Source organism: Extibacter muris (genome assembly GCF_004345005.1).
Lineage (GTDB): Bacteria > Bacillota > Clostridia > Lachnospirales > Lachnospiraceae > Extibacter > Extibacter muris.
This window is the reverse complement of record NZ_SMMX01000009.1, coordinates 112238-169908: the sequence shown is the minus strand read 5'-3', so window position 1 is coordinate 169908 and position 57671 is coordinate 112238. Positions and strand designations below refer to the sequence as shown.

Annotated in this window: 60 protein-coding genes and 2 pseudogenes (1 of these 62 cut by a window edge); 11 read left to right on the top strand and 51 right to left on the bottom strand. The window is 49.2% G+C overall.

Features of this window, described 5'->3' with window-relative positions; all coding sequences use genetic code 11:
* Positions 1-439: 439 nt before the first annotated feature.
* From E1963_RS12375 to E1963_RS12365, 3 genes are read right to left on the bottom strand one after another with little or no spacing between them, the layout of a single operon-like run.
* A complete protein-coding gene (locus E1963_RS12375; protein WP_132278407.1) occupies positions 440-1735 on the bottom strand; it encodes a virulence-associated E family protein in 1296 nt (431 codons plus the stop codon).
* Positions 1638-2384, bottom strand: coding sequence for a CHC2 zinc finger domain-containing protein (locus tag E1963_RS12370; protein ID WP_132278383.1), 747 nt, complete (start codon positions 2382-2384; stop codon positions 1638-1640). The genes E1963_RS12375 and E1963_RS12370 overlap by 98 nt, the downstream gene beginning before the upstream one ends.
* 3 nt (positions 2385-2387) lie before the next feature.
* Positions 2388-2576, bottom strand: a complete 189-nt coding sequence (locus E1963_RS12365) for an ICEBs1 excisionase (protein ID WP_087166868.1) — start codon at positions 2574-2576, stop codon at positions 2388-2390.
* Positions 2577-2788: 212 nt separating this feature from the next.
* Here E1963_RS12365 and E1963_RS12360 point away from each other — a divergent pair, with 212 nt between their 5' ends.
* The gene (locus E1963_RS12360; RefSeq protein WP_132278381.1) at positions 2789-3373 is read left to right on the top strand and encodes a helix-turn-helix domain-containing protein; all 585 of its coding nucleotides are present in this window, start codon (positions 2789-2791) and stop codon (positions 3371-3373) included.
* Between the two features lie 47 nt (positions 3374-3420).
* Positions 3421-4428 (top strand): site-specific integrase, encoded by a 1008-nt coding sequence (locus tag E1963_RS12355; RefSeq protein ID WP_132278379.1) that lies wholly within the window; start codon positions 3421-3423, stop codon positions 4426-4428.
* 23 nt (positions 4429-4451) lie between these two features.
* Here E1963_RS12355 and E1963_RS12350 read toward each other — a convergent pair whose 3' ends face one another.
* From E1963_RS12350 to E1963_RS12335, 4 genes are all read right to left on the bottom strand, one after another.
* On the bottom strand, positions 4452-7172 hold the full coding sequence (locus tag E1963_RS12350) for an ATP-dependent DNA helicase (RefSeq protein ID WP_132278377.1): 2721 nt from the start codon (positions 7170-7172) through the stop codon (positions 4452-4454).
* A 24-nt stretch (positions 7173-7196) separates the two neighbouring features.
* Positions 7197-7619 carry a hypothetical protein gene (locus tag E1963_RS19445; RefSeq protein WP_145964183.1) on the bottom strand — a complete coding sequence of 141 codons (423 nt, stop codon included), beginning with the start codon at positions 7617-7619 and terminating at the stop codon, positions 7197-7199.
* Positions 7620-7763: 144 nt separating this feature from the next.
* Positions 7764-8756 carry a virulence RhuM family protein gene (locus tag E1963_RS12340; RefSeq protein ID WP_132278373.1) on the bottom strand — a complete coding sequence of 331 codons (993 nt, stop codon included), beginning with the start codon at positions 8754-8756 and terminating at the stop codon, positions 7764-7766.
* 101 nt (positions 8757-8857) lie between these two features.
* Entirely contained in the window at positions 8858-9970 is a 1113-nt protein-coding gene (locus E1963_RS12335; RefSeq protein ID WP_132278371.1) for a Fic family protein, read from the bottom strand.
* Positions 9971-10102: 132 nt separating this feature from the next.
* Here E1963_RS12335 and E1963_RS23110 point away from each other — a divergent pair.
* Positions 10103-10318, top strand: a pseudogene (locus E1963_RS23110) (tyrosine-type recombinase/integrase); the annotation flags it as partial.
* A 210-nt stretch (positions 10319-10528) separates the two neighbouring features.
* Here the strand turns inward: E1963_RS23110 and E1963_RS12325 are convergent.
* The 12 genes from E1963_RS12325 to E1963_RS12270 form a co-directional block, all read right to left on the bottom strand.
* A complete protein-coding gene (locus tag E1963_RS12325; RefSeq protein WP_132278369.1) occupies positions 10529-10816 on the bottom strand; it encodes a hypothetical protein in 288 nt (95 codons plus the stop codon).
* Between the two features lie 23 nt (positions 10817-10839).
* Positions 10840-11073, bottom strand: a complete 234-nt coding sequence (locus tag E1963_RS12320; RefSeq protein WP_132278367.1) for a hypothetical protein — start codon at positions 11071-11073, stop codon at positions 10840-10842.
* Positions 11074-11108: 35 nt separating this feature from the next.
* Positions 11109-11477: an AAA family ATPase gene (locus E1963_RS12315; protein ID WP_167482189.1), complete on the bottom strand. Its 369-nt coding sequence runs from the start codon at positions 11475-11477 to the stop codon at positions 11109-11111.
* 63 nt (positions 11478-11540) lie between these two features.
* Entirely contained in the window at positions 11541-11990 is a 450-nt protein-coding gene (locus E1963_RS12310; RefSeq protein ID WP_132278363.1) for a very short patch repair endonuclease, read from the bottom strand.
* Position 11991: 1 nt separating this feature from the next.
* Complete coding sequence (locus tag E1963_RS12305) at positions 11992-13167, bottom strand: type II restriction endonuclease (RefSeq protein ID WP_132278361.1); 1176 nt, start codon at positions 13165-13167, stop codon at positions 11992-11994.
* Positions 13168-14316, bottom strand: a complete 1149-nt coding sequence (gene dcm, locus E1963_RS12300) for a DNA (cytosine-5-)-methyltransferase (protein ID WP_132278359.1) — start codon at positions 14314-14316, stop codon at positions 13168-13170.
* Between the two features lie 261 nt (positions 14317-14577).
* Complete coding sequence (locus E1963_RS12295; RefSeq protein WP_201272035.1) at positions 14578-14892, bottom strand: hypothetical protein; 315 nt, start codon at positions 14890-14892, stop codon at positions 14578-14580.
* A gap of 19 nt (positions 14893-14911) precedes the next feature.
* Positions 14912-16261 (bottom strand): plasmid recombination protein, encoded by a 1350-nt coding sequence (locus E1963_RS12290; RefSeq protein WP_132278401.1) that lies wholly within the window; start codon positions 16259-16261, stop codon positions 14912-14914.
* 334 nt (positions 16262-16595) lie between these two features.
* On the bottom strand, positions 16596-17750 hold the full coding sequence (locus tag E1963_RS12285) for an AAA family ATPase (RefSeq protein ID WP_132278357.1): 1155 nt from the start codon (positions 17748-17750) through the stop codon (positions 16596-16598).
* A complete protein-coding gene (locus E1963_RS12280; protein WP_132278355.1) occupies positions 17747-18070 on the bottom strand; it encodes a plasmid mobilization protein in 324 nt (107 codons plus the stop codon). The genes E1963_RS12285 and E1963_RS12280 overlap by 4 nt, the downstream gene beginning before the upstream one ends.
* 4 nt (positions 18071-18074) lie before the next feature.
* Positions 18075-19157 (bottom strand): site-specific integrase, encoded by a 1083-nt coding sequence (locus E1963_RS12275; protein WP_132278353.1) that lies wholly within the window; start codon positions 19155-19157, stop codon positions 18075-18077.
* A gap of 16 nt (positions 19158-19173) precedes the next feature.
* A complete protein-coding gene (locus tag E1963_RS12270) occupies positions 19174-19353 on the bottom strand; it encodes a MerR family transcriptional regulator (RefSeq protein WP_016302462.1) in 180 nt (59 codons plus the stop codon).
* 335 nt (positions 19354-19688) lie between these two features.
* On the opposite strand from E1963_RS12270, the gene E1963_RS12265 reads away from it, so the two are divergent.
* Complete coding sequence (locus E1963_RS12265; RefSeq protein WP_132278351.1) at positions 19689-20249, top strand: helix-turn-helix domain-containing protein; 561 nt, start codon at positions 19689-19691, stop codon at positions 20247-20249.
* Between the two features lie 176 nt (positions 20250-20425).
* Here E1963_RS12265 and guaA read toward each other — a convergent pair whose 3' ends face one another.
* Genes guaA through E1963_RS12250 form a run of 3 tightly spaced genes read right to left on the bottom strand, consistent with a single transcriptional unit; the run spans position 20426 to position 23623 of the window.
* A complete protein-coding gene (guaA, locus tag E1963_RS12260; protein ID WP_132278349.1) occupies positions 20426-21718 on the bottom strand; it encodes a glutamine-hydrolyzing GMP synthase in 1293 nt (430 codons plus the stop codon).
* A 48-nt stretch (positions 21719-21766) separates the two neighbouring features.
* On the bottom strand, positions 21767-22375 hold the full coding sequence (locus E1963_RS12255) for a hypothetical protein (RefSeq protein WP_132278347.1): 609 nt from the start codon (positions 22373-22375) through the stop codon (positions 21767-21769).
* Positions 22376-22426: 51 nt separating this feature from the next.
* A complete protein-coding gene (locus tag E1963_RS12250) occupies positions 22427-23623 on the bottom strand; it encodes a coenzyme F420-0:L-glutamate ligase (RefSeq protein ID WP_132278346.1) in 1197 nt (398 codons plus the stop codon).
* A gap of 403 nt (positions 23624-24026) precedes the next feature.
* On the opposite strand from E1963_RS12250, the pseudogene E1963_RS23105 reads away from it, so the two are divergent.
* A pseudogene (locus E1963_RS23105) lies at positions 24027-24320 on the top strand (cyclic-di-AMP receptor); the annotation flags it as partial.
* On the opposite strand, the gene E1963_RS12240 reads toward E1963_RS23105, so the two are convergent.
* From E1963_RS12240 to E1963_RS12205, 8 genes are all read right to left on the bottom strand, one after another.
* The gene (locus tag E1963_RS12240; RefSeq protein WP_132278344.1) at positions 24246-25124 is read right to left on the bottom strand and encodes a helix-turn-helix domain-containing protein; all 879 of its coding nucleotides are present in this window, start codon (positions 25122-25124) and stop codon (positions 24246-24248) included. The pseudogene E1963_RS23105 and the gene E1963_RS12240 sit on opposite strands and share 75 nt — an antisense overlap.
* Positions 25125-25269: 145 nt before the next feature.
* Positions 25270-25917: an HAD family hydrolase gene (locus E1963_RS12235; RefSeq protein ID WP_132278342.1), complete on the bottom strand. Its 648-nt coding sequence runs from the start codon at positions 25915-25917 to the stop codon at positions 25270-25272.
* Positions 25918-25931: 14 nt separating this feature from the next.
* On the bottom strand, positions 25932-27026 hold the full coding sequence (locus tag E1963_RS12230) for a glycerol dehydrogenase (RefSeq protein WP_132278340.1): 1095 nt from the start codon (positions 27024-27026) through the stop codon (positions 25932-25934).
* A gap of 171 nt (positions 27027-27197) precedes the next feature.
* Positions 27198-28940, bottom strand: coding sequence for an NADH-dependent [FeFe] hydrogenase, group A6 (locus E1963_RS12225; RefSeq protein ID WP_066581659.1), 1743 nt, complete (start codon positions 28938-28940; stop codon positions 27198-27200).
* A gap of 15 nt (positions 28941-28955) precedes the next feature.
* Positions 28956-30743, bottom strand: a complete 1788-nt coding sequence (nuoF, locus tag E1963_RS12220; protein WP_132278338.1) for an NADH-quinone oxidoreductase subunit NuoF — start codon at positions 30741-30743, stop codon at positions 28956-28958.
* Positions 30744-30763: 20 nt separating this feature from the next.
* Positions 30764-31138 (bottom strand): (2Fe-2S) ferredoxin domain-containing protein, encoded by a 375-nt coding sequence (locus tag E1963_RS12215; protein ID WP_132278336.1) that lies wholly within the window; start codon positions 31136-31138, stop codon positions 30764-30766.
* Positions 31139-31160: 22 nt separating this feature from the next.
* Positions 31161-31718 (bottom strand): ATP-binding protein, encoded by a 558-nt coding sequence (locus E1963_RS12210; protein ID WP_132278334.1) that lies wholly within the window; start codon positions 31716-31718, stop codon positions 31161-31163.
* Positions 31719-31720: 2 nt separating this feature from the next.
* Positions 31721-32215 (bottom strand): NADH-quinone oxidoreductase subunit NuoE family protein, encoded by a 495-nt coding sequence (locus E1963_RS12205; RefSeq protein WP_066578711.1) that lies wholly within the window; start codon positions 32213-32215, stop codon positions 31721-31723.
* Positions 32216-32593: 378 nt separating this feature from the next.
* On the opposite strand from E1963_RS12205, the gene E1963_RS12200 reads away from it, so the two are divergent.
* From E1963_RS12200 to E1963_RS12180, 5 genes are read left to right on the top strand one after another with little or no spacing between them, the layout of a single operon-like run.
* Positions 32594-32938 (top strand): DRTGG domain-containing protein, encoded by a 345-nt coding sequence (locus E1963_RS12200; protein ID WP_132278332.1) that lies wholly within the window; start codon positions 32594-32596, stop codon positions 32936-32938.
* Positions 32939-32941: 3 nt separating this feature from the next.
* Positions 32942-33364 (top strand): ATP-binding protein, encoded by a 423-nt coding sequence (locus tag E1963_RS12195; RefSeq protein WP_132278330.1) that lies wholly within the window; start codon positions 32942-32944, stop codon positions 33362-33364.
* 21 nt (positions 33365-33385) lie between these two features.
* Positions 33386-34768, top strand: a complete 1383-nt coding sequence (locus E1963_RS12190) for a [Fe-Fe] hydrogenase large subunit C-terminal domain-containing protein (protein ID WP_132278328.1) — start codon at positions 33386-33388, stop codon at positions 34766-34768.
* Between the two features lie 2 nt (positions 34769-34770).
* The gene (locus E1963_RS12185) at positions 34771-35100 is read left to right on the top strand and encodes a hypothetical protein (RefSeq protein ID WP_132278326.1); all 330 of its coding nucleotides are present in this window, start codon (positions 34771-34773) and stop codon (positions 35098-35100) included.
* A complete protein-coding gene (locus tag E1963_RS12180; protein WP_132278324.1) occupies positions 35097-35831 on the top strand; it encodes a PHP domain-containing protein in 735 nt (244 codons plus the stop codon). The genes E1963_RS12185 and E1963_RS12180 overlap by 4 nt, the downstream gene beginning before the upstream one ends.
* Before the next feature lie 259 nt (positions 35832-36090).
* Here the strand turns inward: E1963_RS12180 and E1963_RS12170 are convergent, their stop codons facing one another.
* Positions 36091-36561 (bottom strand): hypothetical protein, encoded by a 471-nt coding sequence (locus E1963_RS12170; RefSeq protein ID WP_132278322.1) that lies wholly within the window; start codon positions 36559-36561, stop codon positions 36091-36093.
* 195 nt (positions 36562-36756) lie between these two features.
* Between E1963_RS12170 and E1963_RS12165 the strand changes: the two genes are divergently transcribed.
* The gene (locus E1963_RS12165; RefSeq protein WP_132278320.1) at positions 36757-37002 is read left to right on the top strand and encodes a hypothetical protein; all 246 of its coding nucleotides are present in this window, start codon (positions 36757-36759) and stop codon (positions 37000-37002) included.
* A 20-nt stretch (positions 37003-37022) separates the two neighbouring features.
* On the opposite strand, the gene E1963_RS12160 is transcribed toward E1963_RS12165, so the two are convergent.
* The 20 genes in view from E1963_RS12160 to cobI are tightly spaced (at most 37 nt apart) and all read right to left on the bottom strand, a layout consistent with a single transcriptional unit that may run on beyond the window.
* Positions 37023-37493, bottom strand: a complete 471-nt coding sequence (locus E1963_RS12160; RefSeq protein ID WP_132278318.1) for a precorrin-2 dehydrogenase/sirohydrochlorin ferrochelatase family protein — start codon at positions 37491-37493, stop codon at positions 37023-37025.
* A gap of 1 nt (position 37494) precedes the next feature.
* Positions 37495-38145 (bottom strand): precorrin-8X methylmutase, encoded by a 651-nt coding sequence (locus E1963_RS12155; RefSeq protein WP_132278316.1) that lies wholly within the window; start codon positions 38143-38145, stop codon positions 37495-37497.
* Positions 38142-39122: a bifunctional adenosylcobinamide kinase/adenosylcobinamide-phosphate guanylyltransferase gene (locus E1963_RS12150; RefSeq protein ID WP_132278314.1), complete on the bottom strand. Its 981-nt coding sequence runs from the start codon at positions 39120-39122 to the stop codon at positions 38142-38144. The genes E1963_RS12155 and E1963_RS12150 overlap by 4 nt, the downstream gene beginning before the upstream one ends.
* Before the next feature lie 31 nt (positions 39123-39153).
* Positions 39154-40773, bottom strand: coding sequence for a peptide ABC transporter substrate-binding protein (locus tag E1963_RS12145; RefSeq protein ID WP_132278312.1), 1620 nt, complete (start codon positions 40771-40773; stop codon positions 39154-39156).
* A gap of 11 nt (positions 40774-40784) precedes the next feature.
* Positions 40785-42617 carry an ABC transporter ATP-binding protein gene (locus tag E1963_RS12140; RefSeq protein WP_132278310.1) on the bottom strand — a complete coding sequence of 611 codons (1833 nt, stop codon included), beginning with the start codon at positions 42615-42617 and terminating at the stop codon, positions 40785-40787.
* Position 42618: 1 nt separating this feature from the next.
* The gene (locus E1963_RS12135) at positions 42619-43452 is read right to left on the bottom strand and encodes an ABC transporter permease (RefSeq protein WP_243117708.1); all 834 of its coding nucleotides are present in this window, start codon (positions 43450-43452) and stop codon (positions 42619-42621) included.
* Entirely contained in the window at positions 43443-44363 is a 921-nt protein-coding gene (locus tag E1963_RS12130; RefSeq protein ID WP_132278306.1) for an ABC transporter permease, read from the bottom strand. The genes E1963_RS12135 and E1963_RS12130 overlap by 10 nt, the downstream gene beginning before the upstream one ends.
* A gap of 33 nt (positions 44364-44396) precedes the next feature.
* Complete coding sequence (gene cobA, locus E1963_RS12125) at positions 44397-45938, bottom strand: uroporphyrinogen-III C-methyltransferase (protein WP_132278304.1); 1542 nt, start codon at positions 45936-45938, stop codon at positions 44397-44399.
* A gap of 4 nt (positions 45939-45942) precedes the next feature.
* Positions 45943-46818: a hydroxymethylbilane synthase gene (hemC, locus tag E1963_RS12120; protein WP_132278302.1), complete on the bottom strand. Its 876-nt coding sequence runs from the start codon at positions 46816-46818 to the stop codon at positions 45943-45945.
* Entirely contained in the window at positions 46806-48332 is a 1527-nt protein-coding gene (locus E1963_RS12115; protein WP_132278300.1) for a cobyric acid synthase, read from the bottom strand. Before E1963_RS12115 ends, hemC begins: the two co-directional genes overlap by 13 nt.
* Positions 48220-49404, bottom strand: a complete 1185-nt coding sequence (locus tag E1963_RS12110) for a pyridoxal phosphate-dependent aminotransferase (RefSeq protein ID WP_132278298.1) — start codon at positions 49402-49404, stop codon at positions 48220-48222. The genes E1963_RS12115 and E1963_RS12110 overlap by 113 nt, the downstream gene beginning before the upstream one ends.
* 27 nt (positions 49405-49431) lie before the next feature.
* Positions 49432-50397, bottom strand: coding sequence for an adenosylcobinamide-phosphate synthase CbiB (gene cbiB / locus E1963_RS12105; protein WP_132278397.1), 966 nt, complete (start codon positions 50395-50397; stop codon positions 49432-49434).
* Positions 50394-50999 carry a histidine phosphatase family protein gene (locus E1963_RS12100; RefSeq protein WP_132278296.1) on the bottom strand — a complete coding sequence of 202 codons (606 nt, stop codon included), beginning with the start codon at positions 50997-50999 and terminating at the stop codon, positions 50394-50396. The genes cbiB and E1963_RS12100 overlap by 4 nt, the downstream gene beginning before the upstream one ends.
* Positions 50996-51757, bottom strand: coding sequence for an adenosylcobinamide-GDP ribazoletransferase (locus E1963_RS12095; protein WP_132278294.1), 762 nt, complete (start codon positions 51755-51757; stop codon positions 50996-50998). Before E1963_RS12095 ends, E1963_RS12100 begins: the two co-directional genes overlap by 4 nt.
* A gap of 10 nt (positions 51758-51767) precedes the next feature.
* A complete protein-coding gene (gene cobT, locus E1963_RS12090) occupies positions 51768-52832 on the bottom strand; it encodes a nicotinate-nucleotide--dimethylbenzimidazole phosphoribosyltransferase (protein ID WP_414655372.1) in 1065 nt (354 codons plus the stop codon).
* A 37-nt stretch (positions 52833-52869) separates the two neighbouring features.
* Positions 52870-54291 (bottom strand): cobyrinic acid a,c-diamide synthase CobB, encoded by a 1422-nt coding sequence (locus E1963_RS12085; protein WP_132278292.1) that lies wholly within the window; start codon positions 54289-54291, stop codon positions 52870-52872.
* A complete protein-coding gene (gene cbiT, locus E1963_RS12080; RefSeq protein ID WP_132278290.1) occupies positions 54291-55511 on the bottom strand; it encodes a precorrin-6Y C5,15-methyltransferase (decarboxylating) subunit CbiT in 1221 nt (406 codons plus the stop codon). Before cbiT ends, E1963_RS12085 begins: the two co-directional genes overlap by 1 nt.
* Complete coding sequence (cobJ, locus tag E1963_RS12075; protein ID WP_132278288.1) at positions 55504-56235, bottom strand: precorrin-3B C(17)-methyltransferase; 732 nt, start codon at positions 56233-56235, stop codon at positions 55504-55506. The genes cbiT and cobJ overlap by 8 nt, the downstream gene beginning before the upstream one ends.
* Complete coding sequence (gene cobM, locus E1963_RS12070) at positions 56228-57001, bottom strand: precorrin-4 C(11)-methyltransferase (RefSeq protein ID WP_132278286.1); 774 nt, start codon at positions 56999-57001, stop codon at positions 56228-56230. Before cobM ends, cobJ begins: the two co-directional genes overlap by 8 nt.
* Positions 57002-57006: 5 nt before the next feature.
* Positions 57007-57671 carry the 3' portion of a precorrin-2 C(20)-methyltransferase gene (gene cobI / locus E1963_RS12065; RefSeq protein WP_132278284.1) on the bottom strand. Its footprint extends 76 nt past the window's final position, so only the last 665 of its 741 coding nucleotides appear in the window; its start codon lies off the right edge, out of view; the stop codon is at positions 57007-57009.

The following is a 57671-nucleotide window of genomic DNA, read 5'->3' as shown; positions in this document are numbered from 1 at the left end:
TTTTTGACCGGCTGATGAGGCGGTCTTAGAGTTGTGCCATAAAATCACTTCACAAAAATTTTTCAAAAAGTGCTTGACTTTTTATTAGCAGGCTTTACTGCGGTGATACGTCAGATTATCCCTCTGTTTACACGCCGGTCTGCTCCGCCGGGCCTTCCGGAGGATTCCCTTAAAGAAATGCCGGTGGCAGTTTCTTTAGGGAAGAGCTCGATGCAGTCGCGAAATACACAGAGTATAAATCGTCAGATTTGTGCGATGGGTGTATTTCGCTCTCAATCGCCGAGGGCTTAGTTTCTGGCGTATCCGCCTTTTTTTCTGCCCGTATCCGGGCCTTATTTCATTTCTGTGTTTTTAACTTTCAAAGTTTTTTTCTTCCTGTTTACACTTTCTTGTTTACATTTTTTGTAAACAAGATGCAAAACATTTTAAAAGTTATCTTTTATTCAAAGGGGAGTTCTGCATCTTCACTGATTTTTACAAATCCGTCCTTGTCCTTTTGAGATCGGATTCGCTTCCATGACCGTTGGATCCCAAGTCCTCCGGGGAACCTGTGAGTACCGTGTTTTTCCCATCCGGTAATCTCATTGTCCATCAGATCTCCAATCTCTTTAGACTGCCATTTCGGCACGATGCCTTCCTGATGAAACACTTCCTGGTAGATGATGGTAGAGCAGACATAATCCTCTTCGTAGTTGTCTAGGAAAGCCTGGATCATTCCGGTCTGTGTATCTTCCGGCATAAAGTCCTTCTGCAGGGATTTCACATAGTCTTCCATATCCGGAGAGAAGGTCAGGAGAAATTCCCCGCTTCGGTAGATTTCCATTGCCTCTGCCCACGCCTGTATGATATATTCTCTGGAGCCTTTTTCATCCCGATATATCGCAGTCTCTGCTTTCTCCGGACAGACCTTTACCGGTCCGAACCGCCGATTGCCCGTCCGGTCAAAGGGCAGGAAAGCAAGGTCGTTTGAGGTACCGCAGAACACGCATTGACGGTATCTGTCTTCCGCTCTTCTTTCGTAGGGAATCCGGTAAGTGTCCTTCTGTCTGCTCAGGAAAGATTTGGTCTCCTCAATGCTTTTTGCATTCGCTACTGCGTTCATTTCCGACATTTCCACAATCCAGTGTCCCTGCAGATATTCGTAAACTTTCTTATCATCCAGCCGTTTCACATCATCCGTGAACCATTCATCTTGAATTGCCAGATATTTGAAAAAAGTAGATTTTCCTGTCCCCTGACCGCCAACCAGACAAAGCATGATATCATACTTCTTTCCGGGTTCATACAGGCGGTTTATGGCTGCCAGCATGTGCATCTTCATAACCTCTCCGGAATATTCCGGATTTTCCGCCCCGAAGAAATGAGTCAGCATCCCCGCAATACGGGGTCTGCCGTCCCACTTCAGACTTTCCAACAGATCAATGATCGGATGGAAACTGTTATCGTTGGCTACAATATCTATCGCCTTTGCGATTACCCGATCACTGGTCAGTCCGTAATTTTTTTCCAGATAGAGAGACAGATTGTTCATATCCGTATCCGTCATCTGTACGCCCCGTCTCTTCCAGGGCACTTTTTTCCTAATATCGATCTGACAGGTCATCTCATTTCTACATACAGCTCCCCTCAGACATGGATCATGTTCCAACACATATTTGCAATTCTGGATAGACTGCCGGATCCGGCCTTTCTCCGTTACTTCCAGATTGTCCCGGATTTCTTCCGGTGTCAGCATTTCCTGCTCTACAATATTCTCTAATTTCTTCCAGGACTCCTCGCTGATATTCTTCCATTCGCTGCTCAATCTTCTCCACCTCCTTCCGTTTATAAATGAAAAATTCCGCTATTTCCTCTCCATCACCGGTCAGAAGGATATCCAGATAATCATTGATCTTCCTCTCATTATCCAGCGCCTCCAGAAAGCATTCCTGTTCAAAAGGCTCCGGCCCGGATCCGTAAAACTGTTTCCAGAACCGAATCCACGACAGATAGTCCGTCAAAACCTTTACGGCATGATTTTTCCAGGTTCTAACCTTACTTTTTACCGAAAAATGATACCGACTTTGTACCTTTTCACCTTCTCTGTCCCGGGATTTGTTCTGAACAGACTTTTGCTCCTTCAATGGAATTGGAAGATTAAAATCAGTGATCAGTTTTTTTGCCGCCTCATAAGGAGACATTCCGAATAATTTGCCCGTAAACGTGATTACGTCTCCCTTTGCCCCGCAGGCAAAGCAGTAAAATCCCTGATCCACTTTCATACTGGGATGACGGTCCTGATGAAAAGGACAGCACGCCATCCCATTTCTGTTTACCTTCAATCCGTACCGTTCAGCAGCCTGCCTTGCAGTAACGGATTTCTTTACCAACTGAAAAACATTCATCCCTTACTCCGATTCGCAGCCATAGAACTTTTTCTGGAAATACCGGATCGGGACTTTACCTCTGATCACGTTATACCCGGATTCTTCCAGTTCCTGGTTCAGTTCCCGCACAATGCCATATGCTTTGCTCCTGCCGACACCCAGTACCTCCATAATGTCATTGGCTGTTATATAAGAAACCTTAACCTGCATGTTGTTCCCTCCTTTGATTGATATCTATTGTTCTGTGCAATAAAGATACGCCTAACATTCACATCAAATTACTATATACGTCTTTTATATGCACTTTTAATTCGCATTTATATCATGCGTCTAATATTCATATTTGTCAACTTATATTTTAAATAATACGCACTTGCAATTCGTTTTATTTCATGTTATATTATCCATGAGGTGAATAAATAATGAACGATATGGAAATTTCAACGATTGGAGAACGTATAAAAACTCTCCGAAAAAAACGAGGTTATAACCAGAAAGAGTTAGCAGATCTTTTAGGTAAGTCACTCCGCACCATTCAGAAATACGAAAGCGGAGAAATTGAAGTATCTATTGCTATGGTCAATGAACTTGCCAAAGTGCTGGATACTACTTCCACCTATCTTCTGGGGCATCAGACCGGCGATTTTAAATTTGACATCCTTTCAGATGTAATGGAATGCCTGTTTCAGATTGAGAAAATAACAGGACTTCATTTTTCTATTGAGACAAAAAGACCGCCTCACCATGACGGTTGGCAGTGTTCCATTACCTTTGACGGAAAAGATAAAGCAGCCGATCTGAATGCGGATATATGTCTTTTCCTGGAAGAATGGGAAAACAATCGAGAATCTTTCAAAGAATACGGCATGTCAAAATCTGCCTATGAGGCGTGGAAAGATAAGACACTGGCTTATTATGCTTCACAGGGTGTAGAAATGTCTGAATTAGAAGAGCTTGATGAGGACGAGCGTATAAAAAGAAGGGCTGCTCTGCTTTCTGGCGAATAATCTCCCAACATAGGGTTTTGATAACTCTAAGAAAGGAATGATCAGATTTGTCAGTAACAAAGGATACTTCAGGAAAATGGATGTCCCAGATTCGTGTCAAGGATTACACCGGAAAAGTCATCCATAAAAAGAAACGTGGGTTTGCAACCAAAAAAGAAGCTTTAGAATGGGAACGGGATTTTCTGAACAAAGCAACAGCCGATATGGGAATGCTGTTTCAAGATTTCGTAGAACTGTATTTTGAAGATATGAGCCACCGGCTGAAAGAGTCTACCATCATCAGTAAGCATTATATAGTGGACAAAAAGATTCTTCCTGTATTCGGAAAGATCCCTATCAACGAGATTACACCAAAAGATATCCGCAAATGGCAGAACAGCTTAACTTCCTATCGGGATGAAAATGGAAAACCTTACTCCCAGACTTATTTAAAAGCGATCAACAACCAGCTGACGGCTATGTTCAATTATGCAGTGAAGTATTATGACCTGCATGAGAATCCATGCACCAAAGCCGGAAGTATGGGAAAAAGTCATGCGGAAGAAATGAACTTCTGGACAAAAGCAGAGTTTGAGCAGTTTATAGTGGCAGTACAGGATAAACCAGCCTCCTATACCGCATTTATGACTCTGTATTATACCGGAATGCGTGTAGGAGAGTTATGTGCATTAACGCCTGTAGATGTGGATCTGGTAGGCCATACAATCACGATTAATAAGACCTTTCAGCGTATCAACGGCAGGGATGTAATCTGGCCGCCAAAGACGCCAAAAAGCAACCGGGTTGTTACCATTCCACAGACCCTTGCCAACTGTCTGAAAGAGTATATGGATAAGTGCTATGAGATCCAACCGGATGACAGACTATTTCCTTACACCAAAAGTTTTCTGAACCATGAAATGCTACGGGGATGTAAGAAATCAGGGGTTAAAAAAATCCGGGTACACGATCTCCGTCACCCGTATGTCAAATCCAGGACAAAAAATATAATTCTGAAAAGCAGAAAACCCAAGCTACCGTTTCCAATAACTTGTGGTTTCTGTTTTGATTATTAAGTTACTTGATGCGTTAGTCCATTTTAGTTCGTCATCGTGAGCGAAGAAAGTCGAGATAGTAAGTGCGCATCTTTTGTAGAATTTTTAACTTCAAGCCGCTCCAGCACAGACTGCTCCGTTTCAGGGCTCCAGTAGATCTTCAGCTTGTTCTTAGCGCGTGTGATAGCTGTATAGAAGATGTTATGTGTGATTCTTTCCTCAGTTTCATTTGTAATTACGATTTTTACAGAGTCGTATTCCAAGCCCTGCGCCTTATGGATAGAGACGGCATATGCGACCTGAAATGGAACAACGGTAGAATCGTTATCTTCATCGTCCTCATCGGTGCTCTGATATTTGTTTACGCTGAATGAGATGATAGATTTTCCTGCCTCAGATTCTCCAATGAGTTCAAAATTATATCCCCAGGCATCAATCGCATTAATTGATTCATCGAGCTCAATATTGAACCAGATTTGCTGCTCCTCCGGACGAATACCGACAATTCTTCCTTTTGAGTTATTGTGGATTAGCGGAGAAAAAATATTTGATTCATTAAACAGAATTGGATCGCCTATTTTGTAGGTATTTATTCCCCAGACAACACTTTCATTCGGATTGCTGTTTTGCAGGAACCGGTTGATATTATTGATTCCATATAGCCCGTCGTAATTCAGACAAAGGATAATCTCATCTTCTTCGCTATGCTCAAAGATAGATTCATCTAATCTTGCGACATAGCCATTCTTTACTAACGGCTCTAGAATTGCATCGTCAAGCTTGCGCACGCGATCCCAAACCGTCAGCAAATCATTATTAGTCGTGCGATACGGATGTGTCAGTTCAAATATCGATGTTTCTGGTACAAATTTTTGAGCTATACTAAACCAGTTCCCAAAGTAAATCGACTCTATCTGATAGATATCGCCAACAAGAACAAGCAGCTTGAAGTTCGCTTTCTCCAACACACGCCGCATATCATCGTTGCTGACTGTGCTACACTCGTCAATAAAGAGGACATCACAATCCGTATTATTGTTCCGCTTCGAGATGAACTTTGCAATCGTATTATACTCACTACTCCCGGCGGTAACCTTCCTGCGCATATTATCCACGGCCGGATGCGTATTAGCTAGAAATATCTTATCCTTGTCCGCCCAGAAATTAGATATGTGCTTGATCAGCGTAGATTTACCGGTACCAGCAGAGCCATAAATCAGCGCGACATGAGAAGTGGTAAACATCTGCCGAAGGGCTTCTTTCTTGCCGTCATCATCAATTGTATATGACTCTCTTGATATCCATGAATCAACAGAGGCCGTATATTGAGAAACGCCCGACGAAGCCAACTCCTGCAACTTTTTGATTATTTCGGTACTATCTTCGACATAGCTTTTGATGTAAAGATGATCCTTATATTCTTCAATTCTACGTCCGGTATGTTTGTAGTACAGGGAAGAATTGTATTTCCTTATCAAACCATCAATATCTTCAAAACCTTCAATTTCGGCTTTAGGTGTAAATAGATGCCCCTCTATTTCAGTGTTGTTTTTAATGTATCTAGCAAACAGCTCATGCTCGTGACCGGAAATGGGGATGGATTCAAACAAGTCATATATTCTCGGATTGTGTTGTCGTAGGGAAGTACAATACGGCATACAATCAAACGGAATACAGCCATAATTCAGGTAAAGGTTAGATAACCCACCACATTGTTCGCCCCAATATTGCCACTTGATGACACGGTTATTCATTTTATGAAGCAAATATCTCAATACATTTGCTCCTGGTTTATTATCAACTATTATATTCCGGCACTGATCAAGCATCTCATAAATCTTGACCGATTGAGCGTGGGCTGTAATCTTCCCTTTTATAAAATCATAGTAATCCTGATCACAGCTCACGAGCTCGGTTAAGGACATCCTAACGACTGAAAGGTACCTCATCAGCTCTCTATATTCATTAGAGTTCGTACTATGTTTCACTCTCGGGCCGAAGATTTCAGAAAAATTATCCCACTCACAGGGGCGAATAGATACTTCATATCCATCAATCACGAGAATGGACATATCTTTATCTAGGATACGAATCATGTCATTGTGTATTGAGAATTTGACAGCATAGTTATCGACAATCTCGTGCTGCGTAAACGCAATAACCCGGTCAAACTTACTTGCATTAGCATTTGCTGCAGTAAATGTGACTTCATAATAGATCTTTTGATTAACGAAAAAGGGCTTTACTTTCTGCACATAATACCGGTCGTTATAAGTAACCGGATAACTAAACGCACTCGGAAACTCGATTCTTTCCGCAATCTTTTCATAGTAATCCGAAAGCTCAGTGTCCGTATTCAGAGGGAAATCGCTGATATTCTCCAGCACATCCAAATTAAAAGTTCGTTTCAGGTATAGCTTGATTTTTAGTAGATGCTCATAGTATTTGAGCATGAGACGCTCCGATCCATCCTTGTCAACGGTATAGTGCGACACAGATTTCTGGAGCATTTCGTGGAACCTATAAAGGAATCGCAGTTCCCCTCGGCGCTGCATATCTTTCAAAGCAACCACATTCAAATCATAGTCATTAGGATTGACGTCCTGGCCGTTGGAGTATGCTTTGATTGCAATATACTCCACGAAGTTGCGAATCTGACCAAGAATATTCTGGCTTAGAAGTCCCCTGTCGGCAAAACTTAGTTGAGAGATATTATTACATATTACGCCATTTGTATCGAGTATAGCTTTATCAATTCTGAGCATCTGACTTTGCTCCTTTTTTCTTTATTATTTTGCCCATTTTACCACAGTCCTTCTATCGATGTCTACCATGATCTGTTCAATACAGTCAACAATCTCATTCAACGGAATTTCCTTCCTGCTGACTTTCAGCAGTTTGCAGAACACCCGATACTGTTTTTCATAGGCTACTTTGTCTGCAATCGCTCTGTTCAGTTCCGCTTCGGCCTGTTCTTTTGCAGGTCGTGCATCCACAATGGCTTCTTTAGAACCTTCGCCCATGACATACTGTTCATATAGCTTCATGCTAAAATCTGTGGTTTCCTCATAATTGAGCGAAGCTGCTTCAATGAGGGAATCTAAGTGCTGTATTTCCTGTTTATATTGATCTTTGGTAATAAAGAGGTAATCGGTATGCAGTTTTAGCTGATAGTACACAGCACTGAGCACATCTTCCTCTCTAACATACATTCCTGTGCATTTATCTGCACCTAGCCGGTTCTTCGTGATACAGGTAAAGAAATACCAATTCGCATGGTTCGTTCCACGTTTTCGCTACATCTTTCCTCCACAGCAGGCACATATGACTTCTGCTTGCATCAGATTAGGCAAAAATTATTTTTTATCTTCCAACTCTTGTAATTCTTCTATACTTTCAAGAAAATGGCATTCCACCGGAGAAAGGATATCCTCCTGCTTTTTCCGATATTTCTCGTATTCTCCATGCGCCTTTTCAAGAGCCTGTTTATGTGTAACTCTTCCTTTTGTAGTTAAAATATCCTTTCTTGTCATTTTCAGATAGTCATCAATTGTTTCCAGCCAGTCTTTCATATACATTGGTTCTTGATTCAAGGCATGGACTTCCGCAATATCTAAATACGCCGTAACGATTTTATTTAACGCATCTATTTCTTTTTCGTTTAAATAATTCTTTGCAACCTCTACATCAGAACGTTTAATCTTCTTTCCAGCCCATGCTGTTAATCCCATATTGTTCTTATCTGCATCTGCCCGCTGATAGATTACTTCTGCCGCTGTGTGCTTATGAGCCGCCCAGTGCATTTTATTTTGTACCTGATTAAAAAATATAATCGAACTTTCTGCTTTTTGGTCATAATCAATACTTGTTGCATATATTTCCAGAACTTTTCTCCAAAATACTTTTTCAGAAGAACGAATATCACGAATACGAGCTAACAATTCATCAAAATAGTTTCCGCCTCCAAGATTCTTAAGTCGATCATCATCTAATGCGAACCCTTTTTTCATATATTCCTTTAAGATAGAAGTAGCCCATATTCTAAACTGTGTTCCTCTCAGGGATTTTACCCGATAACCAACGGAAATAATAACATCTAAATTATAGAAATCCACCTGATAGGTCTTACCGTCAGAAGCAGTGTAGGCAAATTTTGCCCAAACTGCTTCTTTTGCCAATTCTCCTTCTTTAAAAATATTTCTTACATGTTTTCCAATTACGCTTTTATCCCGTTGAAATAATTCGGCCATTTGATCTATAGAAAGCCAAACTGTATCATGGTCAAATGTAACTTCTATTTTTGTGACTCCATCTTCTGTAGTGTACATGATAATATTTGATTGTGCCATTATGCCCTCCAAATCTTAGATATTTATCGCTGCTTAAAGTTCAGGAATAAAGAGCCAATAATTTAATCTTATCGAATATTCCCTTAAAATGAACATTAATCTTATATCAAATGGGATGCAAGCGCAGTATATTTCCAAATACGATTCCTCATGTTGTCGTTTTCTTGAGTGACGATGCCATTCTCTCTCAACAAGTGCAGGGCATTTGAGATTGAATTGAACGAACTTCCCAACTGTGTGGCGGCATGGGAAATGCTAGTCACAGGAAAAAACTTAAGATAATCATATACACACCAAACACTTTTGGGTAGCAACTGTATATCTTCTAATTGTTTTATATCTTTTGCTACAATATCTTCATACTGTATCAGTAACTGAGCTGACCGTTTTGCAGTTTCATTTATAGCATTTACACAAAATTTGATCCACCGAATATAACCACCACTGTATTGAGTAGTTTGAAGCAAGTCGAAGTATTCATTCTTGTTGTGATACAAATACTCGGACAGACATATTAGCGGTTTTGCTTCTCCAACGATATTGCACAATATCGTTGGAACAATGATTCGTCCTACAATTCCGTTATATCTCTCAAACGGATGTATCATCTCAAACTGATAATGCACTAATGCAGCCTTAATTAACGGATCAGTGTCTTTGTCATTATATAGATAAGCGGAAATATCGGCCAGCGCTGGTAAAACTGCGTCAGGGGCTGTAGGGTTGTAAGATATAAGGTTCGTCCTAACACCCAATAAAAAAGTCTGCTTGTCCCTAATATCAACTGGCTTACTAACTACATCACCATATAATGCAATTCCGCAAAGTTCACTTAGAACTGGAGCTGAAATTGTCCTATCTATCGCTTTCTTGTATGCCAGTTTGAGATTAGTAATTGATGTAATATCGTTTTTACCACTCCCGCGACTGGCAAGTACATCGTGAAAAGTGAGAGTATCGTAATCAATCATTCGGGAATATGTGCATTCTTTTAATAGCATTAATTCGACGAATGCTTCTCTATTTGGGGCATACTTAAAAAGTCCTTTTAAAAATCCAATATTTCGGTGAGCTTCAATTAGCAAGGCGAATAGTTCATCGTCTATTTTATACATATCCCCATGCATCAGAGGACGTGGGGTAAATGTGTAATATTTAGAATTATCTATGCTATCATCAATATGTTCAATGTAATCTCCAGTATAAGGAATCATCTCATATACCTCAATAATAAAAAACTACTTTCAGTATATCACTAATATTGAAACAAATAAAGTGCAATTTATTAAGTTTATTTCAAAAATCATAGAAATAGTGCAATATAAATTCAAAAGCAAGTTTCATGACTTAGGCACTCCCATGCAAGTCTTTTGATAGAAATGGGATGCCAGCCTCTCCTAATTGCAGACCGGCTTGGACATGAAAAAATACAGACGACCTTAAATACTTACAGTCATCTGTATCCGAATAAGCAGGCAGAAGTAGCTGCCCAGCTTGAAAATGTGATGAACGGAACGACAGTTTCGAATGGTAGCCAAATAGCAGGTGTAGCCAATTTGTAGCCAACAAAAAAGAAAAATCTCTGGAAAGCCTGCAAAATAAGGCTTCCCAGAGATTTTGTGTCTATTCGAACTCGGCGTGTTCTTTGTTATTATTAACTGTATTTATTTAAGTTTTATGCAAATACACGCCCGTTTTTACTTCAATTACATCTTTTATTATGGCTTGCTGATTTTCTGTTGCCAAAATGTTGCCACTAAGAGTAGGGATTTTCACTCTATCGTAAAATCCTCATACCCGCACAGCATAACATATCCCACATAATCACAACATGATGATCCACATATTCCACATGGCTTACATCTACCAGATTTTCTTTTATGTTTATTACTTCTATTTACAATAAGTCTATCTTTATTTCTAACCTCTCCGATATATTTTCCTGAAAAATCGTATAATTCATCTCCATAAAATACTCCTAATGGCTCACCTGTCGCTGAATATAGATAGTCGCCTGAACGTCTGCCTATATATTTTCCTCCCCATGCCCAATAATTCATGCTATATCCTCTCCTTATCCCCTTCATAATCCAGAAACAATTTCATCAACATTATCAATTATATAACTGGGTACAATATTAAATTTGATAATATCCAAAAAATGCAGATAATCATTTTCAATATGATACGTTTCATCTATAAACTTGTACCAAGCCCCATCCATTTGTGTAATTCTGACCTCATTATGGGTTAATATTTCATTCATTGCTCTAAATAACTGTACTTTGAAATAAGTATTGGTTTCAATTTCATACAAATTTTTAATACCTTCTTTAGTATAAACATCATTTTTTAATTCCAGATAATCAAACTCTGGAATATATTCCTTAATCTTAGATATTCCGAGGTTAATATCTTCCGGATCAATATCAATATATGTATTATTCCCTCGTCTTCTTTAAAAACAATATCCCTGACAAAGTCCTCATTAAACACCAATATTTTTCCGACTTCTGGAGTAATAGAAACAGATGCAATATCTTCTGTAAAAAAAGACTGTAATTCCCCTATTTTTTGTGGTTCTTTTGAAAATTCTATCGCCTTTGCAATAGTAGTTTTTCCAGTACCATTTATCCCATAAAGAATATTAAGTTTTTCTTCCTCAATACACAATTCCCCCTCTGCAATATTATTGCAGTTTTTTATTTTAATTTGATACATTACTTTCCTCCTCATTTATCATTTACATAAATTATCAATTAATCTTTTAAAAAGCATTGTATCTTATATTTCCAAAAATACTTGATTTTCCTTCAAAAACTTTTCCGCTATTTGCATATACCTTTCACAATCCGCTTGATTTCTTTTCATTTTCTTAACCGTACACTCCCACACAATCAGACACTTAATTCCTTTGTCCTGTAACTCCATTCTGACAACATTATCCCGATTTACATTCGCTTTAAATTTTTTCTGCCAGAATTCAACCCTTGATTTTGGCATATAAGCATACTGACATCCAGAATGTCTGTGCCAGAAACAACCATGAATAAAAATTGCGGTATTGTATTTCCTCAAATAAATATCCGGGTGTCCAGGTACTTTCTTAGAGTTAAGGCTATACCTGTATCCCTGCGCAAAAAGTAATTTTCTGAAATATATTTCCGGTTTTGTATTCTTTGAACGAATAGCCGCCATATTTTTACTTCGTTCCTCTGGGCTTTTTATATCCATTTTATTTACCCTCAATCATTTTTACATATTGCACGAACCGGGTTAATGTCCATATTCTGTCTCTGCGATCCTTTGGATATGTCTGTATATAAGGTTTTGGTACAACCAATATAACATCTTCTGCCTGCATTTCATCCATTTGCGCCCCGGATATTCCCTGTTGAAGCGTACAAAGATACTTCGGTTTGTCTCTTAGTCGGTCTGCTTCATTCAACACCTGTCTCCATCTGTCCTTGCAGGTAGTTTTAGCTGCCAGCGAAACAATATAATCGGTAGAAAATCCATAATCATGATATGCTTCCTGTGAGGGAAACAGAAAATCCGGCTTTTTATTTCCTTCCGTAACTGCCTGTGCCGAATATTCAATGCAATTTCCATCAAATATTGCAGCCAAATGATGTTCAAGGCTTTTTCCCGCACGACTTTTTCTGCGGTTTAACACAACATTGGCAACCCGGACAAACTCATCCACTGACTGAAATCCTTTTGTAATAATCTCACCATACCTTGCATATTCCAACGCTCTGAAAAGAGTATACTCCATATTCGTCCAACTGATAATTTTTTCATCTGGATTAAGCCGAATATTCTCCGCATGGTCATATGCCTTTTCTTCTATCTCCCTGGCGGCTACTGACATCATATCCGATGAAGGGAAATCTACATCAAGACTGCTGATAAATTCCTGTATAGCCAGCTTTTCCTGTGTCTCTGCCGATACTTTCTGAACATCAATAAGACTGTTCGTTTCTGTTGGGCTGATACCAAATGTATCAAGAAATTCTTCTATCTCCTCGTCTGTTTCCAGAAAATATCCACTGTAATCAGTATCTGACTGTTTTGTAAATACAAACAACGCTCCTGTCTGCTCTGGTTTCAGGAATGGAAAACCTCTGCCAAATCGTGTAATTCTCAACTCATTTTTACTCTCATAATATGTAAAGCTGCTTTCCGTTTCAAAATCATCCAACCACTTGATTTTTACTGTTCTTTTAGGAATACCTTCCTGTTCAAGTTCCCGTCTGCTAAACATCATTCCTACTGCCGATTTTGAAATCAAAATTCCAGACTGATGACCACCTGTTGCTCCTGTGTCATTTGCAGAGAGAAATTTACAAAAACCTTTATCACTACTAAGAACAGATTTTATTGCCTGTCCTGCATATCCTGTAGTCATCTAAATCACCTTCCTCTGTAATTCTTTTCCCTCTGCCAGGTCCATTTCTTCGATTTTCTTTACTATCAATTTTGCCACATTTTCCATCAGTGGCACTACAACAGAATTTCCGAACTGTTTATATGCCTGTGTATCAGATACTGGAATTTTAAAATCATCCGGAAAACCCTGTAATCTGGCACATTCACGGGGCGTAAGCCTTCTCGGATTTTTCCCTTTCTGTTCAATCAGTATTTCTGAACCGTCTTTATAATATCTCGCACTAATAGTTCTTGATACACCGTCTAATGGAGCAATACCATATCCGAATCCATTTCCTGCAGCCTTATGCTTTGTCGCATAATTTTGGAGATATGTCCAGAGTTTATCCGATAATGTATATTTTTCATCCACATTTTCATCCAGAATATCACGCATTACAGGTTTTGGAAATGCAGGCGTCAACTCAAAGTCAAAATGTACATTCTTTCCATATTTTTTACGGTCAAATCCCACGATAAGAATACGCTCCCTGTGCTGTGGTACAAATTGCTGACCATCCAAAACAGAATAAAACACACTGTAGTCCAACTCTTCCAATGCTTCCAGTATTACCTTAAAGGTTCTGCCCTTATCATGGCTACACAGATTTTTTACATTCTCCAACATAAAGGCTTTTGGTCTTTTTTCTTTTAATATCCGGCAAACATCAAAAAATAATGTTCCCTGTGTTTTATCCTCAAATCCCGTTGCCCGTCCAAGACTGTTTTTTTTGGAGACTCCAGCAATAGAAAACGGCTGGCATGGGAAACCGGCTACCAGAATATCATGGTCTGGTATGGACGAAGCCGCTACCTGTGTAATATCTCCCTCCGGCTGTTCCCCAAAATTAGCAAAGTATGTCTGCTGGCTGTACTTATTCCATTCATTAGAATAAACGCAATGCCCACCGGCTCTGTCAAAAGCAATTCTCATCCCACCAATTCCAGCAAATAAATCAATAAATGTAAACTGGCGGTCTTTCACCTCACGTTGTTTTCTTCTCATATCTGTAACATAATATGCAACAGCTTCTCTTACACAGTCCTGCATTGTCTGCTCCATTAAAGCAGAATAATAACTCAATTCATTGTATAAACCATCATCAACTCTTATATGTACCTGTTTCATTCATATCACTCCTGGGAAATAATCTATACCTGATTTTTCCCTAATTATACTATTAACAGAGAGAAAAAGCAAGTAAATTTTATCGAATATATGTTCTTTTCTGACAGACACACCCACCATACCTATTTCATAAAAATTATTATATTTGCTTTTATTGGTATTTATTTACATGGTGCTAGCACCATGTTCAAATCATTATTAAGGAAAGTATTTTCTCCATTTGCTACTAAAGGGCATAGCAACCGCCACGCCCCACATTTCCTATCGTTCCAACGATTTTTCTATTTTATATTTCTGTCCTTTCAAATCATTCTGCTTCTCATACAGATTATTACGCTCTTTGCAGAGTTCTTTCATGCGCTCTAACTGTGCCCTTACTCCCTCCCGGCAATCCGGCTCTATCTTTTTATATTCCACGGTCAGATTGCGGATTGTATTATTGTTTTCCTTTATCTGCTCCGATAGACACACCCAGTCTATCAGATTTTGCACTTCCTTATCCGTTTCGTAAAGGTCTGTTTCTGCCACGATTTTAGCACATAACCGTATCATTACTTTCTTTTCCATATCCGTCATATCCTATCAATCCCCTTTCCTATCGGCTCATTTCAAAGGCACGTTTCGGGCGTTTCATTGCCCTTTCTGCCTGTTCTAATGCCTTTGACTGTTCCACTATCGACTGCACCTGTTCCCTGCCTAAATGACGCTCCAAACGCCCCAAATCTGCCACTTTTTCCTGTAATCGGTCTATGGTGTCGCTCTGCTCCATAACTTTATCTGTCAAGCGGCTAATCTGCGTCTGTTGCCCGTTCACTTTGGCGGTCAACTTCTTACTCTGCTCCATAAGCTGTACGCACTTGATTGTCAGATTTTTTACAACCTCTTTTAACTTCTCCACAAGCGGTAAAGCCTTTTTATCTCTGTATGCCTTTGCGCTCATCAATGCTCCCGGTTCTGCCAACTGCCATTTCACATCTTCATCATAGGCGTGTATATTGCGCTCCATGACTTCCTTAGACTGCACCATTTTGTTGATTTCCTGCTGTAACCTTTTCTGCTGTTTCTCCAACTTTTCATTTTCGGATAACAGTTTTTCCTTATCCTCTGTCAGCGTTTCCGTCTGTTCTTTCAACAAATGATTTGTAGCGGAAAGTTCTAATACTTCCTGCCGGATTGTTTCGCCCTCTTTCCATATCTGCTCCGTTTTCTGTTCTGCCGCCATCTGCTGATGAAGAATAGAAGATAATTCCTCTTTACTGCCGGAAATCTCCTGCTCCAGTTCCGCAACCTCTTTCTGTCGTTCCTGTTTTTCAAAATCAAGTACGGACAAGTGCTTGTTATGCGTTCCTAACTGTTTCCACTGTACGCCATGCAGCCCCATGACTTTTGAAAGTTCCTGCTTCTCCGATTCTATCCACTGATTCCATTCCGTCATTCCCCTTGTACCGCCTTTGAATCCCTGTTCTGACAATGCGCCTTTGAGGGAAACTCTGGTATCAAGCCCACGCTTGCTGTTACGGATAAAAGGAACAAAATCAATGTGAATGTGCGGCGTCTGCTCGTCCATGTGCAAATGGCTTGAAAATACATGGAGATCAGGATTTCTTTTCTGAAACTGCTCCATAAACTCACATAAAATATCTTTTGCCAACTGTCCCTCTTTGCTTTGCACATTCATATCATCTTTATTGCCGATTTGGAAGATTACCTCATAAGATAATTTCTCCTGCTTTCTCCGGCGTATCTTCTCATAGTAATTGTCAATCTTTCGGTCACTCCGTTTCTGCTTTGCGTTGTAACGTTCCAGTGCTTCATCAAAAAGAGTGTGATAAACTTCTTTTATATCCGAGTGACAAAATTCCACGTTATCCCTGCTCCGTTCCTTATCCACATTTTTAGCTGTAAAGGCTCTTGTATTGTGATTGACAGAACCTTTCCCCATCATGCCGCTAATCGTTCTCTCCAATAGGCATATCCTCCACATTCTCTATATTTGTATCGCTATTTTTACTGCGCCACCCGGCGCAAGGCTTTGTTACTTTCACGAAAGTAACGCAAAAGCACTTTTGTCAGCTACGCCAACAAAAATGCAACCTGCAAGCAGGTTTTGCGCCCTGCCGGGGGCAAGCTGTCCGTTGGACAGCATGCCGTCCTTACGGACGGGGCGGCTTTTCGCCGCCTTGTTTCTCCCTCTGCGTCGGTTTGCGTCGATAGCGTCGATATTTTCTATACCGCCCTGCTATCAAAAATACCGTCGCAACCGACGCATATCGTCGCACTTACGATTTCTGCTCCAGTCGTTTCAAAATAATTTTTCTCTCATGCCCTCTCTTATTGTCATAGAAAATGCCGTAGTCATTAAGTAATTGGCTGTTCACTACATTTAATTTTCTTGAAAGCACATTCGCTGATAACTGCATATCCGGCAACTGTTTCAGAAGTTCCGTTGCTGTCCCCTCCCACTCCTGCATTTCCTCTGTCAACAATTCGTTGATTGCTTCCAGTAATGGGTTCGGCGGCTGTTTCCAAAGTTCCGTTTCCGCTTTCTGAAATTTCCAAATACATTTTTCCCGGTCAAACTCTATCGTCAGTTCTTGATCGGGCTGGTCACGACCTACTATATCCATGACCGCCGTATTATCAGTTCGCTTTTTCTTGTGCATAATAAACGCCCCGTCTGCCGCACCAAGCAGACCGTTTGTGCCGGAAATCATATCGAAGCTGTCCTCGGATTCCAACTTGCGGGTATGATGAACCACCAACAGGCAGACACCGTATTTATCACTAAAATTTTTCAATTTTGTCACAATCTCATAGTCACTGGAATAGCTGTACCTGTCCCCGCCGACCTCACGCACCTTTTGGAGCGTGTCAATGATAATCAGTCTTGCGTCCTTATGCTCTTTTATAAAGCCCTCTAGTTCTCCGTCCAGTCCCTCATTCAATGTCTTTGCCTGTGTCGCAAAGAATAGATTGTCTGCACACTCCACCCCAAACATGACGGATAACCGCCGCTGAAGCCTTGCATAATCATCTTCCAGTGCAAGATACAATACCGTCCCTTTTCGGACTGGATAATTCCATAGTGGAAGCCCCATAGCCACATGATAAGCAAGCTGCCCCATGAAGAACGATTTCCCTACTTTCGGCGCACCTACAAAGAGATAAGTACCGCCATACAGAAAACCGTCTACAACAGGCGTTCTCGGCGGGTACACCGTATCATATAACTCTGTCATGGAAACCGTTTGAAGCCCGCCGCCCTGCCCGGATTTCTCCGGGCAGTTTACAGCATATTCGCTGTTTTTAGTGGCTTGCAGATTGATTTGTGCTGTTTCATTTGTTATAATTTCATTGTGATTTTTTACTTTGGACTGTTCCCCATCTGCGCCAACAGATGATACGGGAGCAGTCGCTTTTGTTTTATTTGTCATTCATTTTCCCCTTTCAGTCCGTCTAAAGTGATTGCGATTACCTGTAACGTGTAAAGAAGTTCGTCATTGTCCGGGCTTATGCTTTCCATGCGCTTCAATTCCTCATAGATTGCCGACATCTGATTTTTCAATGCCTTATATACCCTCGGATTGCCCTGCACCACAACGTCCCTGCATAAGAGCCGCCTTGTGATGTAGTCCTGCTTTGTCAATCCCGACAATGCCACCAAGTCATTCAGCAGTTTTCCTTCTTCGTCCGACACCCGGAACGCCACCGTATGATTACGCCATCTTCCCTTGTAATCAAGTGATTTCTCCATGCTTTTAGTCCTCCTTTGTCATTCTCTCCATTTCCAATTTTTCTGCCATTTCCGTCTGTATCGTAGGAAACAGGTGTGCATAACGGTAAGTTATCTTTTCCGCTTCATGCCCCATGCGCTCCCCCATCGCCAGTACCGAAAATCCCATGTTGATTAAAAGTGAAACCGCATTGTGGCGTAAATCATGCACCCTTATTTTCTTTACCCCTGCCTGTTTTGCTCCACGCTCCATTTCATGGCTGAGATAAGATTTTGTAACTGAAAATAATCTCTCGTCCGGCTTAATGTCATAAAGCATTTTGATGTACTCCTGCATTTCCTCACAGAGAAAAGGCGGCATTTTGATTGTGCGGTTGCTCTTTTTCGTTTTGGGGCTTGTCACAATATCCCGCCCGTTGGAACGGTGGAAAGTCTTGCTGATTGTGACCGTCTGCTTCTCAAAATCAATATCAGCAGGCGTTAAGGCAAGAAGTTCGCCGGAACGCATACCACACCAGTAGAGCATTTCAAACGCATAATAGGAACGGGGCTTATCCATCATGACTTCGGAGAATTTCAGATATTCCTCTTTCGTCCAGAAGTCCATTTCCTTTACGGCTTCGCTCCCAATCGTCCCCGCCCGCCGTGCCGGATTGTAAGGCAGATTATAAAAGTTTACCGCATGGTTGAATATCGCCGTCAGTTGTGCGTGTATCGTTCTCAAATAATCTGCGGAATAAGGCTTGCCTTTCTCGTCCCGGTACGCCATCAACTCATTCTGCCACGCTATCACGTCTTTTGCTTCAATCTCCGCAATCTTGCGGTTTTCAAAGTACGGTAAAATCTTTGTCCGTATCACATGGCTTTTGGATTCCCATGTGCTTTCCTTAACACGCTGTTTCTTATCAGCTTCGTATACTTCAAAGAAACTGCCGAAAGTCATATCCAGTTTTGCGCCCTGTTTGAGCATGGCTTCATGCTCCCACGCCTGCGCTTCCCTCTTTGTTGCGAAACCTCTCTTTTGTGTCTGTTTCCTCTCCCCTTTCCAGTTGGTAAAGCGGTAGATTACACGCCACGTTCCCGTAGCATTGTCTTTGTATACAGCCATCTAAACCATCTCCTTTCTATTCGCTGTAACATACTTTTTTATGAAAAAAAGTAGCGTTCACTCGCCCTGCCACTGTCAGATAGCCCTGTTTCTGCATTTCTGCGTTCAGTTCCCTCACAATCTGATAGGCTTTTGACTTTGACACACGCAGTTCCGCTGCCACTTCCTCCACCGTCATAAATGATTTTTCTGTCATTCAAATACCCTCTCCTTTCAATTTTTAACTCTTTTTGTTTAAGTCCTTTATATAGAATACTAAATAAATTCCGTTAAGTCAAGTGGTTATCAAGAAAATCTTAACTTTTTTTATTTAAGTTATTCTTGCTATTTCTATTGCACCATGTTATACTGACTTCAACAGATTTGTTTAAGTAAAGTCATGCACGACTGGAAGAAACAGGGCGGCGGGTGCTTGCACACGCTGAACTGCTTTCTGACAGGCGTATATGGCGCACCGCCACAGCGAGATGAAGCGAAGCGTAATCGAGCTGGCATGACTTTATCCCACTTCACAATAACGGAGGTTTTACTATGGCAATCGGCAAACGTATCCGCTTTTTCCGCAACCGAAAAGGCATGACACAGAAACAGTTAGGTGAAATCCTCGGTTTTCTCGGAAAAACTTCTGATGTCCGAATGGCACAGTACGAATCAGAAGCAAGAACACCGAAGCACGACCTTGTAAAAGAAATGGCGCATATCTTTGATATAAGCACCCACGCCCTCACTGTGCCGGATATTGATACCTATATCGGGCTTATGCACACGCTCTTTGCGTTGGAAGATATGTATGGACTGAAAATCGGGGAGATTGACGGGGAAATCTGCCTGCGCCTTGACAAGTCCGACTATTCCTCTTATACGTCCATGTTCGATATGTTCCACGCATGGCAGGAACAAGCCGCCAAGTTGGAACAGGGCGAAATTACCAAAGAAGAATACGACCAGTGGCGGTACAAGTACCCGGAACTGGACACCTCGAAGCATTGGGCGAAAGTCCCCTCACAGGCGGTCAGTGATATGCTTATGAAAGAATTAACAAAGATAGAAAAAGGAGAAAAGAAAACATCTAAAAAGAAAAAACAGAAATAAACATAAAAAGACCTTGCCGATATTCAGTTTTCATATCAGAAAATCAGCAAGGTTTCTCTATGCCATTGATGTAATTATCCAGTACGTGATGTTATAAATGTTGCCAAATCGTTGCCAGAACTTAAACAAATTTGCTTGAAACCCGCATAAACACCAGGTTTGTAAAGCCCATTTCATCACTCGAACTCTATCGTCGCCGGCGGCTTCGGGCTCATATCATAGCACACCCTGTTCACATTCCCTACTTCCGCCAGTATCCTGTCCGTTATCTTCTCGAGCACGTCCCAGTCCACCTTCTCCACCGTAGCCGTCATGGCGTCTATCGTATTGATGGCGCGGATGATTACCATATAGTCGAAGCTCCGCTCGTGGTTCTTCATGCCGACAGACTTGAAGTCAGGCACTACGGTAAAATACTGCCATACCTTCTCATCCAGGCCGGCTGCGGCAAATTCCTCACGGAGAATAGCGTCAGATTCCCGCACTGCCTCCAGCCTGTCTCTCGTAATCGCGCCGAGACAGCGTACGCCAAGACCGGGGCCGGGGAACGGCTGACGGTATACCATATCCGCAGGCAGGCCAAGCTCGATGCCGCAGGCGCGGACTTCGTCTTTAAAAAGCTGCTTCAGAGGCTCTACAAGTTCAAACTGCAGGTCCTCCGGCAGTCCGCCTACGTTGTGATGTGATTTGACCATCTTGGCGGTCTTCGTGCCGCTCTCGATGATATCGGGATAGATGGTGCCCTGGCCGAGGAATTCGATGCCGTCCAGTTTCCTCGCCTCCTCTTCAAAGACCCGGATAAATTCACCGCCTATGATTTTCCGCTTCTGCTCCGGGTCAGCTACGCCGTCCAGCTTGCCGAGGAATCTATCTGTCGCGTCTACATATATGAGATTGGCATGAAGCTGGTTCTTGAACACTTCCACGACGTCTTCGGATTCATGTTTGCGCATCAGCCCGTGGTTTACATGAACACAGGTGAGCTGATTGCCGATAGCTTTCAGCAGCATCGCAGCCACGACGGAAGAATCGACGCCGCCTGACAGCGCGAGCAGAACCTTCTTATCCCCGACCTGGCGGCGAATCAGCTCAACCTGGTCTTCGATAAAGTTCTTCATGTTCCAGTTCGCCTCTGCTTTGCACTTTCCAAAGACAAATTCTTTCAACGTCTCTTCGTCCGGCAACGCGTCGAGCTTCTGTTCACACTTCGCAGTCGGATGGTCTGCCGCCATCACCGGGCAGCCGCAGTGATACAGTTCCGGCCTTACCTCCACCGCCTGTCCGTCCACGATACGGTTCTCGCCGCCGTTCAATATGATACCTTTCACATTCTCAAGCCTGGCAAGCTCTTCCATCGTAATGTCATGCGGATGAATCTCGCTGTACACGCCGAGGTCTCGGATTGCCCGCGCCAGCACGGTATTCTCCGTACTACCCATATCCAGAATCACAATCATATCCTGTCTCATCTTATGTCTCCTTCTCTCACATTCATCATTATTATAGTCTTTTGCTTACTATTCTTTTGTAAAACCATAATAGGTCCCTGTCGTCATATTGGCGATATCAAGGTAGCCGCCATCCTGGAGCATGAACCCATAATAAGATATTTCCTTCTCCTCTTTAAGCTGCTCCGCACCGTCCAGCATAAATGAACGGTTCCTCGCCGTCATGCATGCCAGATTATCCAGAGAATACTCTTCATTGCTGTCAAATACGCGCTGCATCTCCGCCTCCGTGACGCCGTAATCTTTCAAATCTACGGTCAGATACTTCAGGGCGCCTTCTCCTATATAGAATTCATATGTACCGGCGTAATAATTATCATCCGTGACAGTCCTGTCTTGATACCATGCGTAATTCTCTTCATCAGTAAATGTCATCCAAGAACCGTCACGCGCTGTCCAGGACGTTCCGGATATGACAGAATTGTCGGCTTTTTCGGCTTTTGCATCTTTATCTTCTATATCCTTTTCCTCTTTTACTTCTTCCTCAGAATCATTCCCTTCTCCCTCTGAGGAATTATGTCCGGTTGTACCCCTTCCGCCTTCTTCGGAGTCTTTACCGCAGGCTGCAAGAGACAGACACATCATCAGAACGCATAGAATGACAGCTAATCTTTTCATCCAGCTTCTCCCTTACCTTTTCTTATACTAAAACCTCATATCCTTCAGGGGCTATGACGTATAGTTGTCAAAATATCCCTGAACGAGGATTACTGGTGTCCCCTTATCTCCTGAGCCGCTTGTCAGGTCGCACAGCGAGCCAATCAGGTCCGTCAGCCGTCTCGGCGTCGTACCCTGTGCCGCCATGTCTCCGACCAGGTCCTCCTTCTTTTCCTTAATCCGCTCTGATATGGCATCCTTCAGCGCCTGCCCGGACAAATCCTTGAAATCATTGTCTGCCAGATATTTGAGCTTCACTTCGTTCGGTGTCCCTTCCAGCCCCTCAGTATTGGCAACAGATACGCACGGGTCTGCCAGCTCCCATATCTTTCCGACAGGGTCTTTGAAAGCCCCGTCTCCATATACCATGACTTCTACATGCTTTCCTGTCTTATCAAGAATCTGCTTCTGTATATCCAGAACAAGTTCCATACATCTGCCCGTCCTCGGAAAGAGCTTTACCGCCTCTTCCGTAGATTTGTTGGATCCGAGCAGCCCATAATCTTCATTGCAGCCGCTTCCATCCACCGGAGCGGTCAGGATATCATCCATGCCGCACACGACTTCCGCGCCATTTTCCTTCAGGATTCTCTTCGTCCTTTCCCTGCTGTGGATATCGCAGTTCAATACTTTCTTGGTATAGGAGAGAATCTCTTTCGGATGGTTTGCAAAGATAACCTCGGCCTCCGCCCCTTCGCTCTTTATCAGGTCACTGTAGTAACGGACATAATCTACCCCGGTAAAGGGATGGATGTTCTCGCCGAACAGCTCCCTGTAGCGCTTTACATCAAGTACGTCGCTATATGGATTGATACCCGCCTTGTCAAGCTGGTCCAGTGATACGAGCTCATTACCCACCTCATCGCCTGGATAGCTGAGCATGAGCACAATTTTTTTGGCCCCGCGGGCAATCCCTTTCAGGCAGATGGAAAAACGGTTCCTGGACAGTATCGGAAAGATGACTCCTATCGTACCGCCTCCAAGCTTGTTTTCTACATCCTGCGCAATAGCGTCTACAGAAGCGTAGTTGCCGTGCGCTCTCGCAACGACAGACTCTGTAACCGCGACCACGTCTCTGTCGTGCACGGCGAAGCCTTCGCTTTCCGCGGCACCCAGAACGTTCTCTACTATAATATGTGCAAGGTCGTCCCCTTCCCGAATGATGGGACAGCGGATTCCCCTTGATACAGTACCAACTCTTCTTTCCATGCCAATTTTCTCCTTACTTTGTTTTCTACATCTTTTTTTATTGTACCTTATTTTCTTATCCCGCTCAATACCACATTTTCAACATTCCCCGCTTTTTCGACATTTCCTGACAAAGAACAGCCATGCATCGATGTCAGCTGCGATAAGAACGGTGCGATAGCAACAAGTCGCCCTACCACCTATGATAAGCCTCTCTTTGTGATGGAGGGAATCACCACTACTGTGTGGATCATTCTCCGAGCGTCTACTTTTGCAGCGCATCTTCCTTTATCAGCGAACAAGCAAAACGCTTTGCTGAACCGCTCATAACCGGCAGATATGACGATTCCTTGAAAGCGGGCACATAATTGATAACGGAAGGCTTCTGGCACTGGATAGCTGCAGATAAGACAAGTCCGGCTACCAGGCAATAAAGCTCTGCTCATCCGGAGGTTTCCTGAAAATGGAAAATGTCACCTTGATGATTGGCACAGGTGACGATAATATGAGCGATGTCATCAGAATCATCAAAAACGTATGCAGAGAAAGGAGGGACATTGAAATCAATGTCCCCCCGTGTCACTCTGCCGTTTGGCATCCACACTCTGAGTTACGCCACCATCCTACAAAAGATATAAGGCAGCTATTTCCTCTCCCTCACCATCAGCGTGCTCACGATGCCGCACAAGATTCCACCGACCGGAAACGCAACCCATGATACGTTCCATGCATTGGCAAGAAACCCTCCAAGCAGAAATACGATAGCGGCAGCCATCATGATGGTACCGCAGATCCTGCCTATCAGCCTCTTGTCTTTGCCCGGCATATTTTCATCATTATAGTCATTTACGCTGTACTTCTTTTTCTGCATACCTGCATACACGAGCAATGAGGCAGCCGCCGTGACGATGAGCATGAACACGCCGTGAACGGCCTCCTCATTGAACCGGGACTGCAGGGCAACGCCGTCCATGGCGAGTTCAAAGATGAATCCGCAGAAGAAAAGCCCGATTCCGGCGGCGCACATCGTTATGTACCGCTTTTGAAACGCATCCGTTTCTTTATCCGTATAAATGTTTCCAACCACCGGATATTTCCTCGTAAATTCACTGTGCTTCATGCCTTGGACGACAAATATGAGCACGGCGGCCACAACAAAAAACATAAAAAGCATATCGCAGAGCTTCTCTGCCACATATACCCCTGACAACAGTTCATACACCGCCGTTCCGAACAGCAGGAGCCCCACCCCTGATGTGACTGCCCTGCTGTATTCATCCATATGCTTATCGTATTCCTCATGTTCTTCCACATATGAAGCTCTTGCATCCTCCTGCACGAGCACATCCATGCTGCACTGGAACAGCCCGCTCAACTGGATGAGCTTATCCATCTCAGGAAAGCTCCCTCCGGACTCCCACTTTGATACTGACTGTCTCGACACTTGAAGCTGCTCTGCTATCTGTTCCTGCGTATATCCTTTTTTCTGTCTCATAAATTGTAAATTCTCCGCAAAACCCATTTTGATTTCCTCCTTCAGATTTATGGATTTATCATAAGATTACATGGTGTAAACCTCCACCAATTTCATATTGCGTTTGCGTAGTTCTGCCGCAACTGGCATTAGCATTCCCGGTTTTACGGGGTTTTTACTGTTTCCTTTCTATTCAGGACAGAAACTTTTTAATGTCTCCAACATTTTCCGCGATATAGTCCGCTCCGGCTTCTTCAAGCTCTTCACGGCTCCCGTATCCGTATAACACGCCCATGACATCGACGCCTGTCTTGTGTGCGCCGATGACATCGTGTTTCCTGTCCCCTATCATGAGCACTCTGGACAGATCACAAATGCCGCGGCTCTCGAGGGCATACGCAATCACTTCTGCTTTCTTTACCCTTTTCTCATCCATCGTTGCTCCGCCGATAAAAGAAAAATACCCGTCCAGGCGGAAGTGCTCCAGTATCTGCCTGGCAAATGCCTCCGGCTTCGACGTCGCTATGATCAGCTCCATCCCTTTTTCTACCAAAGCGGCCAGCAATTCTTCCATGCCTTCAAACACTACATTCTCAAATATGCCTCTCTCCGTGAAATACTCGCGGTAATACTCGATTCCGAGGAGGGCGTCTTCCTCGGAGAATCCGTAGAATTGCTGGAATGATTCTGAAAGCGGGGGGCCGATAAATTTGTACAGCTTCCTTCTGTCTTCTTCTATAATGCCAAATTTTTTCAAAGCGTGCATGACAGAATTTGTAATACCGATACCCGGATCTGTGACCGTTCCATCCAGGTCAAATAAAATATATCTGTAATCCATCAGATTCACCTCTGTTATCGTGCGTAATTCCTGCCTATGGCATCGGCTGCCATAATCGCAGCGTATACATCTTCCGGCGTCACGGCAAACGGCATATTGCCGAGTGTATCTCCTTCTGCAGCGGCAAGTTCTGCTACTTCCATAATCTGCTCCGCCTTTACTTCTTTGATTCCGAGCTGCGCAAGCGTCGTCGGCAGCCCGACCGCGTTGCAGAAGTCTACTACAGCCTCTATCTCCTCGGAGTCCGCATTCTCAAGCACGAGCTGTACGAGCGTGCCGAACGCCACTTTCTCCCCGTGGTACATGGCATGCGTCTCCTCTATTGCAGTCAGGCCGTTATGTATGGCATGGGCCCCGGCAAGACCACCGCTTTCAAACCCGATTCCGGATAAGTACGTGTTCGCTTCAATGACATGTTCCACTGCTTTCGTACATACATTTTCCGTCACTGCCAGCGCGGCACTGACTCCGTTCTCCAGAAGCGTCTCATAACAGAGTCTGGCGAGAGCCATCGCAGCCAGCGTACTCCCGCCTCCTACGCAGTTGACTGCAGACGATTGCCTGCACGCCCTCGCCTCGAAGTAAGTTGCAAGGGCATCTCCCATTCCCGCCACGAGAAGTCTGGCGGGTGCTTTGCTTACCACATCCGTATCTACGAGCACTGCGTTCGGGCTGGCCGGAAGGAACAGATACCTGTCAAACACACCTTCGTCCGTATAAATGACCGAGAGCGCACTGCACGGCGCATCGGTAGACGCGATGGTCGGCACGATGATAACCGCTTTGCCCATATAATGCGCCACGGCCTTGGCCGTATCATGTATCTTACCGCCGCCGACACCGGCAATCATATCACATCCTGCCTCCTTTGCCGCCTCCATAACGCGGTTGATTTCGTTCATGCTGCACTCGCCGTTAAAAGATTCATACACAGTCTCCACTCCTGTGCCGTCCATTCCAGCCTGTATAGACGGCTCTACGCGTTTCCTTCCGGACACGCTCGTGAGGATGAATAATCTGCTTCCATAGTTGGACGCATATGTGCAGAGGTTTTTCAGCTCCCCTTTTCCCTGAATATATCTGCTTGGACTTCCAATAATCTGTGCCATGGTATGTACCTCCGTTTGTATTGTTATTTTTTTAACACATCTTAATTATACAATACCTGGCCCCTTTGTCAATATCTCCACGTATATATCTGCATTCCGTCTGGAAAAAAGGATGCCCCCGGCCTCTCACGGCCTGCAGGGCATCCTCTGTAATCTAAACTTTTATATCCGCTAATTGACGGAACGTTTTACATAGCTCGTATGTAATGTCTCATGTGCCTTATGGCTTCCCGGTTCACCAAGATATTCCTCATAAAGCTTCTTGATGGCCGGATTCTCATGTGACTTGCGGATTGGTTTGGCCGCGTCGTTGTTATACAGTACGCTTGCTCGGATTCCTCGTACATCCGTGAAGTTACGCACATCGCCGGATACCTGTGGCTGTCCGCCTCCGTTTACACATCCGCCCGGACATCCCATGATCTCTATAAAGTGGTAATCTGCTTCCCCTGACTTCACCTTGTTGAGAAGCGTCCTCGCGTTGTTAAGTCCGGATGCGACAGCTACTTTCACATCCATGCCTGCCACATTGTAAGATGCCTCTTTTACGCCTTCCGTGCCGCGGACATCCGTGAAGTCCAGGTTCGCAAGCTCTTCGCCTGTGAGGACTTCAACCGCTGTACGAAGAGCAGCTTCCATAACACCGCCGGTAGCGCCGAAGATGACGGCTGCACCTGTGGATTCTCCCATCGGGTCGTCGAACTTCTCATCCGGCAGCATCGTAAATTCAATGCCGCTGCGTTTGATTAGCCTTGCCAGCTCCCTTGTCGTGATGGCGATATCCACGTCCGGAACTCCGGCCGCATCCTGGTCATCACGTCCGATCTCGAACTTCTTGGCCGTACATGGCATCACGCTGACAGATACGATCTTCTTCGGATCGATACCTTCTTTTTCAGCAAAGTATGTCTTCAGCATGGCGCCGAACATCTGCTGCGGCGACTTGCAGCTTGACAGGTGCTCTGTCATATCCGGGAAGTAATGTTCGCAGTATTTGATCCATCCCGGTGAGCAGGAGGTGATAAGCGGCAGAACTCCGCCGTTCTTGACCCTGTCGAGAAGCTCCGTGGCTTCTTCCATAATCGTAAGGTCGGCTGCCCAGTCCGTATCAAATACCTTGTCAAAACCGACTCTCCTTAACGCTGCTGCCATCTTACCTTCTACATCCGTCCCCATCGGGTAGCCGAATTCTTCGCCAAGTCCCGCACGGACAGAAGGAGCGGTCTGCACGACCACGTATTTATCCGGATCGGCAATCGCATCCAGAATCTGCTGCGTGTAGTCCTTCTCATACAGCGCGCCGGTAGGACAGACTGCGATACACTGTCCGCAAGATACGCAGCTCGTATCTCCGAGTCCCATCTCGAAGGCAGAGCCAATCATCGTGTCAAATCCACGGTTGTTGGCGCCGATAACACCGATTCCCTGGGTCTTCTCACACGTTGCCACACAGCGGCGGCAAAGGATACATTTATTATTGTCACGTACCATATGGGCCGCAGTTTCATCCAGCTCATAGTGTGTCGTCTCACCCTCGTAATAATGGGCGTCATCCACGCCATACTCCTTGCACAGCTGCTGCAGCTCACAGTCTCCGCTTCGTACGCATGACAGGCACTGCTGGTCATGGTTGGAAAGCAGAAGCTGAAGCGTCCTCCTTCTGGATGCAATGAGCTGAGGCGTGTTCGTATATACTTCCATCCCTTCATTGATCGGGTGTACGCACGCCGCAACAAGATTTCTTGCTCCCTTTACCTCTACGATACACATCCGGCAGGCTCCGATTTCGTTGATCTCCTTCAGGAAACACAGCGTCGGAATCTTGATTCCGGCCAGCCGGGCCGCTTCAAGGATAGTAGAACCGGCAGGAGCGGATACGTCGAGTCCATTAATTTTAAGATTAATATTTTCCATATTCTCCATCCTCCATTACTCTTTGTAAATAGCACCGAAACGGCATTTTTCCATACATGCTCCACACTTGACACATTTATCCTGGTTGATGACGTGCGGCTCTTTGACCGCTCCGCTGATCGCATCATTCGGGCATGTTCTTGCACATAACGTACATCCTTTGCACTTGTCTGCGTCAATCTTGTAAGAGAGAAGCGCCTTACAGACACCAGCCGGACACTTCTTGTCTACGATATGCGCCACATATTCATCTCTGAAATATCGCATCGTCGACAGTACCGGGTTCGGTGCCGTCTGTCCAAGAGCACAAAGAGAGTTGGATTTCAGATGGGCCGCCAGCTCTTCCAGCTTATCCAGGTCATCCATCGTTCCCTGTCCGTTCGTAATCTTCTCCAGTATCTCAAGCATACGTCTCGTACCAACACGGCAAGGGGTACATTTGCCACACGACTCATCTACCGTAAATTCCAGGAAGAACTTGGCGATATCGACCATACAGTTGTCTTCATCCATGACAATCAGCCCGCCGGATCCCATCATAGAACCGATGGCGATAAGGTTGTCATAATCAATCGGTACATCAAAGTGTTCCGCCGGGATACATCCGCCGGATGGTCCGCCTGTCTGTGCCGCCTTGAACTTCTTACCGTTCGGGATGCCGCCGCCGATCTCTTCTACGATCTCACGAAGCGTCGTTCCCATCGGAATCTCTACAAGGCCCGTATTATTGACTTTACCGCCAAGGGCAAATACCTTCGTCCCCTTGGACTTCTCAGTACCCATGGAAGAGAACCATTCCGCTCCGTTGAGGATAATCTGCGGTATGTTGGCCAGCGTCTCGACGTTGTTCAGAATCGTAGGCTTCTGGAAAAGGCCCTTAAGCGCCGGGAACGGCGGACGCGGACGCGGCTCGCCCCTGTTGCCTTCGATGGAAGTCATAAGCGCCGTCTCCTCTCCGCAGACGAAAGCACCGGCTCCAAGCCTGATATCAATATCAAAATCAAATCCCGTATCAAAAATATTCTTGCCTAGCAGGCCATATTCTCTTGCCTGGCTGATAGCGATGTTCAGACGTTCTACCGCAATCGGGTACTCTGCACGCACATAGATATAGCCCTGTGAAGCGCCGATAGCATATCCGGCGATAGCCATCGCCTCCAGCACGACGTGAGGGTCGCCTTCCAGTACGGAACGGTCCATGAACGCTCCCGGGTCACCTTCGTCGGCATTGCAGCAGACATATTTCTGATCCGCCTCGTTGGCGGCCGCGAACTTCCACTTCAGGCCGGTCGGGAAACCGGCTCCGCCACGCCCGCGAAGGCCGCTGTCCAGGATGACCTGGATGACTTCTTCCGGCTTCATGCCCGTGAGCACCGTGCCCAATGCCTCATATCCTCGTGTTCCTATGTATTCCTCAATATTCTCAGGATTGATGACACCGCAGTTGCGCAGTGCAACCCTGTGCTGCTTCTTATAGAACTTCGTCTCCTGCAGCGGCAGGATCTCTTCGTTCTTTACTGTCTCATCGTAGAGAAGCCGGGTGACGACCCTTCCTTTTAACAGATGTTCTGATACGATTTCCGGGATATCCTCTTCTTTGACCATCGCATAGAAAGAGCCTTCCGGATAGACAATCATAATCGGACCGAGGGCACACAGCCCGAAACATCCGGTCTTCACTACGCCGACTTCTTCTTCCAGCCCGTTCCTTTTGATTTCCGCTTCCAGCCTTTCCCTGATCTTCTGGCTGCCTGAGGAAGTACATCCGGTTCCACCACAAACCAATACGTGTGAACGATACATAATTCGTATACCTCCCTTTTCTATTCTTGTACAGCGCCTAATGTATATTTCGCGACTACCTGGCCTTCTTTCAGATGAAGTCTGAACACTTCCATAGCCTTTTCAGGTGTCATCTTTACATACGTCACTTTTTCTTTGCCTGGTTCCAATACTTCTACAATCGGCTCATACTGGCACAGCCCGATACAGCCGGTAGGTGTCACGCTGATCTTCTCAGCCAGGTGCTCCTCCTGGACCGCATTGGAAAGTGCAGTGAGGACAGGTCTTGCCCCGCTGGCAATCCCGCAAGTTGCCATGCCGACAACCACTCTTGTCTGTGAAGCACTCTCAGACCGCACGCCGACCTTACTTTCATTCTTCTCTCTTATTGCCTTCAGTTCTTCCAGAGATTTCATATGCATCCTCCATTCCCGCTATTTAAACTGATTTACCGTCGTCTGTTTCTTCTTTGTTCGAATCCAGATACTCCTTGATGAATCCGGACACTTCCGTATCCTTGAACGACATGTCTCCTAATATCTCTTTCATTTCTTTCGTATCCAGCACAAATTCCTTCTCGTCATAAGCATATCTATAATGAAAGTCGACAGGTTCATTGAATACGATGAGCGTATGCATTGTCGTATTAATATCACCTAACGGCATTCTATCTATATGGGATAATCCAAAAACTGCTTCTACTCTTGTGCCAATTCCTTTTCGGGATGTAATGTCGAACCTTCCGCCCGTGCTCTCGGCAGCCTGCTTGAAAAATGGGATGCCAAGCCCTACCTTCCGTGTAGTCCTTGTCGTATAGAACGGGTCCGTGACCCGCTTCACCTGCTCTTCCTCCATGCCGCATCCATTGTCATCGATCACTACCGTCAGCGTATCGTCGTCCGTGCTGATGAGCACCTCGATCGTTATGTAATCTGCCCCCGCGCGGATGGAATTCTCCGCCACATCCAGAACGTTCAGTGATATTTCCGTCATCATGGCTATTCATACTTAGCCAGGATATCGTCGATGTCGTCTACCGTAAGCCTTCCGTACACCTCATCATTGATCATCATGACCGGCGCCAGACCACAGGCGCCTACGCAGCGGCAGGCATCCAGTGAAAACTTCCCGTCGGACGTACATTCGCCGCCGACGATGCCAAGCTTCTCCATGAGTTTGTTGTAGATGTCCCCGGAGCCTTTGACATAACAGGCTGTGCCGAGACAGACCGATATGCGGTATCTGCCCTTCGGGCTCAAGTTGAACTGGGAATAGAACGTGGTAACTCCGTATATCTTTTCAAGCGGAATTCCCGTCTCATTAGAAATAATCTTCTGAACCTCGATGGGCAGATAGCCGTAGATGTCCTGCGCTCTTTGCAGTATAGGCATCAGGGCGCCTTTTTCATCTTTCAATTCATTGATTACTCCTAACAGTTCTTTCTCTTGTTCTTCTGTTCCGGTGAACTGAACTGTCGTTTTCTTAGAAAGCATTTTTTTACCTCCCTTTACTGTCTGATTTAGTCATGTGACCATAACGTTGAATTACCATTTCATTCTAACATACAAAAATACAAAAATCTACACCTTTTTATTGTGTATTATGTTAAATGAAAACCATTCTTGTTTGTTATTTCACTAACATCCCGTTAAAAAATACACAAATTATAGCTTCTATTTTTAGTCGTTTTTCACAATATTTGTTGATTTCCCTTTTTTTCGATGATATACTATATTCATATAATATTGGGGAGAGAAGGCAAGCCCCCTGATGCTTACGGATTGCTGCGCGTTTTAATGCCGGCAGGAAATACATGACTTCCGGACCGTGGCATCATTCATATTAAAATAAGAAGTGTACAGGAGGAAGATATGACAATCAGGAAGATAAAATCCTTACTGGAAGCAGATGTTTTATGCGGGGAAGAGCATCTGGACGAAGACGTCAACTATGCTTTTTCATCCGATATGATGAGCGATGTCCTGGCGTACGCAGAGGAGCAGTCTCTCCTGCTCACGAGCCTGTGCAATCCGCAGGTGATCAGGACGGCGGAGATGCTCGACATTCTCTGTATCGTATTTGTCCGGGGCAAGTACCCGGACCCGAACATGCTGAAGCTCGCCGAGGACAGGGGCATCGTTATCCTTGCCACATCCCGGGGCATGTTTACGACCTGCGGCTTATTATACAGCAACGGACTACTTGGAGGTGCATGATACATGGGCGACAACCTGACTTTCCACTACATGATATCCGGTGACGACTTCACAAGGGCCGGGGAAGCAAGCAGCGATTTGAAAAACAAGCTCAAGATGATAGGAGCTGACAATAACGTCATCCGCAGGACGGCCATCGCCATGTACGAAGGCGAGATCAATATGGTCATCCACGCCGGCGGCGGAGAGATAACGGTCGACATATCCCAGGACAATATCCGTATCGTCCTGGCGGATAAAGGGCCCGGAATCGCGGATGTCGAAAAAGCGATGCAGAAAGGATACTCCACAGCGCCGGAAGAAGTGCGCGCGCTCGGTTTCGGTGCGGGCATGGGACTTCCCAACATGGAAAAGTATACAGACTGCATGCAGATTGACTCTGAACTGGGAGTCGGAACTACGGTAACGATGGACATTCACATGTAACTTGACAAGGAGGGGTTCCGGTTGGATAAATCAGACAAATTCTTTCATTCCGTACATCTGGACGAAGATGCGTGCAAGGGCTGCATCAATTGTATCAAATACTGTCCCACCCAGGCTATACGGGTCCACAACGGCAAGGCCAAGATAACGCCCGAATTCTGCGTGGACTGCGGACGGTGCATCCGTTACTGCCCGCACCATGCGAAGGTGGCATTGTATGATTCTCTGGAGGAGATCAAGAACTATAAGTACACGGTCGCGCTTCCGGCGCCATCCTTATATTCACAGTTCAATAACCTGACCAATGTGGATATCGTATTGAACGCATTTATCTCCATGGGCTTTGATGATGTATTTGAAGTGAGCGCCGCAGCGGAACTGGTATCCGACGCCACCCGCAAGTACATAAGCGAGCACCGGGATGACGCGCCGTTCATCAGTACCGCCTGTCCGGCCATCGTCAGGATCATACGGGTCAAGTACCCTACCCTGCTGCCCCGCCTGCTGCCGCTCAAGCCGCCGGTGGAGATCGCGGCGGAGATTGCCCGTGCAAGGGCAATCGAAAAGACCGGTTTCCCTCAGGAAGATATCGGGATCTTCTTCATCTCCCCATGTCCGTCCAAGGTAACTTACGCGCGTTCGCCTCTCGGCGTGGAGAAGAGCCAGATCGACAAGGTCGTTGCCATCAAGGATGTGTATCCCGTCCTGCTGCAGCACATGACGCATGACGAGAGCAGGCTCTCACCTATCGCTGCCTCCGGCCGCATCGGCATCGGATGGAGCAACGCGGGCGGGGAATCCGCCGGCCTCATAACAGACAATTATCTTGCCTGCGACGGGATCATGAGCGCGCTCAGGGTGCTGAGCGATCTGGAGGACGAGAAGTTCTACGGGCTGAAGTTTGTGGAGCTCAATGCGTGCAACGGCGGCTGTGTCGGCGGGCCTCTCACCGTGGAGAACCCGTACATCGCCACTGCAAAGACGAAAAAGCTGCACCGGTATCTGCCTGTAGCGCAGACGCATGCCAGCTCATATGACAATATTGAATACCACTGGTCTGCCTATGTAGAATATGAACCGGTATTCCGCCTCGGCAAGTCTTTCCGGGAGAGCCTGGAACTGATGGGAACGGTAGAAGACATCACCGAACAGCTTCCGGGGCTGGACTGCGGCTCCTGCGGCGCGCCTACGTGCAGAGCGCTTGCCGAGGATATCGTCAGAGGCGAGGCGACGCGGAACGACTGTATCTATGCCTTCCATGAATACATCAACAACCTGTCCAAGGAGATCGGCTTCCTCACCCAGTCGCTGAACCTGTCGTGCGGCAGCAACGATGATTCGATGAAGATACTGGAAGATTATATCAAGAAGCTTACAACGGAATTAGAGCGAAAGGAGCGGTAATTATGACAGTTCAGACATTGATTGAATCCGGCCTGTTCAAAGCAGAGGTGCCCGGAAGCACTTCCAGGTCCATCAGCAAGGTATTCTGCTGCGACCTGCTAAGCATCGCCATGGGCAAAGCGCCTGAGAATGGTGCCTGGGTTACAGTCATGGGCAACAAGAACACGCTGGCGGTCGCGTCGCTGGCAGACATCTCCTGCATCGTCCTGGCAGAAGGCATCCGGTTCCAGGACGAAGAGCTGGAATGTGCAAGGAAGGAACAGATCGCAGTGTTTTCCACCGAACTTCCGGTATTTGACGCGGGCCTTAAGATACAGGAACTGCTCTCATGAAAGGGCTGTACTACGACCTCCACATCCACTCCTGCCTGTCCCCCTGCGGGGATGACGACATGACGCCTGCCAATATCGTCGGCATGGCGGCCGTAAAAGGGCTGGATGTCATCGCCCTTACGGATCACAATTCCTGCAAAAACTGTCCCGCGGCGCTCATACATGGTAAGAATTATGGTGTAACCGTCATCCCAGGCATGGAACTGACGACTGCGGAAGAAGTCCACGTCGTCTGCCTCTTTCCGTCCCTGCCCGATGCCATGGCATTTGACAGCTATATATATGAACATATCCTTCCCATCCAGAATAAGGAGGATATCTTCGGAAAGCAGCAGATCATGAACGAAGAAGATGAAGTGACAGGCACGGTCGAACGGCTGCTCATAAGTGCCACCGACATCTCCTTTGACAACGTATTCGGGCTCGTCGCCTACTATCACGGCACCGCCTATCCGGCCCACATAGACAAGACGACGACAAGCCTGCTCTCAAACCTGGGATTCGTGCCCCCGGACAGCACCTTCCGATGTGCAGAGATACACGACTTCAGGCATCTGCACCAGATACGGCGCGAGCACCCCTACTTCCTGGACTGCAGGATGATAAGCAGCTCCGACGCCCACTACCTCCCCGATATACACGAGGCAGAATATCAGATATACCCCTCCGGCCGCGAAGCCGCGGACGTAGTGGCCTATCTGCACGCCCCTCCAGGAGAGGGAGATGCTTAACCCAAGCCCGCCGATCTGAATGATAGTCAGGATCACCACCTGCCCGAATATAGACCATTTCTGCCACGTATCCGCAATGACGAGCCCGGTCACGCAGACCGCAGAGGTGGAGGTAAACATGGCATCGACCATCGGCGTTGGCTGGGCGTCCCTGCTCGCCGCAGGCATCATAAGAAGCACCGTCCCGCAGAGGATAATGATAAGGTACCCGAGCACGATCATCTGGGTATGGGTGAGTTTTTTCATCATCACGCTCATGCTATCGAGACCTCTTTTCCCGCCAGCAGTGCACCGAGCTGTTCCCAAAGCTTTCCGTCCTCCCGCAGGATACGTATGTGGAATCTGTAGTACACGCTCTCATTGACCGCCTCATTGCATACGCTAAACAGATATTCTGTCCCGTACATCTTTTTATCAGATTGCAGATGGACAGGTTATCTGCATCTGACTCTGATAGTGCGATGATATACTGTACATGTTCCCAGTTCTCCCTGATGCAGACGTCCTCTATATATACGGCTGCCACTCCTCTGCCGGCCAGCCACTTTTCCACCTGTTCCCTGCGGCTTCCTCCTCCAAAGACGACAGCCTGGGGCAGCGGTTCCCTTGTCTCTTCTTCCTCCTGGAGCTTCCGCTCTTCTGCGCTCCAGCAGTCCACACGGAACATCAGGTACATTCCGTATGCCATGCCTCCCAATACTATCAATCCTAATAAAATATCAGCCAACATATCATCACCTTTTTTTCTTATCTTTAGCATATACGATTTTTTGTTAAGACGGTGATAATATTCATAGAGCCCGCATTAAGATTGTATTTAGACGAAGGAAGGCAGCCATACTTTTCAAATGATAAAGCTGTCCATATTTTTTTCAGCTGGTATAATGAGACAAATTGATATTTAAGAAAAGCGAGGGATTGTACTATGGAAATAAAGAAAATAGAAGAACCGTTTTCTGTCTGCAAAGTGAAGGATTATTCAAAAGTCGATCTTCTGGATACATTTTCCTTTGTCGCCAAGACAGACGAAGAGCTGTCGCTCGTCTGCCTGACGCAGTCGGTGCCTGATAACGCCACAGAAAGGGAGGACGGCTGGAAAACCATGAGAATACAAGAGAATTATAGCAATGCGCTGAAGGCGCTGGCACGTGCCGGTTATGAGATTGTGTAGCGGCTTGGGTCAGGCCCCTGTTAACAGGGGCCTGACCCAAGCCGTCTGCGGATCTCTTTTACTTTCGCAGGATTCTTCCCGCCGGAATTAATCCCTATCACGATATCTTCGGTCTGAACGACAGCCGGGAAGTAGAAGTCACATAATGTCCTGTCATCCGCCGTGTTGAACAGGATCTTCCTTCCGCATTTCTGCCCGAGGATGTTACACTCCTCGCCGATGCTCCTGTTCACTTCTTTATCGTCTGTCGCCGCCAGTACGATGTGGGCGTTATAGATGTCACCTTCCCTGTATGCTCTGTGCAGGCAGGTGATTCTGCCTTCTGCCTCAAGATCTGCGAGAGAATCGTGAAGCCGGGGTGCAATGACAGTGATATGATCCGAAAACAGGAGAAGCGTCTTTACGCGCCTTGCTGCAATATTCCCTCCGCCCACCACGACGATTTCCTTTTCTGATATGTCTACAAACATGGGGAAATAAGCCTTATCCATCCTACTGCCTCCGTTCTCCGAGCATGTACAGAAGCGCGTTGCAGATACATGCCGCTATATTGCTGCCGCCTTTTCTCCCCTTTGCCACGATAGACGGCGTCTCCTTAAGCTCCAGTATGAGTTCCTTTGCACGCACGACATTGACGAATCCGACCGGTACCGCGATCACGGCCTCCGGGTTCAGCACTCCCTCCCTGACCAGCTCATAGATCCTTACAAGCGCTGTCGGCGCATTGCCCACCGCAAATATCACCTTCTTCTCTAGGGCGGCGGCTTTGTCCATGCTTGCAGCGGCCCGGGTCGTGCCGTTTCTTTCCGCCGCAAGCGCCACGTCCTCATCTGCCATGAAGCAGTGCACTTCTCCCCCGTAATCCGCCAGCCTCTTTTTATTGATTCCGGCTCTTCCCATCTCGGTGTCCGTGACGATGGCAGCCCCCTGCCTGAGCGCCGCCAGCGCACGTTCAACCACCCCGTCCGAGAATACAAGGCTGTGCGCATAGTCAAAATCCGCACTTGTGTGGATGCATCTCTTCACTATCGGCTCCGTCCCCGGGACGAGCGGGGTACTGCCCAGTTCTTCTGTTATGATTTCAAAGCTTCTCGCCTCGATTTCCGTCGGCAGAACTTGTTCCAGTCCTATATGCTCCATCATCTCTCTCCTCCTTTTATCGTCATGCCAATACCGCAGACAACCCGGTCTACCCGTTCAGCTATCTGTGCCAGTTCTGTACATATGCGGCCGGCCTGCTCTCTGTACGCCCGCTCGAACGCATCCACCGGAACGAGCCCGCAGCCAATCTCATCGACTGTTATGACAACATCGGGGTTCCGGGCGGCAAGTTCGCCGGCCAGATCGGACGTACACGCCCCCGCCTCCGTCATACGCCGCACGAGCAGTTCAAAATGCCGGATGGCGGTGCATGCATATATCTCATCAAAGGCGCAGCTTCCGCCGTCAATCCAGCTTTTCACGCCGTATGTCCGTTCCGCATATACCGTTTTTCCCTGGCAGGCCCCTCCGGTAACCAGTATCATATGTACACCTGTCCCTTTCCCGTATGTGTTTCCCTTTATCTCTGCCGGGATGCCACATACGACTTCTGTCACGCTGTCAGCCATACGTGCAATCCGCGCATTGATTCTTGCCAGCGTCTCCCTGTATATCTGCATCTCACAGGACGGCTCACCCTCACGAAAGACGTCATTTGACACGACTACAAGGTTACGGCACATTGTATGGAGCAGTTCGATTCCACGTACCACCTCTTCTGCCGTGCGGCCTCCCGCCCCATCCGGGCTGTACATCTCATTTGCCGTCAGGTTGGACATGCACTCCAGCAGGATGCAGGGCCGGGCACCTCTGATAGCCGCTTCATATACCGGGCCTCCCTCTCCCGCAAGTGCATGGATTCCCGTATAGCATTCGATCGTCTCAAATCCTTTCTCCCGTCGCATCAGGCGGTGGCGCCGGATCTTCTTTTCCGTCTCTTCTCCGTATGGCATCATCGTCGCGATATAAAGCAACGGTCCGGACGCCTGCCCGTCATTCTCACTGTGAAGACGCCAGATGAGATCTTCTGCAAATGCGGATTTTCCGCTTCCGCTTCCTCCGGTCACAAGATGCAGCATTGCTTCATTCCTCCACTGATGTTGTACATGATCAGTTCTCTTCTGCGATATACGCATGTCTGTATTCCAACGCGCCTGTCGCCGGAATCTGGGCAATCCCTCTAATATCCGGACGGATCAGGTTGCAGCTCTTCATCGTATAGAGCGGTATGATATAGAACTTCTCTCCCACGGCCAGCTGCTCCGCCTCATGCATGAGCTGTGCTCTCTTAACCGGATCCGTCTCCGTGTCAGATTGTTCCACCAGACGGTCGTATTCCACGTCCCGGATACCGCTGCAGTTATATGTGCTGTTGGACAGGAGCATGGACAGGTACGTATAGGGGTCTGCAAAATCAGCTGTCCAGTTCATCCGGCACAGGTCAAAGCGGCCTGCCCTTCGTTCCGTATAGTTTACCTGCAGTTCCTGCGCATTCAGCTTGATGTCTATGTTCAGATTCTTCTTCAGCTGTTCCTGGATGACCTGGGCCGTATCCGAGTCCATTTCAAGCGTTGGGTAATGATATGTGAGCTCCGGGAATCCTTTTCCGTCCGGGTATCCTGCTTCTGCAAGCAGCCGTCTCGCCTCCTCCACATTTTCCTCAAATGGCTTTTTGGCCCCGTCCACGAAGTATTCGCCTGTCTGCCTGTCCTTCATATACCTTGCGATAAAGTTTACCGTAGGTTCTGTGTCATCTCCGACAATCTTGCAGAGCTCTTCCCGGTCGATAGCCAGATTGAGCGCCTTACGCACCCGCACGTCGTCAAGCGGCTTCACGTTCAGATTCGGGTATATGTATCGCGTCGCTATCGTATCGGTAATATACAGATCGTCTTTTCCTTCGTACAGCTCCATCACCGACGACTGCAGCCCCGTGGCAACATCCACTTCACCGGTCTCGTAGGCATTCGCCATCGACTGTTGGTCGGCAAAGAAGCGGTACGTGATCTTGTCCAGCTTTATCTCGTCAGCATTCCAGTATCTCGTGTTCTTCTTCAGGACAAAATACTGTTCCGGCACATATTCATCCAGATAAAAGGGACCGTTGGCGACGCTCGTCTCAGGGCTCTTATCCCATCCGTCCGACGCGTCGAGGGCATACGCTGAGCAGGAAGGCGTGTACACCGGCAGCCTGAGCAGATCCAGAAAATATACGCACGGCTTTTCAAGTGTAAATGTAAGCGTATCGTCATCCGGCGTATCGACTCCCAGACTCTCGATATCTGCCTCTCCATTATATACAGCTTCGGCATTCTTGATTGGAAACAGATAGTTGGCATATCCGCTTCCGCTCTCCGGCTTCAGCGCCCTGGCTATCGTATTGGAAAAGTCTTTGGATGTCACCGGCGTACCGTCCGACCAGACCGCGTCTTTGCGCAGATGGAAGGTCCATACAGTTGATTCTTCATTCACCTCATAAGACTCTGCCGCCCTGTATTCAATCTCGCCATTTTCATCAAAGGTCAGAAGCTCATCCAGTGCCGAGACCGAATATGCCAGATACGTAAGCGCTATCATCCCTGCCGGATCCAGCCCCCCTGTCTCGCTGTTGATTGCTACTACTATCTCCTTTGTACTGTCTTTTACCTCTTTCTCCTGCTTCTCGCATCCTCCAAACACCAATATCCCGATAAGGGATATTGCCATAAAGACGCTCACTGTTCTCTTCATTGCTTTTCTCCTTATATCTGTGATGTCATCCTGTAACCTCTGCTCCTCTTTCCCGTATATTCTTCCGAATAAAGGAAGCAGGCGACCTCCCGCCCATCGAACCGGCAGTTCTTAGGCCTGTCCGTGTAGCAGCACTCCAGCGCATAGCCACATCTATGCGCGAACGGACATCCCCCGGCATCAAAGGCTTCTGCCTTCTGCTCCTCCCTGTGCGGCATTCCCTTCTTCCTTCTTGCCTTAACCGGATCCGGGACGAGGACAGAGGATAGCAGCGCTTTCGTATACGGATGCCACGGATCATTATATACATCTTTTGTGTGTCCCGTCTCCACGATGCTGCCCGCATACATGACTCCTATCCTGCTGCTGATCCGTTTAACGACATTCAGGTCATGGGAGATGAACAGGCATGTAATTCCACGGCTGTCCTGAAGCTCTTCCAGTAATTCCAATATCTGTTCCTGTATGGGCATATCCAGCGCCGATACCGGCTCATCGCACACGAGCAGTCCAGGTTCCAGCATAAGCGCACGTGCGATGCCGATTCTCTGCCGTTCCCCGCCGGAGAATGCACGCGGGTATCTCTGCGCCTCCTCCGGATCCAGCCCCACGAGGGTCAGCATGCTGTCTACCTTTTCTCTGCGTTCCTGCTCTGTCATGTCCGTATTTAAGAGGAGCGGTTCCTCCAGCATATCCCGTACCGTCATCCGAGGATTCAGGGAAGCGTACGGATTCTGAAAGACCATCTGGACACGCCGGTTCTGTTTCCCCGGCCGTACCGGCTGTGCTGCCCCCTCATACAGGACCGTGCCGCGGGTAGGCGCTAAGATACCCGTAACCATACGTGCCAGCGTAGATTTCCCGCAGCCGCTTTCCCCTACAAGCCCAAAGGTCTCGCCTCTTCGTATATGGAAGGTGACATCCCGCACAGCCTCTGTCATGTCCCGCCTGCCGGGGCCGCCGGTCCCGGCAAAGCATCTGCTCACGTGGGACACTTCCAGAAGCTTCTTCTGATCTCCCCGGCAGGCGGACAGCTTCTGAAGCTCCTTTGCACGTGCAAGCAGTGTCTTCGTGTATGCATGCTGCGGGTTATAAAAGATATCTTCCACCAAGCCTTCTTCCGCCAGTGTACCGTCGTGCATGACGAGGACTCTGTCGCAGAGGGAGGCGATGACTCCGAGATTATGGCTCACAAAGAGGACGGCAGTGCCCGTCTCCTGTACGATCCGCCGGAACAGCTCCAGCATCTGCTTCTCCACCGTCGCATCGAGGGCAGTCGTCGGCTCATCGGCGATAAGCAGCTCCGGTCCGCAGGACAGCGCTATGGCTATTCCCACACGCTGGCACATGCCGCCGGACAGTTCAAACGGATACTTGTCCATCTGTGATTCGCCGTCATGGATCCCTGCCATATCCAATAGCTCCGCTGCCCGTCTTCTGGCAGCTGTACGGCTGCAGTGGCTGTGCGCACGTATCGTCTCCACTATCTGGCGGCCGATCTTGACGGTCGGGTTCAGACTCGTCTGCGGGTTCTGGAATACCATGGCGATTTTATTGCCCCGGATGCAATCCATCTTCCGCTCATATTCTTTCCTGCTCTCTCCCGGCAGCGGCGGAGTGATGTCTGCGTCCCCAAGCAATATCTCCCCGCAGACCGTCTCTGCGCAGTCCGGCAGCAGTCCGAGAACTGCCTGCATAGCCGTACTCTTTCCAGAGCCCGACTCTCCCACGATGCCCACAATCTCGCCGGGTGCGGCATCGAAGGACAGATGCCGGACCGCTTCCTGTCCCTTCTCTTTGTCATGAAACTGTACGTTCAGATCACGTATATGCAGCAGACTCATCTTACCACCTTCCTTCCTCCGCGCGGCCGATGGTCTTCTCAAGACCCGCGCCTGTCAAATTGACCGAGAGAATCAGTATGCACAATACGAGGATGGGATATAGCATCTGTGACGGCGCCACCTGTATCTGGCTCCTCGCTTCTTGTATGAGCGTCCCGAGGCTTGCTGCCGGCGCCATGATGCCGACCCCTACAAAGCTCAGAAACGCTTCTGTGAACATCGCTTTCGGTATGAGAAGGGTAAGGTTCACGATAATCGGACCTGCCGCATTGGGAAGGAGATGGATAAAGAGAATCCTTCCGTTACCCACGCCGAGGAGGCGGGCGGCCGTACAGAAATCTTCTGCTTTCAGCCGTATGATTTCCCCCCTTACGACGCGCGCCAGCCCTACCCATCCGCCGATACAGATGCCGAGCAGTATGCTGCCTATGCTTGCGCCCATGACAAGCATAATCAGGATGACATAGAGAAGGGACGGTATCGCATCGATGACATCTGCCGCGCGCATGAGCAGCATGTCGGCCTTTCCTCCCGCATAGCCGGCGGCGCACCCATACAGGATGCCGGCCACGCCGCAGATCAGGGCGCTGCCTATGCCGACGGCGATGCTGATTCTTGTCCCGGCAAACACCCGCACGAAGATATCCCTGCCAAACTTATCCGTGCCAAAAAGGTGCGAAAAGGAGGACGGGGCGTTTCTTAGTTCCGCATTCTGAGCCGTAGCCGCATAGGGGGACAATGCCGGTATAAGGACCGAGAGCAGTACCATTACGGCCAGCAGGACGATACCGGAGGCTAACATAGGATTCTTTCTGAAATACGTTTTCAACTGCATGTCCTCCTTATCCTTGGATCCAGCCATGCGCCGAGCACGTCCGTAATGATGTTGATCCCGATGACGACGGCACCCATAAATGTCGTAAGCCCTAATATGAGCGTATAGTCACGGTTCGCAATGGATGTGACAAACTCACGTCCAAGCCCAGGAATGGTAAATATACTCTCCACCACGAAACTGCCGGTCAGCAGAAAGGCGGCAGCCGGGCCGATATAGTTCAGGACCGGCAGCCAGGCATTCTTCAATACATGTGTCAGAAGGATCCTCCGCCACCTAAGCCCTTTTGCCCTGGCCAGCGCTACATAGTCCCGCCCCATCTCATCACGGAATGTGTTATGAATCATCCTCGTGATTACAGAAGCCGGGTACAGTGCCAGGGAAACCGCCGGAAGCACATAATTCGCCACCCCTGAGAGCCCCGCTATGGGAAGAAGTTTCAGTTTTACGCCAAATAGCAGGGCAAGCAGAAGCGCGATAGCGAAATTGGGGATGCCTGTTCCAAGCATGGTGCCCAGAAATATCCCGCCCTTGACGGCCTTCTTTTCCGTGGTCGCCTGCCATATGCCTGCTGCCGTACCGAACACTGCGGCAAGGAGTATGGCAAGAAAACCAAGGGCGGCGGTCACCGGCCATGCCCGGCCAATCACCGCGGCTACAGACACCCCTGGCTTCTTATATGACATTCCGAAGTCGCCGTGAAGGAGGTTGCCGAGATAGACCACATACTGCCCGGCCGGCGGCCTATCAAGCCCGTATTCCTCTTCCAGCGCCGAGAGGACCTGCTCCGATACCGTTCCGCTCTGGAACGGACTGCCCGGCATTATCCTTGTCAGAAAAAAGGATGCGGTGACGAGCACGAATAGGGCAAGGAATCCGACCAGTACCCTCTTTAATATGTATCTTCCCATTCGGTTTCCTCCTTTCGTACGTTGTGCCTGTGCTTATCTTTCCTTCGTTCCCAGGTTCTCCAGCATGCATGCTGTCATGCTCTCGATAGACGCCTCTTTGGCCACGGTGATATGCATCCTGTACTTTTCGGCTTCCGCTGCCGTCTGTTCTCCGATACAGACCGCATGTATCTTATGGAAGTCCAGTCGGTCCATCGTATGTACAAAGCCTTTGACCGTAGACGCGCTCGTAAATGTAACCGCGTCAATCTGGCCTTGTTTAAACAGAGCTTCTATCTTCTCCTTTATCTGCTCATGTGCCTCATATACGGTCTCATACAATGGGATGTCGTCCACATCAAGCCCTGCTTTTAAAAGAGGCGGGAGAAGCTCTTCCGAGCCGGACATCGCGCGGACGACCGTCACCTTGCTCCCCGGCATCGCATGTGCGGCGACGGCTTCTCCGAGACAGGCCGCGCAATATACATCAGGCACGACGTCCGCCAATATGCCGTATCCCTTAAGCGCCCTCTCGGTGGCAGAGCCGATGGCGCCGACCTTCACCTGTGCAGGACCGCCGAGCATATGCCTCATATCCATCTTAAGCTCTGTCATCTCTTCAAAAAAGATACGGACGCCTGCCGGGCTTGTGAATAAAAGCCACTCCTGCGCGGCCCGGGTTCCAAACTGCTTCATCCCACGCTGCAGTGCGGTATTCGGGGATATCACCTTTGTAGCAATAGAAGGGAGTTCTATGACCTGTGCGCCGAGTGCCCTGAGCTTGCCGGCAAGAGCGGAACTGCTCTGCCGGGGCCGGGTAACCAGTATCTGCTTTCCTCCAAGCGGGCGGTCTTCGGCCCAGTGGAAACGGTCCGCCAGCCTGCACACCTCCCCTACGACGATTACCGCTGGCGGTCCGATACCCGCCCTGTGGGCCTCCTCTGCCAGGCGGCCCGCGGCAGAGACGACACGGCGCTGCCCGGCGAGCGTTCCATTTTCAATCACTGCCGCCGGCGTATCCCCATCCAGCCCCGCATCCATCAGACCGTCCAAGATTGCCTCCATGGCGGTGATACCCATGAGAAAGACGAGCGTACCCTTCCCTTTCACGAGGGAGGCATAGTCTATCGTCTCTGAACCGCCCTGTCTCGGATGTCCGGTGACAATATGGAGGGAAGACGCATAGTCCCGGTGGGTGACCGGAATCCCGGCATAGGCGGGAACTGCAGATGCTGACGTGATTCCCGGTACGATTTCAAACGGAACCTGATGTTCCGCAAGAAGCTCCAGCTCTTCTCCCCCTCGCCCGAATACAAAGGGGTCCCCTCCTTTGAGCCGAAGCACCTTTCTGCCCTTTTTGGCCTCCCTGAGCAGGATCTCATTGATCTCATCCTGCGGCACAAGATGACGGCCTGCACGTTTGCCGACATTGACCACTTCTTTTTCCGGCGGTATGAGGCTGAGTATCTCCGCACTGATTAATGCATCATAGACGATGATATCCGCCGTCTCTATCAATTCTCTCGTCTTGACGGTAAGCAGCCCTGCATCTCCAGGCCCTGCCCCCGCAAGCCATACCTTTCCTGTCCCGTCCATCCTGTCACCTCCGTCTCATCTCTTCTGCCAGCGCCAGGCCGATCTCTCTCGCCTTCCCGGCATCCCCTGTCTTCGTCTGCGTCCAGTATGTATCCTCTCCGGCGTAATACAAGCCGGTGAGCTGAAGCTCTGTTCCTGCCATCTGTGCATGTGCCGCTATCGGGGATGTACATCCGCCTCCGAGCGCAGCCGTAAATGCACGTTCAGCCTCGGCCTCGGCTCGGCTCTTTTTACAGTCATAAGCGGCCAGCCATGAATAATCTTCGCCCTTCCTGCCCTGGACAGCCAGTATCCCCTGCCCTGCGGCAGGAACCACCTCTTCCACGCTGAACACTCTTCCGATCACCGCTTCCATATGAAGCCGCCTGAGTCCTGCCGCCGCAAGCACAGTCCCGTCAAACGCTTCCTCTTCAAGCCGGCGCAGCCTTGTCTGTACATTGCCGCGGATTCCCCGGAACACGCAGGACGGATACAGCTTTTTCAGCTGAATCGTCCGGCGTCTGCTGGATGTGCCGATGACGCCTCCTTCACGTACAGACGTATGGCCCGGCTTATAGACGAGCACATCCCTTGGATCCTCCCTTTCGCCATAAGCGACGATGGGAAGGTCCTCCGGCACTTCCATGGGCATATCCTTCAGGCTGTGGACGGAGATATCGATGCTTCCTTCCAGCAGCGCTTTCTCCAGTTCCTTCACGAACAGCCCTTTGCCCCCAATCAGCTCCAGGCTCTGATCCAGAATCCTGTCGCCCTTCGTCTTCATCGTCACGATCTCTGCCTTGACTCCCGGGCAGCTGCTTTCCACCGCCTCCTTCACGATCTCTGCCTGCCTCACGGCCAGCCGGCTCTCCCGGCTCCCTATCCTTATTATAGACTGCATGATGCCTCATTTCCTTTCTCAAGAATGTCATATACGGCGTCCATATCGAGGCTTTCCCTCATGAGCTCTGCCAGCTTATCATACTGCTCTTCCTTGTAAGCGGCGAGATCTTGCGCCTTTACCGTATCCGGCCCCATCCCTTTTGCCCCTAGCAGCGAAGCGATGAAGCCCGTGGATATCTCCTGCCGGTCAAATATGCCGTGCACATAACATCCATATGCATTCCCACATATGGCACCGTCCGTCTTCTCCACGCCTGTCTTCTCGTCCGTGAGCTTCAGGAGGGGCTGTATCTCCCCGATTGCAGATGTCGTCCCCATATGGATTTCGTAGCCTTCCGCCGGCAGCCCGCTCATGCGTCCCAGGATGCCGCCTGTGTCGCAGAACCGCCCCTGTACCCTCGTCCTCGTCTTGTCCGGCTCAAATACCGTGCGTACCGGCAGAAGCCCCATCCCCTTCATCGTACCTTTCCGTTCTATACCTGCCGGATCGCAGATTTCCTGCCCGAGCATCTGATAGCCGCCGCAGATGCCGAATACGGCCTTACCTGCCGCTCCATGGCGGATAATCTTCGCCTCCAGCCCGCTCTGCCTCATCCAGAGCAGATCCTCAATCGTATTCTTGCTTCCCGGAAGAAGAACCGCGTCCGGAGTGCCGAACTCCCCCGGGGAGGTGACGTAGCGCACGGACACTTCTTCCATACACTCCAGCGCCATAAAATCAGTAAAATTAGAGATACGCGGAAATCGGATGACGGCTATATCGATAAGCCCGCCTGTCTCCTTCTTCTGAAAACGTTCCGTCAGGCTGTCCTCCTCATCAATGTCCAGATGGAAATACGGCACCACGCCCCGCACGGGGACCCCGGTCCTCTCCTCCAGCATCCGAAGGCCCGGAAGGAGAATCTCCCGGTCTCCCCGGAACTTATTGATAACCATCCCTTTTATCCGCTGCTTTTCCTTTGCTTCCAGAAGCTCCAATGTACCGACAAGCTGTGCGAACACGCCTCCCCTGTCGATATCTCCCACGAGAAGCACTGGCGCATCCACAAGCTTGGCCAGCCCCATGTTCACGATATCCCCGCTTTTCAGGTTGATCTCCGCAGGGCTCCCGGCTCCCTCTATGACGATGACATCATATGCGTCCGCCAGCCGGTTATATGCATCTAATATATGTGGTATGAGCTCCCTCTTCCGGCGATAATATTCTGCCGCCGTCATCACCCCTGCCACCTCCCCGTTAACGATAACCTGGGAGCCCATATCGCTCGTCGGCTTCAGCAGGACAGGATTCATAAGGACAGACGGTTCCACGCCGGCTGCCTCCGCCTGCATCACCTGCGCCCTGCCCATCTCAAGCCCGTCTCTTGTGATATAGGAATTGAGTGCCATGTTCTGAGATTTAAATGGCGCCGTCTTCAGGCCGTCCTGGGCGAATATCCTGCACAGGCCGCCTGCCAGTATGCTCTTCCCCGCATTGGACATCGTGCCTTGTATCATAATGCATCTCGCCATGCTTCGTCTCCTCCTTATCCCGGCATCGTGATGCCTGCCCGCAGATTTCCTGCAGCGCCTTTAGCAGTACCGTGTTTTCATCGTGGGTCTTTACCGCAGTTCGGTAATATCCTTTCTTCAGTCCCTCATAATTGGAACAGTCCCGGATCAATATGCCCCTCTCCTTCAGAAGCGTGGACAGATCGTAATCACTGTACATCAGTATATAGTTCACGGCGGACGGGCAATACGTAATCCCGATACGATCCAGCTCAAGCTCCATGCGTCTGCGCTCCCGTGCCACATAATCTCTCGTCATTCCGGCTCTCCCGGCAGACGATAGGGCGGCAAGCCCCGCGGCCTGCGCCGCCACGGACACGTTCCACGGCTGCGTGACACCTTCCATCCTTTCAAGAAGCGCTCTGTCGGAACTGATGCCGTACCCGAGCCGCAGGCCCGGCACCGCATGCATCTTCGTAAATGCCCGGAGCAGCAGGACCCACGGCTTATCGAGTATGGCCTCTACTGACAATATATCTTCCGGGTGTTCCAGAAATTCATAAAAGCATTCGTCTATCACGATCCGTATGCCGCATTCGCCGCATCTGTCCACGATGCGGCGAAGCAGTGGCATGTCAATTACCTGTCCGGAAGGGTTGTCCGGAGTACAGAGGAAGATCATGTCCACGTCGCCGGTCAGTTCTTCCATATATCCCTCTGTCAGCTGAAAGCGGTCTTCCTCTTTCAGATAATGGTATACGATCTCGCAGCCGGCCGCTTTCAGCGCCTGGGCATACTCCGCGAAGGACGGCGCAGTAAGAAGCGCCTTGCGCGGCCGCTCGGCAAAGACGACGGAAAATATGAGTTCTGCCGCGCCGTTCCCGAATATGAGCATTTCTTCCGGAATGCCGTGTTGTCCGGCCAGAGCGCTCCTGAGCTTCCTGCATCTGCTGTCCGGATATTCCCCGATATGTGCAGCGGCCCTCTGCACTGCTTCCAGCACCTTATCATCCGGGCCGAAAGGGTTGATATTGACGGAAAAGTCAATCATGCCCTCATATGTATAGATGTCACCGCCATGTAAATATTCCATCCTGTCCTCCTCCTGCCATCTGCCACGTCACAGCATCCATATGGCTATCGCTTTCCATGCACCGAACAGCAGAAGCGCAAGCAAGGCCGTACCATACATAAGCTTACCGGCCCTTACGATGTCCTCCGCTTCCACAGGCCGTATGTCATCACCGATGTATTCCTTCGCGTACCGTCTGCCGAAGTACCATGCATCCCCCGCAAGACGTATCTGCAGCGCCCCTGCACACACCGCTTCTGTCTGCGCCGCGTTCGGGCTCGCATGCTTTCTTCTGTCCCTGCGGTATATCTTCCATGCTCCGCGGCCGTCCATCCCAAGCAGGAACGCCGCCGCCGTCATCAGCAGCGCCGACAGCCGTGCCGGGATATAGTTCATCACATCATCCATCTTAGCGGCACATCTGCCCAGGCAGAGATATCTCTCATCCTTATATCCAATCATGGAATCCATCGTGTTGACCGCTTTATAGAAAAAGCCAAGGGGAGCGCCTCCGAGCATCATGTAGAACAGCGGGGCCGTCACCCCGTCTGACGTGTTCTCTGCCACGGTCTCGACCGCGGCCTTTATGACACCTGCCTCATCAAGTGCTGCCGTGTCCCTCCCCACTATCATCGAGACAGCCTTCCTTGCCCCGGCCAGGCTTCCTTCCTTCAGCTCCCTGTATACGTTCCTGCTCTCCCGGCCAAGCGACCTGGCGGCAAGAAGCTGGTAGCACCAGAAGCTCTCCAGCACATAGCGGACTGCGGGATGGATGCTTTGCGCCCCGTACAGCAGCACCCACGGAACCGCTGCCGACACCACGCACACAGCCACCCACATCAGTACGCCGGCGGTCAGGAGCCGGCGGTCCCTGTCCCGGCATACCTTTCTGGACAGCTGTTCCAGACGGGTAATGAGCCGGCCGATGAGCCTGACCGGATGGTACAGCCATACCGGGTCCCCGAATATCAAGTCAAGTATAAATCCTGTCATACAGGCCATCCATGCAATCATAACGCTTCTATCCCCGTGAATCCTTTCTTGCCCTTTTTCCATTCCTCCGCATCCAGAGTGACGACATAGCCGCCGCCATTGCCGGGCTGCCAGTCATAAAAACCGCTCTGTCCGGGAGCATAACAAGACAGGACGGACATGACCGTGCCGCCGTGGGCGACGATAGCGGCACAGCCGCACTTACCTCTGAGAAAAGCATCTGCCGCCTTATCAAATCCGCGGACGCAGCGGGACCGGAATGCCGCATGTCCCTCACCGCCAGGAAAGGGAAGCGTTCCCCGGGAACCAAGCCAGTTACGGTATGCCGGCAGCTCTTTCAGCTCCTCATAATTGTGGCCTTCAAACAGTCCGAAATCACATTCCTTCAGTTCATCAAGCAGCAGCGGCTTCTTGTCCGGAAAGAGCAGCGCCGCTGTCTGAACGCACCGCTTCATAGGGCTCGCGGCTACCTCTTCCACAGGGTCTATTATTTCCAGACGGCTGCGCACCTCATCGACACGCATTATCAGTCCTGCTTCTTCAAGCGCCTCGTCTGTGCGCCCTATGTAACGCCTCTCCCTGTTGCCCGGCGTCTCAAAGTGGCGGATCAATATCACCTTCATAACAGCCTCCCTGCCAGTACGATGCCGGTGAGCATAGCCAGTTCACAGATCTGAAGGAAATATCCGGCCAGGTCTCCCGTCATGCCTCCAAACTGCCTGTAGCATACCGCTTTGTAGCAGCAGAAGCTCAATAGGCCCGCCGCTGCCGACGCGGCCCCCATCCTGACGTCCAGTCGAAGCGAAAGGACGACAGACGATAGGAGCACGATCAGCATCACGATGCCGACGGTCTTCCTGACCGCCCCGTCCTGAAACGTCCTGGCAAGTCCGGTATCTCTGGCCGCCTGGAAGGTGACGACGGAGAAGCCGCTGAACGCTCTGGAAATCACATAGCTACAGCCGATGACGGGAAGCATGTCTGCGTCCGCTTCGCTCCAGACCGCCACGCTCCACAGAAGATAGCAGCCCAGGCCAAGGACTGCAAACGCGCCGGCGTGCGGATCCTTCAGGATCTCCAGCTTCTTCTCCCTGCCGCCATAGGAGCCAAGCGCATCCAGCGTGTCCATAAAGCCGTCCATATGGATGCCGCCTGTCACGAGGACGGGAAGCAGCGTCATGACAGCCGCAAACAGAAGGGAGCCTGCGCCGGCATGCAGCAGAATCCTCCCGATGCCCATCACAAGAATCCCCGTCACAGCCCCGACTACAGGAAAAAAACAGATAGCATACTTCATATTTTTCTCATTCCACTCTACCCGTGGAACGGGAATCTTAGAATACATGGATATTGCAATGATGAATGATTCATATAGATACATATCGGTCCCTTTATCTCAACATCTCGTATTGTTCTACATTGATTTCCTCAAAGGTGCTCATCCTGCTGTATACCAGCAGCCCCATATCGAGCAGCGGAAGCACCGCCACTGCCCCGCTCCCTTCCCCGAGGTTCATGTCACACGTCAGATACGGCGACATGCCAAGGGCATCCAGCAGCATCTGCCCTGCGGGCTCTTTCGATACGTGGGATGGCAGCATATAATCCCTTGCGTCGGGAACGAGGCGCACCGCACAGAGCGCCGCGACGGCAGATATGAACCCGTCCACCACAACCGGCATGTGCATCAGCGCGCCGCCAAGGTACACGCCCGTCAGGCCTGCGATATCCAGCCCGCCTACTTTTGACAGCACGTCCAGCACGTCATCCTTATCCGGGCGGTGCAGACGGACCGCCTGCCTGATTACTGCTATCTTTTGCTCCAGCCCTTCACTGCTCAGCCCGGCTCCCTTCCCGGTCACTTCTTCCACCGGCTTTTCCAGCAGCACGGATGCTACGGCACTGCTCGTCGTCGTATTGCCGATACCCATCTCCCCGGTAGCGGCAATGTCATATCCTTCCGCTTTCAGCCGGGACACCATACGTATCCCTGTCAATACGGCCTGCCATACCTGGTCCCGTGTCATGGCCGGTTCTTTCCGCATATTTTTCGTCCCGTATGCCACCTTATCTTCCGGCTTTGTAACGGAAGGCACGTCAACCGCCATGCCGATATCGACCGGGAACAGGTCAACCCCCGCCACTTCGCTCATGATAGCTACGCTGGCCGCCTTCTTCGTAAAGTTATCCGCCACCACCGCCGTCACTTCCTGTCCGGTCTGTGTCACGCCCTCTTCCACCACTCCGTTGTCGGCGCACATGATTATCAGCCCTTTTTTCTGCAGCGTGAATCTGGCGTCACGCTTCATGCCAGCTATCCTTATCACGGCATCTTCCAGCTTTCCAAGGCTGAACAGCGGCTTCGCCACTGTATTCCACCGCCTTCTGGCCATCTCCATGCTTACCCGGTCCGCCGGCAGAATCATCCCCCGGAGCATATCCGGCGTCTCCGGCATCAACGCACCGGACATGCGTACTGTCTGTTCCATATCATCATCCCTTTCGTGTCCACTCTGTGCAGCAGCATACGAACCTGTGTGCAAATGACGGGTTGGAATGGTAATGTACGTGGGGAAACCCCGCGAACAGGTTCCCCTCTGTATGCATACATTCCCATGAACGCTGCCTGCCGGGCTTCACCGCCATGCAGCCGGTTCCGTTGTCTGTACTGTCAAAGTAATGAAATTCATGTCCCCGGATGGTCTCTCCTGCTTGGAGGAACCCTCCCTCTTCCCGGGCGGACAGCTCTATGTAGCCGAACCGTACGAGCCGGGGTGTCCGCGATACCTTCCCATGTATCACGTCTGCCATCGGGTAGCGATTGCCATCTGCGCCTTCCATCTCCTTGTGGAGGTACATAAAGCCGCCGCACTCTGCCAGGCACGGAAGCCCCTCCTCCACCATGTGCCGTATATCCCGGCGCATGCTCTCATTCTGCGAGAGTCCACCGGCGTACAGCTCCGGATACCCCCCTCCCAAGATGAGGCCCGAGATTCCTTCCGGCAGCTTCTCGTCATGCAGGGGGCTGAATGGTACGAGCTCGCAGCCTGAATCTTCCAGCAGTTCCAGATTATCTTTATAATAAAAGCAGAATGCCTCATCCCTTGCCAGCGCGATTCTTACCGTCCGGCCTCCTGACCCTTGCCGGCTTCCTGCATCTGCCTGGCTTTCTGTGCCTGCGTCCCCCATCTTGCCCCTGCTGCCGGTCCTTCCCGTATGCTTGCCGATCTCCAGCAGCAGATCCAGATCTGCCGTCTCTTCCAGCATCTTACCCGCCTCCTCGAACTGCCGGCGGATAAGCGGAACCTCCCGGGGCAGGACGAGTCCGAGATGACGGCTTTTCAGCCGGAACACGTCGTCTTCCGGCACGTATCCGACGACAGGCACGGAATACCCTCTTTCAGATAGTTCGTGTTCTATCATCTGCTTCATCTGCGGATACAGCATCTTTGATACGCGGTTAAGCAGTATGCCGCGGATATTGCTCTCTTTTCGGAAGGTGAGCGCCCCGAGTATCACGGAGAAGGCGGACAGGGCCATCCCTTTGCACGGAACCGTCAGAATGACCGGAACGTCAAGGGCACGGGCCACAGCATAGGAACTGGCCCTGTCACTGTCAAGGGCCATGCCGTCATAGTATCCCATAACGCCCTCGATCACTGCCACGTCTGCCTGCCCGGCATGGCGCAGGAACAGCTTCTTCAGTACATCCTTGTCCAGGAAGAACAGGTCCAGATTCTCAGATGCCATACCGGTCACTTCCCGGTGGTACATCGGATCGATGTAATCCGGCCCGCACTTGCATGCGGCCACCTTAAGCCCCCGGCCGGCAAGCGCGGACATGATGCCGGCCGAGATGACCGTCTTCCCGCTTCCACTAGCCAGGGCCGCTATCATGAATCGTGGACTTTCCATCACTTCTGCCCCTTTCCGTCCGATACGATATATACCGGATTCAATGCTGTCATCATATGGTATGCCCCGAGCCGCCTCGACCGGGATGCCGCAATCTGCACCACCTCCGGGCTGCTCAGAAGACCTGACCGTTCTGCCTCCATCACTTCGCCAATCGTCTCCAGAGAGGCCGCATTGATTACAATACGTACGTCCGGATTCTTCTCCTTCACTGCTTTGAGGATCTCCGGCAGATTCCCCGCGCTCCCCCCGACAAATACGTGCGTGGGAGGTTCCAGGGCCTGTAAGCCGCCGGGTGCGGTGCCTTCCACCACCTCGATATTATCGCAGCCAAACTGCCTTCTGTTCTCTTCCAGGAGACGTATGGCTTCGGGATTCTTTTCTACTGCATACACCTTCATCTCCCCCGACCGAAGTGCCGCCTCCACGGATACGGAACCTGTCCCGGCCCCGATGTCATACAGCACCGCATCCCGTGTAAGGCCGAGCTTCGCCAGGCTCACCGCACGTATCTCCGCTTTCGTCATCGGTACGCCGCCCCGGATGAACGCCTCGTCATCTATGTAGGCAGCCACCCTTCTATCGGGTGCAGGATTACGGACCAATGCCACGGCAAGCCCTGCACAGTCCTCCGGCATGAGTTCACTTCCACGTCTGTACAGGATGGTTTCATCTTCGTAGGAGAGCCGCCGTCCGATATGGAATTCCACATCTGCGAGGCCAAAGTACCTTATCTTCTCGCACAGCTCACGTGCACATGCTTCCCCGCCCAGAAGCAGGAATGTCTTCTCGTTGTGGGCTATCGCATAGATGTAGTTCTGCCGCCGTCCGTGGATGCTCTTAAGCGCCGCGTCCTCCCAGCTTACATGCAGCCTGGAGGCAAGGAAGGCAACCGATGATATCCCCGGTATGAGTTCTACCGCATATTCCCTAAGTTCCCCGGCGAGCGCTTTTGCCCCGCTGTAAAATCCACAGTCTCCCGACAGCGCCACCACGATATGGCTAAATCCCTCGTGCCCTCTGATAATCGCCTTGATCTCTTCTGCCTTGTAAGCATCATACATGGGCTTTCCGAAGCGGGAAAGGCTTTCCGTCATGCGGGCTGCCCCGATGATACAGTCGCAGCTCTCCAGCACCCCGCGGGCCTCTTCGGTCAGGGACGTTCCGGCCCCCATCCCAATGCCCGTCAGGCTGATTCTCCGTCTCTTTTCCTCATACATCACGATACCCTCTTGGCGTCACCATGCTGCCCTCTATCTGTCTTGTCTGCTCATTGCCGATGTATACGGTCGTGAACATATCTGCCTTGGTCTGTTTCAGCTCTTCCAGGGACAGCACCTGACAGGACTCTCCCTCCCTCCCGATATTACGCACAATTCCGCAGACGGTATCTTTACTTTTGTATTCCAGCAGCAGCCCACACGCCTTCTCCAGATATCCTTTGCGCTTCCTGCTGGACGGGTTGTACAGGCAGATGACAAAGTCTGCCGCGGCGGCGGCCCGGAGCCTTGCCTCTATCTTCTCCCAAGGTGTAAGCAGGTCGCTTAAGCTGATGACCGCAAAGTCGTGCATGAGCGGCGCCCCAAGCACAGCCGCCCCCCCTGTGGCAGCCGTGATGCCAGGCACCACTTTGATATCCACATCCGGATACGACTCCTTTATCTCATACATGAGGCCGGCCATCCCGTACACGCCTGCATCGCCGCTGCACACGATGCACACGTCCCTGCCTTTTTGCGCCTCTTCAAATGCCATCTGGCACCGCTTCGCTTCTTGTGTCATAGGAGTGGTCAGAAATGTCTTGTCCGCATATCGGTCTTTTATCAGATCAATATACACCGTGTAGCCTGCGATAACGCTGCATCGCTCAAGCGCCGTCTCCGCCTCCCGGGTCATCTGGTCCCTGCCCCCCGGACCTATGCCGACTACATATACGCTATTCATGGTCCCGTCCTCCGTCTGTAGCTTTACGGAATCCGGTGGAAAAGGCCGGGTTATATAATTCGGACCGCTCGTACCTTCCGTCCAGCACGTTTCCTGCGACGATGAGCGCAGTCCTCGTAATCCCTTCCCGTTCTGCCGTCCTGGCCAGCGTCTCCACCGTACAGCGGCACACCTTCTCGTCAGGCCATGTGGCCTTATAGACGATGGCTGCCGGGGTATCCTTCTCATAGCCGCCAGCCAGCAGCTCCTCCTGAAGCTGCGGCAGCATCCCCGTGCTCAAAAAGATGACCATCGTAGCTTTGTGGGCAGCAAAGCCGCGTATCGATTCCTGTTCCGGCACCGGCGTCCTGCCTGCCATCCTTGTGATGACAACAGACTGGGAGACGCCGGGCAGCGTATATTCTGCCCCAAGGGCTGAAGCCGCGCCGCAGAATGAACTTACGCCCGGGCACGCTTCGTACGGTATCCCTTCTTTTGCCAGGGCATCCATCTGTTCCTTCACCGCGCCGTACAGGCACGGGTCTCCCGTATGCAGACGCACCACGTTCTTTCCTGTACGCGCCCCCTGTATGAGGACCTCGAGCACCTCCTCCAAAGTCATGCATGCACTGTTGTATACGTCGCATGAATCCTTTCTTACTTCCAGAAGCGCAGGGTTCACGAGAGAACCTGCATATACGATTATGTCAGCTTCCTTAAGAAGCCTCTGTCCTCTGACCGTTATGAGGTCCTCTGCCCCCGGTCCTGCTCCAACAAATACGACCATCCGTCTCACTCCTTAATAATCATCAAAGAATAGTATCCTGCGTCATCCGGTATGTCCTCTGCTCTTTCGTATATTTGCTCGCCCGGCATGCCGCAGTTCTCCACCATGTGTATCTCCATCTTCCTTGCTGCCACGGCCTGCTTCACGTCGGGCATCTTCGCTCCCGCTTTCATAAGCACCTTCGTCCCGTTAAGGCCGAGGCTCTCTTCCACGCCATAAGAGGCCGGTATGATATGAAGCTCTTCCCGGTTCTCCGCAAGACCCACGTTCATCCTGGCTGCGGCCGCGCAAAAGGAAGGTATGCCGGGAATGAGGCACGTCCTTATCCCTTTTGCAGCCAGTCTCTTGTGCACATACAGGCATGTAGAGTATATGGCAGGATCTCCAAGCGTTATGAAAGCGACGTTTTTTCCCTGCCGTATTATCTGCTCTGCCGCATCGGCACACGCATCGTGAATCTGCCTGAGCTTTTCTTTCTCCTTAATCATGGGCATAGGGAGGAATAGCTTCTTTTTTCCTGCCAGTTCCGGTATGACAGGAAGCACGATCTGATACGCCACGCATCTTTGCAGATATCCGCAGAGCTCCTGCGAAGCCCCTTCCCTGTCATACACCGGCTCCTGGAACGCCTTGTCCGAGACCGCCAGCGCCACCACGTCACATTCCTGTA

Bases quoted from the DNA above. Each gene is read 5' to 3' on its own strand.
- E1963_RS12140 (WP_132278310.1), bottom strand. From the start codon at position 42,617: ATGAGTCTGCTGCATATACGTGATCTGAACGTACAGTTTCATGACAAA.
- cobM (WP_132278286.1), bottom strand. From the start codon at position 57,001: ATGGTCGTATTTGTTGGAGCAGGACCGGGGGCAGAGGACCTCATAACG.
- cobJ (WP_132278288.1), bottom strand. From the start codon at position 56,235: ATGAATAGCGTATATGTAGTCGGCATAGGTCCGGGGGGCAGGGACCAG.
- E1963_RS12360 (WP_132278381.1), top strand. From the start codon at position 2,789: ATGAACGATATGGAAATTTCAACGATTGGAGAACGTATAAAAACTCTC.
- E1963_RS12210 (WP_132278334.1), bottom strand. From the start codon at position 31,718: ATGATGACGGAAATATCACTGAACGTTCTGGATGTGGCGGAGAATTCC.
- E1963_RS12240 (WP_132278344.1), bottom strand. From the start codon at position 25,124: ATGGGTTTTGCGGAGAATTTACAATTTATGAGACAGAAAAAAGGATAT.
- E1963_RS12170 (WP_132278322.1), bottom strand. From the start codon at position 36,561: ATGTTGGCTGATATTTTATTAGGATTGATAGTATTGGGAGGCATGGCA.
- E1963_RS12155 (WP_132278316.1), bottom strand. From the start codon at position 38,145: ATGATGGAGCATATAGGACTGGAACAAGTTCTGCCGACGGAAATCGAG.
- E1963_RS12275 (WP_132278353.1), bottom strand. From the start codon at position 19,157: ATGGCTGTATACAAAGACAATGCTACGGGAACGTGGCGTGTAATCTAC.
- E1963_RS12110 (WP_132278298.1), bottom strand. From the start codon at position 49,404: ATGGAATATTTACATGGCGGTGACATCTATACATATGAGGGCATGATT.
- E1963_RS12115 (WP_132278300.1), bottom strand. From the start codon at position 48,332: ATGGCGAGATGCATTATGATACAAGGCACGATGTCCAATGCGGGGAAG.
- E1963_RS12215 (WP_132278336.1), bottom strand. From the start codon at position 31,138: ATGAAATCTCTGGAAGAACTGAAGGCAATAAGAGAGAAGAATGAAAGT.
- E1963_RS19445 (WP_145964183.1), bottom strand. From the start codon at position 7,619: ATGTATGTTAGAGAGGAAGATGTGCTCAGTGCTGTGTACTATCAGCTA.
- E1963_RS12305 (WP_132278361.1), bottom strand. From the start codon at position 13,167: ATGACTACAGGATATGCAGGACAGGCAATAAAATCTGTTCTTAGTAGT.
- E1963_RS12235 (WP_132278342.1), bottom strand. From the start codon at position 25,917: ATGGATTACAGATATATTTTATTTGACCTGGATGGAACGGTCACAGAT.
- E1963_RS12335 (WP_132278371.1), bottom strand. From the start codon at position 9,970: ATGATTCCTTATACTGGAGATTACATTGAACATATTGATGATAGCATA.
- E1963_RS12160 (WP_132278318.1), bottom strand. From the start codon at position 37,493: ATGGATAAGGCTTATTTCCCCATGTTTGTAGACATATCAGAAAAGGAA.
- E1963_RS12135 (WP_243117708.1), bottom strand. From the start codon at position 43,452: ATGCAGTTGAAAACGTATTTCAGAAAGAATCCTATGTTAGCCTCCGGT.
- E1963_RS12315 (WP_167482189.1), bottom strand. From the start codon at position 11,477: ATGTATCAAATTAAAATAAAAAACTGCAATAATATTGCAGAGGGGGAA.
- E1963_RS12085 (WP_132278292.1), bottom strand. From the start codon at position 54,291: ATGGAAAGTCCACGATTCATGATAGCGGCCCTGGCTAGTGGAAGCGGG.
- hemC (WP_132278302.1), bottom strand. From the start codon at position 46,818: ATGCAGTCTATAATAAGGATAGGGAGCCGGGAGAGCCGGCTGGCCGTG.
- E1963_RS12375 (WP_132278407.1), bottom strand. From the start codon at position 1,735: ATGCTGACACCGGAAGAAATCCGGGACAATCTGGAAGTAACGGAGAAA.
- E1963_RS12225 (WP_066581659.1), bottom strand. From the start codon at position 28,940: ATGGAAAATATTAATCTTAAAATTAATGGACTCGACGTATCCGCTCCT.
- E1963_RS12350 (WP_132278377.1), bottom strand. From the start codon at position 7,172: ATGCTCAGAATTGATAAAGCTATACTCGATACAAATGGCGTAATATGT.
- E1963_RS12250 (WP_132278346.1), bottom strand. From the start codon at position 23,623: ATGGAAAGAAGAGTTGGTACTGTATCAAGGGGAATCCGCTGTCCCATC.
- guaA (WP_132278349.1), bottom strand. From the start codon at position 21,718: ATGAGACAGGATATGATTGTGATTCTGGATATGGGTAGTACGGAGAAT.
- E1963_RS12095 (WP_132278294.1), bottom strand. From the start codon at position 51,757: ATGTATCTATATGAATCATTCATCATTGCAATATCCATGTATTCTAAG.
- E1963_RS12365 (WP_087166868.1), bottom strand. From the start codon at position 2,576: ATGCAGGTTAAGGTTTCTTATATAACAGCCAATGACATTATGGAGGTA.
- E1963_RS12230 (WP_132278340.1), bottom strand. From the start codon at position 27,026: ATGGCACAGATTATTGGAAGTCCAAGCAGATATATTCAGGGAAAAGGG.
- E1963_RS12295 (WP_201272035.1), bottom strand. From the start codon at position 14,892: ATGACGGATATGGAAAAGAAAGTAATGATACGGTTATGTGCTAAAATC.
- E1963_RS12285 (WP_132278357.1), bottom strand. From the start codon at position 17,750: ATGACAAATAAAACAAAAGCGACTGCTCCCGTATCATCTGTTGGCGCA.
- E1963_RS12180 (WP_132278324.1), top strand. From the start codon at position 35,097: ATGAAAGGGCTGTACTACGACCTCCACATCCACTCCTGCCTGTCCCCC.
- cobA (WP_132278304.1), bottom strand. From the start codon at position 45,938: ATGGACGGGACAGGAAAGGTATGGCTTGCGGGGGCAGGGCCTGGAGAT.
- E1963_RS12310 (WP_132278363.1), bottom strand. From the start codon at position 11,990: ATGGATATAAAAAGCCCAGAGGAACGAAGTAAAAATATGGCGGCTATT.
- E1963_RS12290 (WP_132278401.1), bottom strand. From the start codon at position 16,261: ATGATGGGGAAAGGTTCTGTCAATCACAATACAAGAGCCTTTACAGCT.
- E1963_RS12280 (WP_132278355.1), bottom strand. From the start codon at position 18,070: ATGGAGAAATCACTTGATTACAAGGGAAGATGGCGTAATCATACGGTG.
- cobT (WP_414655372.1), bottom strand. From the start codon at position 52,832: ATGCCGGAGACGCCGGATATGCTCCGGGGGATGATTCTGCCGGCGGAC.
- cbiB (WP_132278397.1), bottom strand. From the start codon at position 50,397: ATGATTGCATGGATGGCCTGTATGACAGGATTTATACTTGACTTGATA.
- E1963_RS12270 (WP_016302462.1), bottom strand. From the start codon at position 19,353: ATGACAGAAAAATCATTTATGACGGTGGAGGAAGTGGCAGCGGAACTG.
- E1963_RS12200 (WP_132278332.1), top strand. From the start codon at position 32,594: ATGACAATCAGGAAGATAAAATCCTTACTGGAAGCAGATGTTTTATGC.
- nuoF (WP_132278338.1), bottom strand. From the start codon at position 30,743: ATGTATCGTTCACACGTATTGGTTTGTGGTGGAACCGGATGTACTTCC.
- E1963_RS12100 (WP_132278296.1), bottom strand. From the start codon at position 50,999: ATGAAGGTGATATTGATCCGCCACTTTGAGACGCCGGGCAACAGGGAG.
- dcm (WP_132278359.1), bottom strand. From the start codon at position 14,316: ATGAAACAGGTACATATAAGAGTTGATGATGGTTTATACAATGAATTG.
- E1963_RS12255 (WP_132278347.1), bottom strand. From the start codon at position 22,375: ATGAAAAGATTAGCTGTCATTCTATGCGTTCTGATGATGTGTCTGTCT.
- E1963_RS12325 (WP_132278369.1), bottom strand. From the start codon at position 10,816: ATGAATTATTGGGCATGGGGAGGAAAATATATAGGCAGACGTTCAGGC.
- E1963_RS12185 (WP_132278326.1), top strand. From the start codon at position 34,771: ATGACAGTTCAGACATTGATTGAATCCGGCCTGTTCAAAGCAGAGGTG.
- E1963_RS12145 (WP_132278312.1), bottom strand. From the start codon at position 40,773: ATGAAGAGAACAGTGAGCGTCTTTATGGCAATATCCCTTATCGGGATA.
- E1963_RS12165 (WP_132278320.1), top strand. From the start codon at position 36,757: ATGGAAATAAAGAAAATAGAAGAACCGTTTTCTGTCTGCAAAGTGAAG.
- E1963_RS12195 (WP_132278330.1), top strand. From the start codon at position 32,942: ATGGGCGACAACCTGACTTTCCACTACATGATATCCGGTGACGACTTC.
- E1963_RS12370 (WP_132278383.1), bottom strand. From the start codon at position 2,384: ATGAATGTTTTTCAGTTGGTAAAGAAATCCGTTACTGCAAGGCAGGCT.
- E1963_RS12265 (WP_132278351.1), top strand. From the start codon at position 19,689: ATGGCAATCGGCAAACGTATCCGCTTTTTCCGCAACCGAAAAGGCATG.
- E1963_RS12130 (WP_132278306.1), bottom strand. From the start codon at position 44,363: ATGGGAAGATACATATTAAAGAGGGTACTGGTCGGATTCCTTGCCCTA.
- E1963_RS12340 (WP_132278373.1), bottom strand. From the start codon at position 8,756: ATGGCACAATCAAATATTATCATGTACACTACAGAAGATGGAGTCACA.
- E1963_RS12205 (WP_066578711.1), bottom strand. From the start codon at position 32,215: ATGCTTTCTAAGAAAACGACAGTTCAGTTCACCGGAACAGAAGAACAA.
- cbiT (WP_132278290.1), bottom strand. From the start codon at position 55,511: ATGTATGAGGAAAAGAGACGGAGAATCAGCCTGACGGGCATTGGGATG.
- E1963_RS12150 (WP_132278314.1), bottom strand. From the start codon at position 39,122: ATGCTGCATCTTGTGACCGGAGGAAGCGGAAGCGGAAAATCCGCATTT.